At 72.2% G+C, this 57,671-nt stretch carries 51 protein-coding genes and 1 riboswitch (2 of these 52 running past the window's edge); of the genes, 39 read left to right on the forward strand and 12 right to left on the reverse strand.

What is annotated here, in order from left to right; all coding sequences use genetic code 11:
* The 12 genes from AB1046_RS01745 to AB1046_RS01800 all read left to right on the forward strand — a co-directional run.
* Positions 1-2,272: the 3' portion of an alpha-mannosidase gene (locus AB1046_RS01745; RefSeq protein WP_369372062.1), read on the forward strand. The gene continues 788 nt to the left of window position 1, outside the view; the window shows 2,272 of its 3,060 coding nt (coding positions 789-3,060); the start codon falls outside the window, past its left edge; it ends in the stop codon at positions 2,270-2,272.
* Between the two features lie 148 nt (positions 2,273-2,420).
* The gene (locus AB1046_RS01750) at positions 2,421-3,707 is read left to right on the forward strand and encodes an ABC transporter substrate-binding protein (protein ID WP_369372063.1); all 1,287 of its coding nucleotides are present in this window, start codon (positions 2,421-2,423) and stop codon (positions 3,705-3,707) included.
* A complete protein-coding gene (locus AB1046_RS01755) occupies positions 3,704-4,645 on the forward strand; it encodes a carbohydrate ABC transporter permease (protein WP_369372064.1) in 942 nt (313 codons plus the stop codon). The genes AB1046_RS01750 and AB1046_RS01755 overlap by 4 nt, the downstream gene beginning before the upstream one ends.
* Positions 4,645-5,565 (forward strand): carbohydrate ABC transporter permease, encoded by a 921-nt coding sequence (locus AB1046_RS01760; protein ID WP_369372065.1) that lies wholly within the window; start codon positions 4,645-4,647, stop codon positions 5,563-5,565. Before AB1046_RS01755 ends, AB1046_RS01760 begins: the two co-directional genes overlap by 1 nt.
* A complete protein-coding gene (locus AB1046_RS01765) occupies positions 5,562-6,611 on the forward strand; it encodes a LacI family DNA-binding transcriptional regulator (protein ID WP_369372066.1) in 1,050 nt (349 codons plus the stop codon). The genes AB1046_RS01760 and AB1046_RS01765 overlap by 4 nt, the downstream gene beginning before the upstream one ends.
* The gene (locus tag AB1046_RS01770; RefSeq protein ID WP_369372067.1) at positions 6,608-9,760 is read left to right on the forward strand and encodes a GH92 family glycosyl hydrolase; all 3,153 of its coding nucleotides are present in this window, start codon (positions 6,608-6,610) and stop codon (positions 9,758-9,760) included. Before AB1046_RS01765 ends, AB1046_RS01770 begins: the two co-directional genes overlap by 4 nt.
* Positions 9,761-10,019: 259 nt before the next feature.
* Positions 10,020-10,132, forward strand: a riboswitch (SAM riboswitch).
* A gap of 392 nt (positions 10,133-10,524) precedes the next feature.
* Positions 10,525-11,688 carry an LLM class flavin-dependent oxidoreductase gene (locus tag AB1046_RS01775; RefSeq protein WP_369372069.1) on the forward strand — a complete coding sequence of 388 codons (1,164 nt, stop codon included), beginning with the start codon at positions 10,525-10,527 and terminating at the stop codon, positions 11,686-11,688.
* A 68-nt stretch (positions 11,689-11,756) separates the two neighbouring features.
* Positions 11,757-12,155, forward strand: coding sequence for a rhodanese-like domain-containing protein (locus AB1046_RS01780; RefSeq protein ID WP_369372070.1), 399 nt, complete (start codon positions 11,757-11,759; stop codon positions 12,153-12,155).
* Positions 12,152-13,534 carry an O-acetylhomoserine aminocarboxypropyltransferase/cysteine synthase family protein gene (locus AB1046_RS01785; protein ID WP_369372071.1) on the forward strand — a complete coding sequence of 461 codons (1,383 nt, stop codon included), beginning with the start codon at positions 12,152-12,154 and terminating at the stop codon, positions 13,532-13,534. Before AB1046_RS01780 ends, AB1046_RS01785 begins: the two co-directional genes overlap by 4 nt.
* A complete protein-coding gene (locus AB1046_RS01790) occupies positions 13,531-14,868 on the forward strand; it encodes an LLM class flavin-dependent oxidoreductase (RefSeq protein WP_369372072.1) in 1,338 nt (445 codons plus the stop codon). The genes AB1046_RS01785 and AB1046_RS01790 overlap by 4 nt, the downstream gene beginning before the upstream one ends.
* A 26-nt stretch (positions 14,869-14,894) precedes the next feature.
* Positions 14,895-15,413, forward strand: coding sequence for a GNAT family N-acetyltransferase (locus AB1046_RS01795; RefSeq protein WP_369372074.1), 519 nt, complete (start codon positions 14,895-14,897; stop codon positions 15,411-15,413).
* Between the two features lie 31 nt (positions 15,414-15,444).
* The gene (locus tag AB1046_RS01800) at positions 15,445-16,005 is read left to right on the forward strand and encodes an RDD family protein (RefSeq protein ID WP_369372075.1); all 561 of its coding nucleotides are present in this window, start codon (positions 15,445-15,447) and stop codon (positions 16,003-16,005) included.
* Positions 16,006-16,130: 125 nt separating this feature from the next.
* Here the strand turns inward: AB1046_RS01800 and AB1046_RS01805 are convergent, their stop codons facing one another.
* From AB1046_RS01805 to AB1046_RS01825, 5 genes are all read right to left on the reverse strand, one after another.
* The gene (locus AB1046_RS01805; RefSeq protein WP_369372076.1) at positions 16,131-17,507 is read right to left on the reverse strand and encodes an NtaA/DmoA family FMN-dependent monooxygenase; all 1,377 of its coding nucleotides are present in this window, start codon (positions 17,505-17,507) and stop codon (positions 16,131-16,133) included.
* Positions 17,508-17,517: 10 nt separating this feature from the next.
* Positions 17,518-18,690, reverse strand: a complete 1,173-nt coding sequence (locus tag AB1046_RS01810) for a nitrilotriacetate monooxygenase (protein ID WP_369372078.1) — start codon at positions 18,688-18,690, stop codon at positions 17,518-17,520.
* Between the two features lie 58 nt (positions 18,691-18,748).
* Positions 18,749-19,348 (reverse strand): flavin reductase family protein, encoded by a 600-nt coding sequence (locus tag AB1046_RS01815; protein ID WP_369372079.1) that lies wholly within the window; start codon positions 19,346-19,348, stop codon positions 18,749-18,751.
* On the reverse strand, positions 19,345-19,923 hold the full coding sequence (locus AB1046_RS01820; protein WP_369372080.1) for an NAD(P)H-dependent oxidoreductase: 579 nt from the start codon (positions 19,921-19,923) through the stop codon (positions 19,345-19,347). Before AB1046_RS01820 ends, AB1046_RS01815 begins: the two co-directional genes overlap by 4 nt.
* A gap of 216 nt (positions 19,924-20,139) precedes the next feature.
* Positions 20,140-21,369 carry a PLP-dependent aminotransferase family protein gene (locus tag AB1046_RS01825; RefSeq protein ID WP_369372081.1) on the reverse strand — a complete coding sequence of 410 codons (1,230 nt, stop codon included), beginning with the start codon at positions 21,367-21,369 and terminating at the stop codon, positions 20,140-20,142.
* Positions 21,370-21,517: 148 nt separating this feature from the next.
* Here AB1046_RS01825 and AB1046_RS01830 point away from each other — a divergent pair, with 148 nt between their 5' ends.
* The 5 genes from AB1046_RS01830 (at position 21,518) to AB1046_RS01850 (ending at position 28,409) form a co-directional block, all read left to right on the forward strand.
* Positions 21,518-22,954 carry an FAD-binding oxidoreductase gene (locus AB1046_RS01830; RefSeq protein WP_369372082.1) on the forward strand — a complete coding sequence of 479 codons (1,437 nt, stop codon included), beginning with the start codon at positions 21,518-21,520 and terminating at the stop codon, positions 22,952-22,954.
* Between the two features lie 102 nt (positions 22,955-23,056).
* The gene (locus AB1046_RS01835; RefSeq protein WP_369372083.1) at positions 23,057-24,724 is read left to right on the forward strand and encodes an ABC transporter substrate-binding protein; all 1,668 of its coding nucleotides are present in this window, start codon (positions 23,057-23,059) and stop codon (positions 24,722-24,724) included.
* A gap of 44 nt (positions 24,725-24,768) precedes the next feature.
* Positions 24,769-25,758, forward strand: coding sequence for an ABC transporter permease (locus tag AB1046_RS01840; RefSeq protein ID WP_369372085.1), 990 nt, complete (start codon positions 24,769-24,771; stop codon positions 25,756-25,758).
* Positions 25,755-26,600, forward strand: a complete 846-nt coding sequence (locus AB1046_RS01845) for an ABC transporter permease (RefSeq protein WP_369372086.1) — start codon at positions 25,755-25,757, stop codon at positions 26,598-26,600. The genes AB1046_RS01840 and AB1046_RS01845 overlap by 4 nt, the downstream gene beginning before the upstream one ends.
* Positions 26,601-26,690: 90 nt before the next feature.
* Positions 26,691-28,409 carry a dipeptide ABC transporter ATP-binding protein gene (locus tag AB1046_RS01850; RefSeq protein WP_369372087.1) on the forward strand — a complete coding sequence of 573 codons (1,719 nt, stop codon included), beginning with the start codon at positions 26,691-26,693 and terminating at the stop codon, positions 28,407-28,409.
* 23 nt (positions 28,410-28,432) lie between these two features.
* Here AB1046_RS01850 and AB1046_RS01855 read toward each other — a convergent pair whose 3' ends face one another.
* The 3 genes from AB1046_RS01855 to AB1046_RS01865 all read right to left on the reverse strand — a co-directional run bounded on the left by AB1046_RS01855 (position 28,433) and on the right by AB1046_RS01865 (position 31,572).
* Positions 28,433-29,383 carry a glycosyl hydrolase family 18 protein gene (locus tag AB1046_RS01855; protein WP_369372088.1) on the reverse strand — a complete coding sequence of 317 codons (951 nt, stop codon included), beginning with the start codon at positions 29,381-29,383 and terminating at the stop codon, positions 28,433-28,435.
* 201 nt (positions 29,384-29,584) lie between these two features.
* A complete protein-coding gene (locus AB1046_RS01860) occupies positions 29,585-31,033 on the reverse strand; it encodes a catalase (protein WP_369372089.1) in 1,449 nt (482 codons plus the stop codon).
* Between the two features lie 86 nt (positions 31,034-31,119).
* Positions 31,120-31,572 (reverse strand): Fur family transcriptional regulator, encoded by a 453-nt coding sequence (locus AB1046_RS01865; RefSeq protein WP_369372090.1) that lies wholly within the window; start codon positions 31,570-31,572, stop codon positions 31,120-31,122.
* 296 nt (positions 31,573-31,868) lie between these two features.
* Here AB1046_RS01865 and infC point away from each other — a divergent pair, with 296 nt between their 5' ends.
* From infC to AB1046_RS01910, 9 genes are all read left to right on the forward strand, one after another.
* Positions 31,869-32,993, forward strand: a complete 1,125-nt coding sequence (gene infC / locus AB1046_RS01870; protein ID WP_369375548.1) for a translation initiation factor IF-3 — start codon at positions 31,869-31,871, stop codon at positions 32,991-32,993.
* A gap of 103 nt (positions 32,994-33,096) precedes the next feature.
* The gene (gene rpmI / locus AB1046_RS01875) at positions 33,097-33,291 is read left to right on the forward strand and encodes a 50S ribosomal protein L35 (RefSeq protein ID WP_369372091.1); all 195 of its coding nucleotides are present in this window, start codon (positions 33,097-33,099) and stop codon (positions 33,289-33,291) included.
* Between the two features lie 68 nt (positions 33,292-33,359).
* Positions 33,360-33,743: a 50S ribosomal protein L20 gene (gene rplT, locus AB1046_RS01880; RefSeq protein WP_274994336.1), complete on the forward strand. Its 384-nt coding sequence runs from the start codon at positions 33,360-33,362 to the stop codon at positions 33,741-33,743.
* A 29-nt stretch (positions 33,744-33,772) separates the two neighbouring features.
* On the forward strand, positions 33,773-34,642 hold the full coding sequence (locus tag AB1046_RS01885; protein ID WP_369372092.1) for a TrmH family RNA methyltransferase: 870 nt from the start codon (positions 33,773-33,775) through the stop codon (positions 34,640-34,642).
* 89 nt (positions 34,643-34,731) lie between these two features.
* Positions 34,732-35,328 carry an RNA 2',3'-cyclic phosphodiesterase gene (gene thpR / locus AB1046_RS01890; protein WP_369372093.1) on the forward strand — a complete coding sequence of 199 codons (597 nt, stop codon included), beginning with the start codon at positions 34,732-34,734 and terminating at the stop codon, positions 35,326-35,328.
* Between the two features lie 470 nt (positions 35,329-35,798).
* Entirely contained in the window at positions 35,799-36,866 is a 1,068-nt protein-coding gene (pheS, locus tag AB1046_RS01895; RefSeq protein WP_369372094.1) for a phenylalanine--tRNA ligase subunit alpha, read from the forward strand.
* A 1-nt stretch (position 36,867) separates the two neighbouring features.
* Positions 36,868-39,453, forward strand: a complete 2,586-nt coding sequence (gene pheT / locus AB1046_RS01900; RefSeq protein WP_369372095.1) for a phenylalanine--tRNA ligase subunit beta — start codon at positions 36,868-36,870, stop codon at positions 39,451-39,453.
* Entirely contained in the window at positions 39,446-40,285 is an 840-nt protein-coding gene (locus tag AB1046_RS01905) for an SDR family NAD(P)-dependent oxidoreductase (RefSeq protein ID WP_369372096.1), read from the forward strand. The genes pheT and AB1046_RS01905 overlap by 8 nt, the downstream gene beginning before the upstream one ends.
* Before the next feature lie 105 nt (positions 40,286-40,390).
* Positions 40,391-42,223, forward strand: a complete 1,833-nt coding sequence (locus AB1046_RS01910) for a glycoside hydrolase family 15 protein (RefSeq protein ID WP_369372097.1) — start codon at positions 40,391-40,393, stop codon at positions 42,221-42,223.
* 31 nt (positions 42,224-42,254) lie between these two features.
* Here the strand turns inward: AB1046_RS01910 and AB1046_RS01915 are convergent, their stop codons facing one another.
* From AB1046_RS01915 to AB1046_RS01930, 4 genes are all read right to left on the reverse strand, one after another.
* Complete coding sequence (locus tag AB1046_RS01915) at positions 42,255-43,013, reverse strand: methyltransferase domain-containing protein (RefSeq protein ID WP_369372098.1); 759 nt, start codon at positions 43,011-43,013, stop codon at positions 42,255-42,257.
* A gap of 62 nt (positions 43,014-43,075) precedes the next feature.
* Complete coding sequence (locus tag AB1046_RS01920; protein WP_369372099.1) at positions 43,076-43,858, reverse strand: LLM class F420-dependent oxidoreductase; 783 nt, start codon at positions 43,856-43,858, stop codon at positions 43,076-43,078.
* A 74-nt stretch (positions 43,859-43,932) separates the two neighbouring features.
* Positions 43,933-45,312 (reverse strand): family 43 glycosylhydrolase, encoded by a 1,380-nt coding sequence (locus AB1046_RS01925; protein WP_369372100.1) that lies wholly within the window; start codon positions 45,310-45,312, stop codon positions 43,933-43,935.
* 287 nt (positions 45,313-45,599) lie between these two features.
* Positions 45,600-46,583 (reverse strand): quinone oxidoreductase, encoded by a 984-nt coding sequence (locus tag AB1046_RS01930; RefSeq protein WP_369372101.1) that lies wholly within the window; start codon positions 46,581-46,583, stop codon positions 45,600-45,602.
* A gap of 34 nt (positions 46,584-46,617) precedes the next feature.
* On the opposite strand from AB1046_RS01930, the gene AB1046_RS01935 reads away from it, so the two are divergent.
* The 13 genes from AB1046_RS01935 to AB1046_RS01995 all read left to right on the forward strand — a co-directional run.
* A complete protein-coding gene (locus tag AB1046_RS01935) occupies positions 46,618-47,118 on the forward strand; it encodes an N-acetyltransferase family protein (protein WP_369372102.1) in 501 nt (166 codons plus the stop codon).
* A gap of 62 nt (positions 47,119-47,180) precedes the next feature.
* Positions 47,181-48,263, forward strand: coding sequence for an N-acetyl-gamma-glutamyl-phosphate reductase (argC, locus tag AB1046_RS01940; protein ID WP_369372103.1), 1,083 nt, complete (start codon positions 47,181-47,183; stop codon positions 48,261-48,263).
* Positions 48,260-49,456, forward strand: a complete 1,197-nt coding sequence (argJ, locus tag AB1046_RS01945; RefSeq protein ID WP_369372104.1) for a bifunctional glutamate N-acetyltransferase/amino-acid acetyltransferase ArgJ — start codon at positions 48,260-48,262, stop codon at positions 49,454-49,456. The genes argC and argJ overlap by 4 nt, the downstream gene beginning before the upstream one ends.
* Positions 49,453-50,394, forward strand: coding sequence for an acetylglutamate kinase (gene argB, locus AB1046_RS01950; RefSeq protein WP_369372105.1), 942 nt, complete (start codon positions 49,453-49,455; stop codon positions 50,392-50,394). Before argJ ends, argB begins: the two co-directional genes overlap by 4 nt.
* A complete protein-coding gene (locus AB1046_RS01955) occupies positions 50,391-51,698 on the forward strand; it encodes an acetylornithine transaminase (RefSeq protein ID WP_369372106.1) in 1,308 nt (435 codons plus the stop codon). The genes argB and AB1046_RS01955 overlap by 4 nt, the downstream gene beginning before the upstream one ends.
* Entirely contained in the window at positions 51,695-52,624 is a 930-nt protein-coding gene (gene argF, locus AB1046_RS01960) for an ornithine carbamoyltransferase (protein ID WP_369372107.1), read from the forward strand. The genes AB1046_RS01955 and argF overlap by 4 nt, the downstream gene beginning before the upstream one ends.
* Positions 52,624-53,133 carry an arginine repressor gene (locus AB1046_RS01965; RefSeq protein WP_369372108.1) on the forward strand — a complete coding sequence of 170 codons (510 nt, stop codon included), beginning with the start codon at positions 52,624-52,626 and terminating at the stop codon, positions 53,131-53,133. The genes argF and AB1046_RS01965 overlap by 1 nt, the downstream gene beginning before the upstream one ends.
* A 52-nt stretch (positions 53,134-53,185) precedes the next feature.
* A complete protein-coding gene (locus tag AB1046_RS01970) occupies positions 53,186-54,415 on the forward strand; it encodes an argininosuccinate synthase (RefSeq protein WP_369372109.1) in 1,230 nt (409 codons plus the stop codon).
* Positions 54,412-55,890, forward strand: a complete 1,479-nt coding sequence (argH, locus tag AB1046_RS01975) for an argininosuccinate lyase (RefSeq protein ID WP_369372110.1) — start codon at positions 54,412-54,414, stop codon at positions 55,888-55,890. The genes AB1046_RS01970 and argH overlap by 4 nt, the downstream gene beginning before the upstream one ends.
* Before the next feature lie 87 nt (positions 55,891-55,977).
* A complete protein-coding gene (locus AB1046_RS01980) occupies positions 55,978-56,532 on the forward strand; it encodes a uridine kinase (protein WP_369372111.1) in 555 nt (184 codons plus the stop codon).
* Positions 56,529-57,164: a DNA-3-methyladenine glycosylase gene (locus tag AB1046_RS01985; RefSeq protein ID WP_369372112.1), complete on the forward strand. Its 636-nt coding sequence runs from the start codon at positions 56,529-56,531 to the stop codon at positions 57,162-57,164. The genes AB1046_RS01980 and AB1046_RS01985 overlap by 4 nt, the downstream gene beginning before the upstream one ends.
* A 67-nt stretch (positions 57,165-57,231) precedes the next feature.
* Entirely contained in the window at positions 57,232-57,594 is a 363-nt protein-coding gene (locus tag AB1046_RS01990; protein ID WP_369372113.1) for a PadR family transcriptional regulator, read from the forward strand.
* Positions 57,594-57,671, forward strand: partial view of a permease prefix domain 1-containing protein gene (locus tag AB1046_RS01995; protein WP_369372114.1) — the 5' portion only. 1,320 nt of this gene lie beyond the right edge of the window; the window shows 78 of its 1,398 coding nt (coding positions 1-78); its start codon is at positions 57,594-57,596; its stop codon lies beyond the right edge, outside the window. Before AB1046_RS01990 ends, AB1046_RS01995 begins: the two co-directional genes overlap by 1 nt.

Raw genomic sequence — 57,671 nt, forward strand, 5'->3', positions numbered from 1 at the left:
CTCGGCCTGGCTGTGGCCCGTGCGGGAGACGATCCGCAAGGTCGCGCGCACGACGTCGTCCATGACCGACCTCATCGACCGCACCGACGACTTCCTGTACGGCATGTCGTCCGCGCAGCAGTACGCGTGGGTCAAGGAGCACCGGCCCGAGGTGTGGACCAGGATCAAGGACGCGGTCGCCAAGGGCCGGTTCCTGCCGCTGGGCGGTATGTGGGTCGAGTCGGACACCGTGATGCCGTCCGGCGAGGCGCTCGCGCGCCAGTTCTCGCAGGGGCAGCGGTTCTTCGAGCGGGAGTTCGGGATCCGCAGCAAGGGCGTGTGGCTGCCGGACTCGTTCGGCTACTCGCCGGCCCTGCCGCAGCTTGTGCGCCGCGCCGGGTTCGACTGGTTCTTCACGCAGAAGATCTCCTGGAACCAGGTCAACAAGTTCCCGCACCACACGTTCTGGTGGGAGGGCATCGACGGTTCGCGCGTCCTGACGCACTTCCCGCCCATGGACACGTACAACTCGCAGCTCTCGGGCCAGGAGATCGCCAAGGCGACCGGCCAGTTCCGCGAGGCGCGGCACGCCACGGGCTCGATCGCACCCGTCGGCTTCGGCGACGGCGGCGGTGGTACCACCCGCGAGATGACCGGCAGGGCCCGGCGCCTGGCCGATCTTGAGGGCAGCGCGAAGGTCCGCTGGGAGCACCCGGACGCCTTCTTCGAGCGCGCTCGCGGAGAGCTCACCGCACACGCGACGAGTGACAGCGCTGTCTGGGTGGGCGAGCTCTACCTGGAGCTGCACCGCGCCACCCTGACGTCGCAGCACCAGACCAAGCAGGGCAACCGCCGCAACGAGCAGCTGCTGGTCGAGGCGGAGGCGTGGGCCGCGACGGCGTCGGCCCGCACGGGCGCCGACTACCCGTACGACGAGCTCGACGCGCTGTGGCAGCAGGTCCTGCTGCTGCAGTTCCACGACATCCTGCCGGGCACGTCCATCGCCTGGGTGCACCGTGAGTCGGTCGCGCAGCACGCGGCGATCACCGCCGGCGCGCAGGAGATCATCAACCGCTCCCTGCTCGCCCTGGTCGGCGAGGGCGACGTGGCGCTGCGCGCCAACCCGGCGGTGTTCGCCCAGTCGGGTGTCCCGGCACTCGGCGTGGCCGCGGCGGCGGCCCCGGCCGCGCCGTCGAGCACCCTGACCGAACTGCCCGACGGCGGCTACGTCCTGGCGAACGACCTGGTCCAGGTCACGCTGGACGGCGCGGGCCACGTGACGTCCGCGATCGACCTGGCCACCGGGCGGGACGCGGTGGCGCCGGGCCGTCAGGCCAACGTGCTGCAGCTGCACCAGGACTTCCCGAACCAGTGGGACGCCTGGGACGTGGACCGGTTCTACCGCAACTCGGTGACCGACCTGCGCGACGCCGAGAAGGTCACCGCCGCCGTGGACGACGGCGTGGCCGTCGTGACGGTGCACCGGCGGTTCTCGTCCTCCAGCCTCGACCAGACGATCACGCTCGCGCCGGGCAGCCGGACCCTTGAGGTCGCCATGGAGACCGACTGGCACGAGGCCGAGAAGTTCCTCAAGGTCGCGTTCCCGCTCGACGTGCGCGCCGAGCACGTCGCGGCGGAGACCCAGTTCGGGTTCCACAAGCGGGTCACGCACACCAACACGAGCTGGGAGGCCGCCAAGTTCGAGACCTCCATGCACCGCTGGGTGCTCGCCGAGGAGCCGGGCTTCGGCGTCGCTCTGGTCAACGACTCGGTCTACGGGTACGACGTGACCCGCGACGTGTCGGAGGCCGGGGTGGCACCGGCGTCGGGCGTGCCGGAGGTGACCACCACCGTGCGGCTGTCGCTGCTGCGGGCCCCGCGGTTCCCCGACCCGGAGACCGACCAGGGCTTGCAGACCCACCGCTACGGCCTGGTGGTCGGCGCGGACACCGCCGTGGCCACCGAGGCGGGCGCCACGTTCGGTGCGCGCCCGCGTGAGCTGCGCGGCGGGGCCGGCGTCACACCGCTGGTCAGCGTGGCCGGCGGCGTGACGCTGTCGGCGGTCAAGCTGGCCGACGACCGGTCGGGCGACCTCGTGGTGCGGGTCTACGAGGCGCAGGGCCGGCGCGCGTCGGGCACCGTCACGGTCGCGGCGCCGGTGGCCGGCGCCCGCACCGTGAGCCTGATCGAGGACACCATCGAGGCCCCGGCGCTCGCGCTGACGGCGGACGGCGCGGTAGCGGTCGACCTGACCCCGTTCGAGGTCCGCACCCTCCGCTTCACGTCGGCCTAGCTCGTCGTCCGTCCCGCCTGGCCCTTGACAGCAAAGGGGCCAGGCGGGACGCTGTGGTCTTGCTAAAGCGCTTTAGTCGGCGTCGAGGCGAGAAAGCACACGGCATGTACCCCAGGACGCGACGAAGCATCTGCTGGAAGGAACTGTCATGAACATCAGAAGGATCGGGGCTGCGGGGGTTGCCCTGACCACGCTGGCCGCCCTCGGCGGCTGTGCCCTCAACGGTGCGGGCGGCGCGGAGAGCGAGAGCACGGCATCGGCCTCGGGCGACGTGACCGGCGAGGTCACGTTGCAGACGTGGGCGCTCAAGCCCAACTTCACCGAGTATGTCGAGGGTGTGATCGCCGGCTTCGAGGAGCAGTACCCGGGCACCGAGGTGACCTGGCTCGACCAGCCGGGCGACGGCTACTCGGAGAAGGTGCTCTCGCAGGCCGCCGCCGGCGAGCTGCCCGACGTCACGAACCTGCCGCCGGACTTCGCGCTCTCGCTGGCGCGCGAGGACCTGCTCTCCGACGTCACGACCCTCGACGACACGCTGGAGGACACCTACGTGCCGGGGGCGCTCGCGGCCTACCAGTACGCGGGCATCGAGGGCACGTTCGGCTTCCCGTGGTACCTGACTACGGACCTGAACTACTGGAACACCGAGATGTTCGAGGCCGCGGGCCTCGACCCGGCGTCGCCGCCCACCACGCTCGACGAGCTTGTCGAGCAGGCGCGCACCATGCAGGACGAGACCGGCGAGTACCTCATGAGCCGCAAGCCCGGCCTGGGTGACTTCGCGGCAGCGGGCCTGCCCGTGCTGTCCGACGACGGCACCGAGTTCACGTTCAACACGCCCGAGGCGGCCGAGCTGCTGGACGTCTACCGCGACGCGTACGCGGACGGCCTCATGCCCGACGACGTGCTCGCCGACGCCTACCTCGGCAACAGCCAGCTGTTCACCGAGGGCCGGGTGGCCTGGTCCACGGGTGGCGGCAACTTCATCAACAGCGTGCTGGAGAACAACCCGTCGCTGGAGGGGAGCATCACCTCGTCGCCGTACATCGGGGAGACCCCGCTGTACGTGCAGGGTCTGTCCGTCTCGAACCAGTCCGAGAACCTGCCGACGGCGGTCGCGCTGGCTCAGTTCGTGACGAACGCCGCCAACCAGGAGGCGTTCGCGGCCGAGGTGCCCGGCGTCTTCCCGTCCACCGCCTCGTCCCAGGAGAACCCCGAGCTCGCCGAGAGCGACGGCACCCCGCAGGGTGAGGCCAAGGCGATCGCGTTCAGCAACCTCACCACCGCGCGGGTGCTGCAGCCGGTCGAGGTCAACGAAGCGATGACCACCATCGTCAACCAGCAGTTCGCAGCTGCGATCGCCGGCGACAAGACCTCGCAGGAGGCCCTGGACACGGCAGTCGAAGAATGCAACCAGCTGCTCGCCGACCAGTGACGACGGCACGCGGGGCCTGGACCCGTCCGGTCCAGGCCCTGCAACCCGCGGCACGCACGTACGCCGTCCGGACGCACTCGTGGTTCACGCCGTGGCTGCTCGTGGCGCCGGCGATCCTGTTCCTCCTGGTGTTCAACCTGTGGCCGACGGCGAACGCGTTCTTCCTGGCGTTCACGAACGTGCGAGTGCTCTCCGGCGGCGAGCTCGTGGGGTTCGCGAACTTCGAGCGCATGCTCAGCGACACCCAGCTCGCCACCGCGCTGATCAACTCGATCGTCTACATGCTGGTGTGCGTGCCGTTCCTGCTGCTCGTGCCGCTGGGGCTGGCGGTGCTGGTGGAGAAGAACCTGCCGGGCATCTCGTTCTTCCGCACCGCCTTCTACACGCCGGTGGTGGCCTCCGCAGTGGTGGTGGCCCTCATCTGGGGCTGGCTGCTCGACGAGCGCGGCGTCATCAATGCGATGGCGCTGAACCTGGGCTTTGTCACCGAGGCGATCCCATTCCTCACGGACCGCTGGCTGGTGATCTTCAGTGCGATCAGCCTGACCATCTGGAAGGGCCTGGGCTACTACATGGTGATCTACCTGTCGGCGCTGGGCGGTGTGCCGCGTGAGCTGCACGAGGCGGCCGCGGTCGACGGGGCGGGAGCGTGGCGCCGGTTCTGGAACATCACGATCCCGGGGGTGCGCAACACGATGCTGCTGGTCTCCGTGATGATCACGGTGTCCGCGCTGCGCGTGTTCGCCGAGCTCTACATCCTGACCAACGGCACCGGCGGCATCGGCGGGGCCGACGTCTCCGTGGTCATGCTCATCCAGATGTACGCCCGCGGGTTCAGCGGCAACCTCGGGTATGCCTCGGCGCTCTCGCTGCTGCTGTTCTTCATCACGCTCGGCCCGCTCCTGGTCATCGCGCGGATCAACCGGGGGAAGGCCTGATGGCGGGCACGCGCACACTCGGCGAGCGTCTGGTCAGCAGGCGCACGGGCACCCCGCGGCCGGTCACCGACCGCACGGGGGCGCGCGGGTTCGCGACGCCGTCGCCGCGCGAGATGGTGCTGCGCTACGCGCTGCTGGTCCTGGTCCTGTTCATCACGCTCGGCCCGTTCCTGTGGCAGCTCTCCACCTCGCTCAAGGGGGCCAGCGAGGACGTGTACACGACCAACCCGAGCTTCCTGCCGAGCGCGCCCACGCTGGCGAACTATGTGCAGGCGTTCGAGACGGTCCCGATCCTGAACTTCGCCGGGAACTCGATAGTGGTGGCGGGGATCGTGATCTTCGGCAACATCGTCGGAGCCACGGCTGCCGGGTATGCCCTGGCTCGGCTGAAGTTCCGCGGCACCAAGCTGGTGCTCGGGGCGATCGTGCTGACGATGCTCCTGCCGGGTGAGGCCACGATCGTGGCGCAGTACCTGACGATCCGGCAGCTAGGGCTCGCCGACACCCTGCTCGGCGTCGCCCTGCCGGGCACGATCGGCATGCTCAACGTGCTGCTGATGCGCACGGCGTTCGCGGCCATCCCGAAGGAGCTGGACGACGCGGCGCTCGTGGACGGGGCGAACGCCTGGCAGCGGCTGCTGCACGTGGGCCTGCCCAACGTGCAGGGCATGCTCGCCGTCATCGCGATCTTCTCGTTCATCGGTGCGTGGGACGACTTCCTGTGGCCGCTCATCGTGCTCACCACACCCGACAGGTTCACGCTCACCGTGGGCCTGGAGTACCTGTCCGGGACGTTCACGAACAACCCGCGGGTGGTGGCCGCGGGCACCATGATCGCGTTCATCCCCATCGTCGTGTTCTTCGCGGCGCTGCAGCGGTACTTCTTCCGCGGTGTCGACGAGGGGGCGATCAAGGGGTGACCCAGAGCGTCGACCGGCCCGGCCGCAGGCCCACGATCGCGGACATCGCCGCTCACGCCGGGGTCTCCCCGACGGCGGTGTCGTTCGCGCTGAACGACCGCCCAGGGATCAGCGAGCAGACCAGGACCCGCATCCTGGCCGCCGTCGCCGAGCTCGGGTGGCGACCCAACGTCGCCGCCCGGGCGCTGGGCGGCCGCCGCGCCGACACGGTCGGGCTGGTCGTCGCGCGCCCCGCCCGGACGCTGGGCGTGGAGCCGTTCTTCGCCCAGCTCGTCTCGGGCCTGCAGGCGCGGCTGTCCACCGACCTCGTGGCCCTCCAGCTGCTGGTCGTGGAGGACATGGCCGCCGAGCTCGACGTCTACCGCCGCTGGGCAGCCGAACGGCGTACCGACGGTGTGGTCCTGCTCGATCTTGAGCAGGACGACCCGCGCCCCGACGAGCTGGTGCGGATGGGCCTGCCCGCCGTCCTGGTCGGCGGCGACGGGTTCCCCGGACCGGTGCCTGCCGTGTTCGCCGACGACCACGCCGCCATGACGGCGCTCGCCGAGCACCTGGCTACGCTGGGGCATGTGCAGGTCGGCCACGTGGGCGGCATCCCCACCTACGTGCACTCCGCGCGCCGGGTCACCGCCCTGCACGACGCCGGGGCCCGCCTCGGCCTGACCATCACCACCGTGCCGACGGACTTCTCGCAGGACGAGGCCGCGGCAGCCACTCGGGCCCTCCTGGCCCGCGACGAAAGGCCAACTGCAATCGTGTACGACTCCGACGTGGCCGCACTCGCGGGCGTTACCGTCCTGGCCGAGGCCGGGCTCAGCGTGCCGGGCGACGTCTCGGTAGCGTCCTTCGACGACTCCGAGCTGGTGCGCCTCGCGCACCCGCCGCTCACCGCGATGACGCGCGACACCTTCGAGCTCGGCGAGCTCGTCGCGGCGACCACGCTGTCGCTGGTCCGCGGCGAACCGGTGCCCGACGTCGTGCGCGCGGCCACCCCCGAGCTGACCGTGCGCGGCAGCACGGGCCAGGTCCCGGGGGCCGCCGCGTGACCGGGCCCGCACACGTCCCGGCGGGACTGCCGGGCGTGGGCCTGACCAGCGAGCACGCGCGAGAGGTGCGGCACGACGGCGCAGGCCGCACCGTTGTGCTCGACGACCTGGACGTCACTCTCCAGGCCGGCGTCGAGCTGCGCTACACCCTCCTGCCGGTGCTCGACGACGAGCTCGCCTACCGCTCGACCTACGTCGGGATCGACCTGCTGCTCGACGACGGGACGTGGCTCGCGCAGGCCGTGCCTGATGGCGCGCTCACGGACCAGCACGGCATGGCCGCGACCGCCGTCGGGCAGGGAGACGCGCGGATCCTGGTGCCCGACCACTGGAACCTGGTCCGCGTGGACCTGTCCGCCGCGGCGGACGCCGCGCCCGGCCGCCGCGTGCGCGCGGCGGCCGTCGTGACCGCGCCGCCGGACGGCGGGCCCACCGAGGTGTGGCTCGACGCCGTGACCCTCGGGCCGCGCCCGGAGCGCACGATCACCGGCCGCACCGACCTTGTGGACACCCGGCGGGGCAGCCACTCGTCGTACGCGTACTCCCGGGGAAACACGGTGCCTGCGGCGGCCGTGCCGAACGGCTTCACGATGTGGGTGCCGTTCACGGACGCGGCGTCGGACCGCTGGCTCTACTCCTGGGCCGCGCACAACGGGCCGGACAACCGCCCGCGCCTGCAGGCCGTCGGCATCTCGCACGAGCCGAGCCCGTGGATGGGGGACCGCGACCAGCTCGCGTTCCACCTCGTCCCGGCGCGGCCCGGTGACGACGAGGTGCCCGACGCCGCTCTGGAAGCTCGCGCCCTCGCCTTCTCGCACGACGACGAGACCGCCCGCCCGCACCTGTACGAGGTAGGCCTGGACGGCGGGGCCCGCGTGGCCGTTGCGGCGTCGGACCACGGCGGCGTGCTGCGGTTCACGTTCCCGCCCGGGGCCACGACCGGCCACCTGCTGATCGACGCCGTGAGCGACTCCGGCGCGGATGGCCCGCCCGTGGCCGTGACGGTGCACGACGATGGCACGTTCACCGGCTGGAGCGACCACGGCAGCGAGCTGTCGGTAGGCCGCAGCCGGATGTACGTGGTGGGCCGGATCTCCCGCCCGGTCCTGCGCACGGGCCAGGCCCGCGGCCGGGACCACGCCACCTACGCCACGGTGGCGCTGGACGCCGACCGCACGGTCGAGGTGCGCGTCGCGACGTCGTACATCGGTGAGGACTTCGCCTGGCGTGCCCTGGACCGGGAGGTGTCCGGCACGTTCGACGAGGTCGCCGACCGCGCCCGCGCACAGTGGGAGGAGCGCCTCGGGGTGCTCGACGTCGAGGGCGCCACCGACGAGCAGCAGGTCACCCTCTACTCGAACCTCTACCGCCTGAACCTGTACCCGTCCTCCTACACGGAGGTGGGAGCCGACGGCGAGGCCGTGCACGCCTCGCCCGTGCTCGACGGCGCGCCCGTGGTGCCCGGCGAGATGTTCGTCAACCACGGGTTCTGGGACACCTACCGCACCTGCTGGCCCGCCTACGCGCTGCTGTACCCGCAGGTCGCGGGACGGCTCGCCGACGGGTTCGTGCAGCAGTACCGCGAGGGCGGCTGGGTCGCGCGCTGGTCCTCGCCCGGCTACGCCGACCTGATGACCGGCACCTCGTCCGACGTCGCCTTCGCCGACCTGTACCTGCGCGACGTCGACCTGCCCGACCCGCTCGCCACCTACGACGCCGCGCTGCGCAACGCGACCGCACTGCCCACCAGGTCCGGCGTGGGCCGCAAGGGACAGGGCTTCGCCCTGACCAACGGCTGGGTGCCCCGCGACGTCGACGAGTCGGTGTCCTGGAGCCTGGAGGGCTACATCAACGACGCCGGGCTGGCCCGGATGGCGCAGGCGCTCGCGGACGCGCCCGGTACCCCGGAGGGCCGTCGTCGCGCCCTGCGGGACGAGGCCGCCTACCTGCGGCAGAGCGCGCTCGGGTACGTGCACCTCTTCGACAACAAGACGGGCTTCTTCCGGGGGCGCGGGCAGGACGGGTCGTTCAACCCGGCCACGTTCGACCCGGACGAGTGGGGCGGCGACTACACCGAGTCCGACGCCTGGAACTTCCTGTTCCACCCGGTGCACGACGGCGCGGGCCTGGCCCGCCTGCACGGCGGGCGCAAGGGGCTCGCGGAGCTGCTGGAGCGGTTCTCAGCCACCCCCGAGCGGGCGGACAAGCCGGGCACCTACGGCACGGCGATCCACGAGATGTTCGAGGCGCGCGACGTGCGGCTGGGCCAGCTCGGGCAGTCCAACCAGGTGTCGCACCACATCCCGTACGTCTGGCTGTTCGCGGGCCGGCCGGACCGTACGCAGGAGACGGTGCGCGAGATCCTGGCCCGCCTGTGGACCGGCAACGACCTCGGGCAGGGGTACCACGGCGACGAGGACAACGGCGAGATGTCGGCCTGGTACGTGCTCTCGGCGCTCGGCCTGTACCCGCTGGAGATCGGGTCGTCGCGCTGGGCGATCGGCTCGCCGCTCTTCGAGCGGGCGGTGGTGCACCGGCCCGACGGCGACCTCGTGGTCGAGGCGCAGGGTGCGGCGGACCAGTGGTACGTGGCGGGTCTGGCGGTGTCGGACGGCGACGGCGCGACGCGGGCAGTCGTGGCGCCGTCGGTGGAGCATCGCGAGCTGACCGGGGGAGCGACCCTGCGGTTCGACCTGTCCGGGACGCCTACGCGCTGGGGGGTGCCGTCGTCGGACGATGAGTCCGGTTCCGGTTCTGACGCCGGAGCCTCACCCGCCGGGCCGTGGCAGCGGGCCGACGGCGGCTGGCGCACCAGCGGCGCACCCCTCTCGCGCCTGACCGACGGTGATCTGACGGCCTCGGTCGAGGTGACCGGAGTCCTCGAGTGGCGGCCGTCCCGTGAGATCCCGGAGGGTGCCGTTATCCGCGCCTACACGCTCACGTCGTCGACCGGGGACCGGGTGCCGCCGTCGGCCTGGCGGCTGGTCGCGGACGACGGGCGCGTGCTGGACGAGCGCTCCGGCGAGGAGTGGCCCTGGCCGGGCCAGCTCCGGCCGTTCGTGCTGGCCGAGCCCGCACCCCTTACCGGCCTCCGGCTGGAGCTGGGCGACGACGGCGCCCTGGCCCAGATCGAGTTGCTCTGCGGCTGAGATCCTGCGGCTTCGGTCCGTTGCTCTGAGATCGGTCAATTAACCGACCGATCTCAGAGCAACGGACCGAAGTCGGTGATGGGTCGCTGCAAGGGACCGAAGTCAGCGGTCGGACCGTGCGGCACTCTCGGCGAGACGCATATCCCGGCATATGAGATCTGGCCGAGGGATTGTTGACTTCGATGGGTTCCATTCGTATCTTCTCTACATCGGGATCGACCGCACTAATCCGACCGGAATGGTGTGGTAAGTCCCGGCAGGTCATGAGCTCCGATGCAAAGCCCCGGCTGGTCGGACGGCAACCCCCCGCGCGGGTGGGTGCCCCGGGTGAGGACCAGGCCGTCCGCCGCCCGGCGGATGACAACACGCGTCGCTCGCCGTCAGGGCGAGCAGGTGAGGAGAACGACGATGACCCGGAGCGCTGCGTCCGCCGTCCACGTGTCCCTGCCGTCCAGGTACGTCGCTGCACGGGCCGGTGTGGCCCCCCGCGAGGACATGTGTTGTCGCTGTTCCTGTCGCTGACCGCGGCAGACCCGACCCGCTGACCGGCCCTCGCCGGTCCTCCGCTCGGACCACCCCTCGGCGCCACGCGCCGAGCCCCGGCCGAAACCGGCCCTCACGTTCCTGACCGGACGTCTCTCTCCTGCTTTCCGGCAGCCTCCGCTCCCGGGTGACCCATGAACGCCGTCGCACATCATCCGTGCGCCGCCGGCAGGGGCCGTCCGGGCGCCGTCGCGCAGCCGCAGCCCGAACGGAGCCCCGCCGTGCCGTACCCACCGCAGCCCACGTCCCTCTCCTCCGCCGGTCCCTCGCCCCGCCCCCTCGTGCTCGGCGTGGACCTCACCTCCGCCGGCGCCCGCCCGGGCGCCCACCGCGCCCGCGGCCCGGTAGCGCCTCGTCCGTTCGACGGCGAGCGGTTCCTCCACCTGATGCGGACCGCCGACCGCGGCCTGCTCGACCTCGTCACCCTCGACGAGAGCTTCCTGCTCCACCCGGGGCGCAGCAAGGTCACCGGGCGGCTCGACACGGCCGTCGCCGCGGCCCGCGCCGCCCGGGTCACGACCGGCGTCGGGCTTGTGGCCGCCGTCGACACCGTGCACGTCGAGGCGGCCCACGCCGCCGTCGCCCTGAGCAGCATCGACCGCGCGAGCGGCGGCCGGGCAGGCTGGCAGGCCACCCGGCACAGTGCGGTTCCCGAGCCCGACGAGGCGTGGGCGGCCCGCGTCGAGCTGGGCATCCACTCCGTGACCCGGGTCTGGACCGGTAGGCCAGGTACGGGTGCCGGGGCGGTCCAGCTCGACGCCGACGGCCGGTTCCGCGTCGACCACGACGGCATCCGGTTCGCCGTCCGCGGCCGGCCGGCGAGCGGCGGCGACCCGTTGCCGCGCGTCTGCCCGCCGGTCGTCGTGCGGGTGCGCTCCGAGGCGAGCGCCGCGCTGGCCGGGCGCACGGCCGACGTCGCGCGGATCGCCGTGACCGACATCGCGCACGCCGTCCGGCTGCGCCGCCTCGTGCGGGACTCGGCCCTGTCCGCCGGGCGCGACCCCGAGGAGGTGCGGGTGCTCGCCGAGGTGTACGTGGTGCTCGCGGCCGAGCGGGCCAGCGCTCGCGCGCGGCTGGAGCTCGTCGAGGCGCTCGAAGGCACCGCGCCCATGGGCAGCTCGCTCGTCTTCGCGGACACCCCGGACGAGCTTGCCGTGCTCGTCGCCGACTGGGCGTCGGTCGGTGCCGCCGACGGGTTCCTGCTGCGCCCGTCCTCGCTCAGCTCGGACCTCGACGCGATCACCGACCACCTGGTGCCCGCCCTCCAGCGGGCGGGGCTGTTCCGCACCGAGCGCACGGAGACGACGCTGCGCGGGTCGCTCGGGCTGCCCGACGCCGACGCGGTCGACCGGGCGCAGCCCACGGGCCGGCTGCTGAGCGCCTGACGCGGGCGCCGACCGCACCCGAGCAGCACCGCACCAAAGACACCACACCCATTCGTGAGGGAGAACAAATGACCACCCCTGAGGCGCAGACGCCTGAAGCGCAGACCCCCGAGCTGCAGGACCCTGAGCTGCAGAACCCCGAGGCAGCCGGCGCCAAGGTCGCGAGCGGCGCCCTGCTGATCGACGTCCGCTCGGCGGCCGGGCGGGCGTCGTCGGGCGAGATCCCCGGCGCCACGCTCGTGGACCGGGACAACCTCGACGCGCTCTTCGGGCCGTCCGACCACCCGGCGATCACGGTCGACACGCCGGTAGTGATCGTGTGCGGCTCGATCAAAGGCTCCGGCCCGGTCGCCGAGGCGCTGGCCGCGCGCGGCTACACCGACGTCTCGCACGTCGACGGCGGGTTCCCCGCCTGGAAGGAGGCCGGACTGCCCGCCACGGAGCCCGAGCCGAGCGCCGCGCCATGACGGGGTTTGCCACCCGCCAGGTCCACGCGAGAGCAGCCACGTCCGACGGCGGTGCGCCCGACGCCGCGCCGTCGGGCCGCGTGACTCCGCGCGCGACGCCGGTGTACCTGACCGCTGGCTTCGAGTTCGAGCAGTGGGAGCAGGCCGGCGGCCACTTCGGCGCCGGGGAGGGGTTCGCCTACACGCGGACCGGCAACCCGACCACCGCCGCCGTCGAGCAGCGGATCGCCGCGCTCGAAGGCGGCACGGACGCCCTGTTCGTGGCCAGCGGGCAGGCGGCCGTCACGGTCGCCCTGCTCGGCCTGGTCGCGGCCGGCCAGCGGGTGCTCGCGGCGTCCAGCCTGTACGAGGGCACGCGCGGGCTGCTCCTGGAGAACCTGCCCCGGCTCGGCATCGAGGCCGACTTCGTGGACGACGCCGCCGACCCGGCCGCCTGGGAGCGGGCGATCCGTCCCGAGACCCGCGTGCTGTTCCTGGAGTCGATCCCGAACGCCCGCAACGACCTGCCGGATCTTGCCGCCGTGGCCGACGTCGCGCACGCCCACGGACTGGCGCTCGTCGTGGACAACACGCTCGCTACGCCGTACCTGCTGCGCCCGATCGAGCACGGGGCCGACGTCGTGGTGCACTCCGCCAGCAAGTTCCTGGCCGGTCACGGCTCGGTGCTGGGCGGCGTCGTCGTCGACTCCGGGACGTTCGACGCCGCCGCGTCGGGTGCGCTGTACCCGCACCTGGTGGCGCCGTCGCGCACCGGCGGGCCGTCCGTGGCCGAGCGGCACGGCGGCCGGGCGCGCCTGGCATACCTGCGCGAGACCGTGGCGCCGCGGTTCGGCCCCACACCGTCGCCGCTGAACGCGTTCCTCGTGGGGCAGGGCATCGAGACCCTGTCGCTGCGCGTGGCGCGGCAGAGCGCCAGCGCGCTGGAGATCGCGCGGTGGCTGGCGTTCCGGCCCGAGGTGGTCTCCGTGGACTACTCCGGGCTGGACTCGAGCCCGTCGTACGCGCTGGCCAAGCGGTACCTGCCCGACGGGCAGGGCTCCGTCTTCACCTTCACGCTGCGCGGGGGCGCGCCCGCCGCGCGCGCGTTCGTCGAGGCCGTCGAGGTCGTCACGCACATGACGCACATCGGCGACGTCCGCTCGCTCGTGCTGCACCCCGAGAGCACGAGCCACGTGCTGCGCACCCCCGATGAGCGCGCCGCAGTGGGTGTCTACCCCGGCACCCTGCGCCTGTCCATCGGCGTCGAGGACCTGCCCGACCTGATCGAGGACCTGGAGCGGGGGCTCCTGGCCGCTGGCCGGGCCGCCGGCGGGGCCGATGATTCCAGCGAGGCCGACGACACCCGCGGGGCCGACGACTTCCGTAAGGAGACACCATGACCCGCCTGCAGCACCTGGGCTGGTTCCTGTCGCGCGGCTTCGGGCCGCACGGCTGGGGCCACGACTATCTGGACTGGAACTACGACTGGACCCGGCCCGACCTCTACGTCGAGTCGGCCCGCGCGCTGGAGCAGGCGGGGGTGGACCTCCTGATCATCGAGGACGCCCCGTCGCTCGGCAGCCCCGAGACCATCGACCTGCGTGTGCGGCAGGCGTTCGGCGGCCCCAAGCACGACCCGCTGCTGCTGGCCCCGTACCTGTTCGCGGCCACGCAGCACCTCGGCGTCGTGCCGACGGTCAACCCGGCCGCCGTGCTGCCGTACACGGGCGCGCGCCAGCTCGCGACGCTACAGCACCTGTCGGGCGGCCGGTTCGGCCTCAACCTCGTCACCGACACGGGCAGCGCGCGCCACTTCTCCGCCGCGCCGCCGCTCGGGCACGACGCCGCGTACGACCGCGCCGAGGAGTGGCTCGACGGCGTCCGCTCGCTGTGGCGGTCCTGGGACGACGGCGCGCTGCTCGCCGACCGGGGCGCCGGCGGCGTCTCCGGCCGGTACGCCGACGGGAGCCTGCTACGCCCGGTGCGGCACCGCGGCGAGCACTACGAGTTCGACGGCCCGCTCAACGCGATCCCCTTCGAGCAGGGCGCGGACGGCGAGCCGGTGATCGTCTCGCCCGGCGGGTCCGGCCGGGGGCTGGCGTTCGCAGGGGCGAACAGCGACGTGCAGCTCGCGCTCGCGCCGCTGACCGAGCAGAGCGTGCGCGACTACCGGGCCAAGATCCACGCCGCGGCGCGCGCCGCCGGACGGGCGCTCGAGCACGTCAAGGTCCTGTTCGCGATCCGCCCGGTGCTCGTCTCCAGCCCGGCCGAGGCGGACCGGCTCGTGGCGGCGTCGGCGAACCCCGACGACGCGACGCTGCTGCACATCGCCGAGCAGCAGTCGAGCGACCTGGAGACCGACCTGACCGCGCTCGACCTGGACAAGCCACTGCCCACCGGCCTCTTCGGCGACCACGTCTCGCACGGGTCCATCAAGCGCCTGGTGGGCGGCCACGACCTCGCCACCACACCCCTACGCGAGCTGCTCGGCGGGTTGGCCCGGCTCGGCCGGATCGCCGACCGCTCGGGCTGGGTGGGCACGGCGGGCGAGCTCGCCGACCTGATCGAGGAGCTGGGGGAGTGGGGCAACGACGGTGTGCTGCTGTGGGGCGACCTGCACCCCGTCACTGTGCACCGCACACTCGACGAGCTGGTCCCGATCCTGCGCCGGCGGGGAATCCTCCGCACGGAGTGGGCCGACGGCGGCCTGCGGGCGAACCTGCGGGCGTTCTGAACCGAACCACTGGAAGGAGCACCGCGGTGTCGGTGATCGTGTCGGACCCGACCTGGGTCGCCACCACCTGGGACGACCCGCGCGCCGCCGCGCTACGCGAGGCCATGACCAGCGACCTCGCCCCGCGCTACGCCGATCTGTGGGAGCAGCGCGCCCGGCAGCTCGCGGCCGCGGGGCCGGGCGCGCTGAGCAGGGTGCCGACGGCGGACGAGGTGCTCGTGACCTGGATCGCCCTGGACGGCATCGAACCCGTGGCGACCGGGTCGCTGCGCCGCCTGGGCGGCACGGCCCAGCACCCCGAGGTGATCCACGAGGTCAAGCGGATGTTTGTCCTTCCAACGCATCGCCGCCGGGGCCTGGCGGCGGGGGTGCTGGCCGCCGTCGAACGCTCCGCCGTGGACCGGGGGATCGAGGTGCTGTACCTGCAGACCGGCATCCGCCAGCCGGAGGCGGTGGCGCTGTACGAGCGCGAGGGCTGGACCCGGACCGCCGCCTACCCGCCCTACCCGGCGGAGACGAGCATCTGCTTCGAGAAGCGCCTCTGACCCGAAGCTGTCAGACCTGCGGATCACCCGCGTGACCCGCAGGTCCGACAACTTCGGGAGCCGGGCGCGCGGTAGCGTCAGCGACGTGAACCCCGACTCCTGGCGGCGCATCGCGGCGTGGCTCGTCGACTGGCTGTGCTTTCTGGTGTGGCTGGCGCTGATCGCGGCGATCGGGATCCCGCTGTACCTCTCCGGCGTGACGGACCAGTGGTCGGCCACGACCACGAACGTCATTGCCGCGCTGGTCACGGCGGTGCCGCTGACGATCTTCCTCGCGGTCCTCGAGTCCGGCCCCCGGCAGGCGACGATCGGCAAGCGTGTGCTGGGGCTCAAGGTGGTCGGCGCCGGCGACGGCGGGCGGCTCTCGTTCGCCGCGGCCCTGCTCCGGAACGTGCTCAAGATCGCGGTGCCGTGGACCATCGGGCACGCGGCGGCGATCGCCCTCGTCGGTTCGTCGACCATCGGACCGGGCCTGATGATCCTCACCGCGGCTGCCTACGTCCTGCCGATCGCCTACGTCGTCACCCTGTTCGCTGGCGCGGGCCGCACCCCGTACGACCGAGCCGGGGGTGCTCGCGTCGTCCGGGCCTGACGGCCTCCCGTGAGGCCGGCAGTCTCCTGTGAGGTCGGCACTTGGCACCGAGGTCGGTCCAGCCCTGGACCGACCTCAGTGCAAACTGCCGACTCTGTGGGGCAAACTGCCGACCAGCGCGGGGCCTACGCCGCGCCTACGGCGGTGCGGCGGGTGAGCGGGGCGCGGAGGCCCAGGTGGTGGCGCAGGGTCGTGCCCGTGTACGACGTCGGGTAGGCGCCGCGCTCCTGCAGCTCGGGGACCACCCGGTCGACGATGTCGTCCAGACCCGACGGCACGATCCACGGGCTGATGTTGAAGCCGTCGACGGCGCCGGTGCGCACCCACCGGATCAGGTCCTCGGCCACCGACGTGGGTGTGCCCTGGAACCCGCGCTCGCTGTTGTTCCGGATCACCAGCTCGCGGATCGACAGGTGCTCCGCCTCGGCCAGCGCCCGCCACTGCGCGGCGATCTCGCGGGTACGGGCACCCGTCGTCGACGAGCCGCGCTCGCCGCCCAGCTCCTCCACCACCGGGTCGTGCGCCGGGAGGGGGCCGTCCGGGTCGTAGCCCGAGAGGTCCTCGCCCCAGATGTTGCCGACGATCGACAGCGCCGTCGCGGGGGTCACCTGGTTCCAGCGCACCCAGCGGGCCCGCTCCTCGGCGTCGGCGGGTGTGTCGCCGACGATGATGCCGGTGCCCGGGAAGATCTTGACGTCGTCCTCCGGGCGCCCGGCCGCTACGGCCCGGCGGCGCACGTCCGCGGCGAACTCCAGGGCGTCGGCCAGCACCGAGCCGTGCCGGGAGAAGATGACGTCCGCGTTGGCGGCCGCGAAGTCCCGGCCCTGGGGCGAGTCGCCCGCCTGGAAGATGATCGGGTGGCCCTGCGGACTGCGCGGCGTCGTGGGGTCGAGCTCGACCTCGAACAGGGCGCTGTGCTCCGACACGTGCGCGACCGTGCCGTCGGAGGAGCCGGAGCCGGCCGGGGCGCCCGTGCCGTCGGGGAACGCGTCCCAGATCTGCCGCGCGATGTTGAGCTGCCCCTGCGCCCGCTCGTAGCGCAGCGCGTGGTCGAGGTAGCCGCCGCGGCGGAAGTTTGCCCCGGTCCACGCGTTGTCGGTGGTCACGACGTTCCACGCGGCGCGCCCGCCGGACAGCACGTCCAGGCTCTGCAACCGGCGGGCCAGCTCGGCCGGGTCGCTGTACGTGGTGTTCTGCGTGGCCACCAGCCCGATGTGCGTGGTGATCGCGGCCAGGGCCGCGAGCTGCGTGATGGCGTCCGGCCGCCCGACGACGTCGAGGTCGTGCAGCGCGCCCCGCGACTCGCGCAGCCGCAAGCCCTCGCCGAGGAAGAACGCGTCGAACAGGCCGCGTTCGGCGGTGCGGATCACACGCTCGAAGGTGGCGAAGTCGGTCTGCGAGCCCGACTCGGGGTCCGACCAGACGGTGGTGTGGTTGACCCCCTGGAAGAACACGCCGAAGTGCACCTGGGCGTGCGGGCGGGTGATCGGGAATTCGGTCATGGACCTCTCCTCAGACGCTCACGGCGGCAGCCGGGGCGCGCACGTCGTAGCGGTTGGCAGGGCGCGGCAGCCCGAGGGACTCGCGCAGCGTCGCACCCGGCCGGGGCGCCGCGACAAGGCGGGCCGCGCGCAGGGTGGGCAGCACGTCGCGCGCGAGCACGGGCAGGTCGACGTCGAGCACGGCCGGCAGCAGGCGCACGCCGTCCACCGGGCGGTGTCCGTCAGGCCCAGGGGTGGCGAGGTCGGTCAGCAGCTGCACCAGGCCCGCGGCGCTGCCCACATGCTGGAGCGCGCGGGTGTCCCACGTCGAGCGCACCCCCGCCGGCGTGCTTGCCCGCAGCTCGGCGAGCCGTTCGGCGCCGGTGCGACCCCCGGCGTCGAGCACCACCTCGATGTTTATGCCGGCCAGTGGCGAGCGCTCGCGTGCAGCGGCTGCGTTGCCGATGGCGGTGGAGACGCCGGCGCCGCCTACCAGCGTGACGTCCACAAGCTGCTCGGCCGGTCCCGGGCGCGCCGGGGAGCCGACGGCCGGCGCCACGTCGCCGTCGGCCGCGAGAACAACGAGCTGCCCCTGCGGCGGCCGGGGCGTGATGAGCGGCCCCTTGACCGAGAAGCTCTCGCCCACGAAGTCCACGTAGTGCAGCCGGTCGCGGTCGATGTACCGGCCGGTGGCGACGTCGCGCACCACCGCGTCGTCCTCCCACGAGTCCCACAGGTCGCGCACCACCTGCACGACGTCGCGTGCTTCACGCGCCAGGTCGCCCACGACGGCCCGGCCGTAGGCATCGGCCGTCGCGGCGTCGCGCGTGACCGACGCGACCCAGCCGCCGCGGCCGGCCGCCGCGATGTCCAGGGACGCGAGCTGCGCCGCGACGTGGAACGGCTCGGGGTAGGTGGTCGGGACCTGTGGCACGAGGCCGATCGCCGTCGTCGTACGGGAGACGAACGCCGCGCGCGTGACCGAGTCCAGGCGCGCCGCGGCGGGCGAGCCGGGGACGGCCGGGAGCAGCGCGTCGGCGAACGAGACGAAGGTCAGGCCCGCGTTCTCGGCCTGCCGGACCGTGCGGGCCAGCCGGGCGCCGGACACGAGGTCGGCACCCGACAGGCCGGTCACGGCGGCGGCCGCGGGATGGGCGCCGGCGCCGTCGGCGTCGAGGCCGACAAAGAAGGGAGAAGAAGGCAAGGTGTCCTCCGGTGTGGTCGTGGCAACCGCGGCAGACCTGCCGCGGGCGCCGACGAGGTCAGATCGTGGTGTCGTCGCCGATCCGGTGGTAGGTGCGGTCCTTGTAGACCAGCGGGGACGCCTTCGGCTCCCGGCGGGCGGCCGTTCCCGCCCCGGTGCCGGACCGGGCGCTCGCGGCCGTGAGGCTGGACTCCAGCGCGCGCAGCGACACGAGGTAGCTGTCGCCCACTGGCGTGCGCTGCACCACCCGTGCCCGGAACCACGACACCGCGCCGTCGATCACGGGCTCGCCCGTCGGCAGCGCCGTCCACCCGCCGTCGGCGAACCGGTCGATGCCGCTGGTGGCGAACCGGGCCGAGATGTCGTCCTGGTGGTCGGCGAGGAAGCTGACCGCGAGGGTGGAGGCCTCCGAGACCGCGGGCCAGGACGACGACGTGGAGGCGAGCGAGAACGCCAGCAGCGGGGGCGCCGCGGACACCGAGATCACCGACGTGGCGGTGAAGCCGACCAGCTGCCCCTCGTGCTCGAGCGCGATGACCGCGACCCCGGCCGGGTGGTTGCGGAACACGGTCTTGAACTCCTCGGGGGTCAGCTGGGGTTCGTCCTGCTGGGCCAAGAGCTCCTCCAGGGCCGAAAGGTCGATGTTCTCGGCGGTCATCGGACGACCTCCCCTGCCACGGAGCCGGCGCCGACGGGGACTTCGGCGGGCCGTACCGCGCGGCGCAAGGGCTCGCTCGCCCGCTGCAGCCAGCTCTCGATCGCGCCGTCGAGGTCAGCCAGCTGGGCCTCGGTGACGGTCAGCGACCGGGCGGGCACCGTCGCTCCGAGCTCGACCAGCACGGGCCGCAGGTGCACCTCGCCGGCCAGCGCGTGGGCCGGGTTGCCCGAGACGACGAGCGGTACGGCGACGACCCCCGCCAGGCCGTCGTTGCCGTACAGGTCGAGGAAGGACTTGAGCAGGCCCGTGTAGGCCGCTTTGTAGACGGGCGTAGCGATCACGGCGACAGTCGCGTTGGCGAGGCGCGCCTTGGCGGCGTCGGCCGTGGGGTGCTCCGGGGTGAGGATCTCGCCGGCGAACGTCGCCAGGTCGACGGTCACCACGTCGTCGATCTGCAGGACGGCGGCGATCCGGTGCGCGGCAGCTTCGGCAGCGCCCAGGGTGCGGGACCCGGGACGGGGGTTTCCGGAGACGACCACCACGGTGGGGGCGGGCGGTGTGGCTGGTGCAGTCATGGAAGGCTCCTCGCAACGTTTTGTGCAGTTGGTCGCGCGGCGGGCGGGTGACCATGGGGAGGTATAGGCGCCGGATCGGAAGATGACCAGGACCAGGCCCGGTCTTCTCACTATCCGGACCTCCGGCTCAGGCTCTGCCTTTGTCGGCTGAGCCTGCGGTTCCGCTCCAGGCGAGTGCCTCGTTCCTCGGCCCTCACCCTTCGCTTCACCTCCGGCTCAGCCGAACGCCCGCGCCAGCCGGCCGACGGCGGTGCGCAGCTCCGCGTCGGTCCGGTCGCCGTAGGCGAGCCGCAGGCGCCGTGCCGAGTCGGTGCCTGGTCCCGTGATGAAGAACTCGCCCTGCTGGTAGTCGATTCCCTCGGCGCTCGCGCGCTTGTGCAGCGCTGCGGTGTCCACCGAGTCGTCGACCAGGCGCGGCCAGAGGAAGAACCCGCCCTCGGGCTCGGTGACCTCGAACCGCCCCGGGAGCTGGGTCCGCAGCTCGGCCACCAGCAGCTGGGCGCGATGCCGGTACAGCTCCCGCGCCCGGCCGAGCGTGGTGTCGAACCAGCCGGGGCGGGTGACCAGCAGGTGCTGGACGAGCGTCTGGACGAACGTCGAGGAGTGCGAGTCCTGCCGGTTGCGCAGCCGCAGGACGACGTCGACCAGGTGTTCGGGCAGCACCAGCCAGCCCAGGCGCAGGCCGGGGCCGAGCGTCTTGGTGAACGTGTTGACGTGCACCACGTGCTCGGAGTCGAAGAACACGCGCCGCCCCTGGTCGGTGCCAGCGAAGCGCAGCTCGCGGTACGGGTCGTCGGCGATGACCACAAAGCCGTACCGCGCCGCCAGCTCCACCAGCGCGGCGCGCTTGGCCGCCGACAGGGTGCCCTGCGTCGGGTTGTGGAAGTCCGGCACCGTGTATACGGCGGCGATGCGCTCGCCGTCGGCCAGCCGCCGCGCCAGGTGCTCGACGTCCAGCCCGTCGGGCTCGACGGGCACGGGCAGCGTACGGGCGCCAACCAGCTCCAGGGTGCGCAGGAACAGGGGATAGGCCGGGTTGTCGATCGCGACGACGGCTCCGCGCTCGACCAGCGCCTGGACCGTCAGGGACAGGCCGTGCATGCCGCCGTTGGTGATCAGGATCCGGCGCGGGTCCACCCCCTCGCGTTCGGCGATCCAGCCGCGCAGACCCTCGAAGCCGTGCGAGCCCGAGTACTGCAGCGACGCCGCGGCGCCACCGGCGTCCCACACCTCGCCGAGGGCCTCGCGCAGCTCGGCCAGCGGCAGCGCCGACGGGTCGGGGATGCCGCCGAGCAGGCGGATCGCGTCCGGGCGCGGGGAGAGCAGGCTCTGGTCGCCGAACCCCTTCGGGACCGTCAGCCCCTGGGCGAGGACGGACGGGACCAGGGGGACGGGCGGCGGTGTCGTCGTCGGCGAGTCCGGGGTGGTCGGTTCGGTGAGCGTCATGTCGGGCAGATATAGGGCACCCGGGCCCGGACGCCATGGTTCGCACGGAACTTCTCAACCCGTGGACAGCCCGCCGTCGGCCGCCCAGGATCCGAGACATGGCAGCGGATCGTTGACTCGCATGGTCACGGGCTCGTACAACCGCAGGATGACCATCCCCGCATCGACCTCGTCGACAGACACCGTTCTGCCGCCCGCCACCCTCGCCGCCGCGCTGCGGGAGCACCTCGCCCCGGCCGACGTGCTGACGGCTCCCGACGACGTCGAGCCCTACCGCTCCGACGCCACCGGGCTGCGCGCTGCCCGGCCGCCGGCCGTGGTCGTCGTCCCGCGCAGCGTCGAGCAGGTGCAGGCGGTGGCGCGGGTAGCGAGCGCGCACGGCGTGCCGCTCGTCGCGCGCGGCGCGGGGACGGGCCTGTCGGGCGGGGCGACGGCGCCGGCCGACGGGATTGTGCTGTCCACTTCAGGTCTGGCCGGTATCCGGATCGACCCGGACGACCAGGTAGCCGTCGTCGGCCCGGGCGCCATCACCGACCACGTCGACGTCGCCGCACGCGAGCACGGCCTGATGTACGCACCGGACCCGGCTTCCTCGCAGACCTCCACCATCGGCGGCAACATCGCGACCAACGCGGGCGGGCTGCGCTGCGTCAAGTACGGCGTGACGCGCGAGGCAGTGCTGGCGCTGGACGTCGTGCTGGCCGACGGCACGCTGCTGCGCACCGGGCACCGCAGCATCAAGGGCGTCACCGGCTACGACCTGGTGAGCCTGATCGTGGGCAGCGAGGGCACCCTCGGCATAGTCGTCGGCGCGACCCTGCGGCTCCTGCCCGCCCCGGCAGTGGTCCGCACGCTGGTCGTCTCGGTGGGGAGCCTGCCCGACGCCGGTCGCGCCGTCGACGTGGTGACCGGCTCGGGCGTGCGGCCCTCCACCGTGGAGCTGTTGAACCGGGCGACGCTGGAGAACATCGACGCGCACAGCGGCACGGACCTCGCGGCGCGGCACGGCGGCGGGCTGGTGCTCGTGCGCACGGACGGACCGGGGGCCGACGCCGAGATCACGCTGCTCGCCGAGGCGGTGTCCGCAGCCGGCCTGCAACCGCAGGTGCTCGCCGATGCCGAGGGGGAGCGGTACTACCAGCTGCGCCGCACGGGACGCGGCCCGCGCCCCACCATGTGGTCGGTGGGCGAGGACGTGGCGGTCCCGCGCTCCGCGCTCGTCCCCGTGCTGGAGGCGATCGACGAGATCGGCCGGCGGTTCGACGTCGAGGTGTCCGCCGTGGCGCACGCCGGCGACGGCAACCTGCACCCCGGCCTGAGCGTGCCGCGCCTGCCGGACGAGACCGCACCGCCCGCCCGCCTCCACCAGGCGGCGGACGCCCTGGTCCGAGCCGCGTTGGCGCACGGCGGCACGATCAGCGGGGAGCACGGCGTCGGCTCGGCGAAGCGCCCCTGGTTGGAGGACGAGCTCGGGCCTCAGCAGATTGCTCTGCAGCGCGCCATCAAGGCGGTGCTCGACCCGGCCGGCATCCTCGCGCCGGGCGGCTTCCTCGCCGTCGACTCGTCTCAGCAGGGCATCTCATGATGTGAGAAGTCCGGCTTGACCCATGGACGTGCGCCGTCTCCTCGCTACCGTCCGCGCCAGTTGCCACACCAGCACCTGTGACCGCACCTCAAGGAGACACCGATGACCACAACGCGAGCCGGCCGCTGGGCCGGGCGTTCGCGCCGTGCGACCCAGGCCGCCGTCGGCGCCCTCGCCACCGTCACGCTGCTGGCCGCCTGCGCGGCCGGTAGCCCTGCGTCGTCGGGCGACGGCACGGGCGAGCCGCAGGACGGCGGCGACATCGTGTTCCTCATCGACTCGCTCGGCGACACCTGGATCCCCAACAACAGCGCGATCTCAAGCTTCCAGGGCCACATCTGGGGCCACGTCGCCGACAAGCTCGTCTACGTCGACGAGCAGGGCGAGGTCAGCCCCTGGATCGCCGAGAGCTGGGAGCAGAACGACGACGCCACGCAGTTCACGCTCCACCTCAAGGACGGCGTGACGTTCTCGGACGGCAGCCCGCTGGACGCCGCGGCAGTGGTCGCGAACCTCGACAACTGGGCCTTTGGCGACCCGGACGCCGGGATCAGCCCCATCGGCCTGTTCCCCAAGACGTACGACCACGCCGAGGCGATCGACGAGACCACCGTCGAGGTGTACTTCGACGCCCCGACCCTCGGTTTTGTGCCGACCCTCGGTTACCACGGGTCGATCCTCATCTCGCCGGAGACGCTCGCCCTGCCGGCCGAGGAACAGGCCGACCTGTCCAACGACATCGGCTCAGGCCCCTTCGTAGTCGAGTCCTGGCAGGAGGGCGACAACGTCGTCCTGACCAAGCGCGCGGACTACGACTGGGGGCCGGAGGCCGTGGGCCACACCGGCCCGGCGTACCTCGACTCGATCACGTACAAGCTCGTCGCCGAGTCCTCGACCCGCACGGGCGCCGTCCGCTCCGGCCAGGCCGACGTCGCCTACAACGCGACGCCGCAGGAGCTCAGCTCGTTCAAGGACGAGGGCTTTGTCGTCGCCGTGCCGCGCTACCTCGGCTTCGTCAACGGCTACCGGCTCAACACGCAGGTCGCGCCGTTCGACGACACCCTGGTCCGGCAGGCGTTCCAGCACGGCATCAACCGCGACGAGATCCTCAGAACCGTCTACACCGAGGACTGGTCCGCCGCCGAGGGGCTCATCCAGAGCAACGTCCCCGAGGCGACCGACCACTCCGACTCCTTCGCCTACGACCCCGAGCTGGCCGCGTCGCTGCTCGACGACGCGGGCTGGGTCGAGGGCGCCGACGGCATCCGCACCAGGGACGGCGAACAGCTCGCGCTCACGCTCTACCCCAACCCGTACCTGGCCACCTCCGAGGCGATCGACGAGCTCGTGGCCCAGCAGCTCGGCGAGCTCGGTTTCGTCGTCGACATCCAGGCCTACGACGTCGTGACGTTCGGCGAGCGCGTCACGGACAACACGTCCCTGTCCAACTACGAGGTCACCCGCAGCTTCATCGACGTCGGCACCGTGGCGAGCATCCTCACCGACGCCAACAACGGCGAGGACTGGTTCGGGCTGGGCGAGAGCGACCCGGTGACCAACGACCTGCGCGACGCCGTGGCCCAGGCCACCGACCTCGATGCACGCGCCGAGGCGGTCGACGAGCTGCAGGAGCACCTGCTCGACCAGGCCTACTTCGCGCCCATCACGCAGATCGTGCAGCGCATCTACGTGCAGAACCCGCAGCTCCACGACGTCACCTACAACGGCGTCGCCTACGCCAGCTACTACACGGCCTGGCTCGAGGGCTGAGGGGGCTGAGCGCAGTGGGGTCGAACGCGGTGGGGTTGAACACGGTGCGGCGCAGCACGAGCTATCTCAGGTACGCCGGCCGGCGCCTGGCCCAGGCCGCGGCCGTGGTGCTGCTGGCGTACGTGTTCACGTTCGTGGTCATCAGCGTCCTGCCCGGCGACCCGGTGACCAACACGCTCCGCAACCCGGAGAACGGGTTCACGGAGGAGGAGATCGCCCGGATCGTCGCCTACTACGGCCTCGACCAGCCCGTGGTGGTCCAGCTCTGGCAGTCGCTGACCCACTTCCTCGTCGGCGACCTCGGCGTCTCGCTGCGCTCGAACCTGCCCGTGGCGCGCCTGGTCGCCGAGGTGGTGCCCTCGACGCTGGCGCTCGCGGCGTCCGCGCTGGCGGTCGCGCTGATCCTGGCCTTCGGCATCGCCTACGCCACCCAGAACCTGCCGCGCCGGTACGGGCAGGGCCTGCTGCGGGCGCTGCCGTCGCTGTTCCTGTCGGTGCCCGCCTTCGTGGTGGGCCTGCTGCTCATCCAGGTCTTCGCGTTCCAGCTCGGGCTCTTCAGCGTGATCGACCCGGACAGCGCGTGGGCCACGTTCTTCGCCGCCGTCGCCCTGGGTATCCCGGTATCCGCGCAGGTGGCGGAGGTGCTCATCACGGGCCTCGACCACGAGTCGCGGCAGGAGTACGCGGCAGTGGCCCGGTCGCGCGGGCTCGGGCAGGCTCGGCTGTTCGCGAAGCACCTGCTCAAACCGTCGTCCCTGCCGGTGGTGACCGTGGTCGCCCTGACGGTGGGGGAGCTGCTGGGCGGCGCGCTGATCATCGAGACGATCTTCGGCCGCACCGGGGTCGGCAGCCTGGTGCAGCGGTCCGTCTCGACGCAGGACCTGCCGGTGCTGCAGGCGGTCGTCTCGCTGGCGGCCGTCGTCTTTGTCGTCGTCAACCTGCTCGCCGATCTTCTCTACCCGCTGCTCGACCCGCGGGTGCGGCCGGAGCCGGCACCCGAGGGCAGGCCCGCCCTGGAGAGGAGCGCATCATGACTGCCACGACAGTCGTCGGCTCGTGGCGGGCCGGGGCGGTCCGGACCTGGTCCGGCCGCATCCCGCCCACCGTGCTGATCTCGTTCGCCGTGCTGCTGGTCGTGGTGCTCTGGTCGCTCCTGCCGGGGGTCTTCGCGAGCCAGGACCCGGCGGGCGGCGTCCCGGCCGACAAGCTCCTGGGGCCGAGCGCCGCGCACTGGTTCGGCACCGACCACCTGGGCCGGGACGTGTACTCCCGGGTGGTGCACGGCACCGCCTCGTCGGTGGCGAGCGCGCTCGTGGCCGTGACGATCGGCGTTGTGGTCGGGGGCGCGATCGGGCTGGTCGCCGGGTCCGCCGGCGGCTGGGCGGACATCGTGCTGGCCCGGTTCGTCGACGTGCTGCTCGCGATCCCGAGCTTCCTGCTCGCGGTGGTCATCGTCAGCTCGCTCGGCTTCCAGACGGTCAACGCCGCCATCGCGACGGGCGTCTCCGCCGTCGCCGTGTTCGCCCGGGTGATGCGCGCCGAGGTCATCAAGACCCGCGGCGCCGTGTTCGTCGAGGCCTCCGTGCTGCAGGGCGGCTCGCGCACGCACGTCCTGCTGCGGCACGTGCTGCCCAACGCGTCGCGCTCGCTGCTCGCGCTGGCCGTGCTGCAGTTCGGCCTGTCGATCCTCGTGATCGCGGGCCTCGCGTTCCTCGGTTACGGCGACCCGCCACCGGCGTCGGACTGGGGCCTGCTCGTCTCCTCGGGCAAGGACTACCCGACGGCGCCGTGGCTCGTCTACGCGCCCGCCCTGGTCGTCGTGGCGACCGTGCTGTCCGTGAACCGGGTCAGCCGCTGGCTGCGCCGGACCGACTGACCTTTTCCGCCGACTCTCCGGCCGCCGACCCGCCGGCGGCCCGCATGTAGCCCCGCCGTCCGCCCGATCCACCACCGAGGGAGCGCCACCATGACCCTGACCGCCGCCGCGCCCGCGACGGGCGTCGTCGCCCCCGCTTCGCCCGCCCTGCTGCGCGTCGAGGGCCTGTCGGTCGCCTACGGCCGCACCGAGGTCGTGTCCGACGTGTCCTTCGCGCTCGGGCGGGGCGAGAGCCTCGCCCTGATCGGCGAGTCCGGCTCCGGCAAGTCCACGATCGCCCGCTCGGTCCTGCGTCTGCTGCCCGACGGCGGCGCGGCTCGCGGGCGGGTCGAGTTCGAGGGGCGCGACGTCCTCGCGCTGCCCGAGCGGCAGTTCCGGCCGCTGCGCGGCCGGTCTCTCGGGTTTGTGCCCCAGGACCCGGGCAGCTCCCTCAATGCGGTGCGCACCATCGGCGCCCAGGCGCACGAGGCCGCGGCGCTGACCGGCGAGCGCGACGCCGGAGCCCGCCGGTCGCTGATCCTCGACACGTTCGCGCAGGTGGGCCTCGACGACCCGCGGCGCGTGTACGACTCCTACCCGCACCAGCTCTCCGGCGGCATGCTCCAGCGCGTCCTCATCGGGCTCGCGGTGCTGCCGCGGCCCGCGCTGCTGGTCGCCGACGAGCCGACGTCCGCCCTCGACGTCACCATCCAGAAGCGGATCCTCGACCTGCTCTCCGAGCTGCGGGCCGACCTCGGCATCAGCCTCCTGCTCATCACCCACGACCTGGCGATCGCCGCCGAGCGCGCCGACTCGCTGGTCGTCCTGCGGGACGGCGCGATCCAGGAGGCCGGGCCGACGGCGGAGGTGTTCACCGCGCCCCGTTCCACCTACGCGCGCGAGCTCCAGGCCGACGTGCCTGCGCTGAACCCGGACCGCTACCGCGCGCTACGAGACGGACGGGCGCTATCGACCGCTGCCCCGGACACGGACCCGGACGCGACTCCGGACGCGACGGCCGCCGCCCCGGACGCCGCGCCAAAGGTCGAGCTGCGTGGCGTCACCAGGTCGTTCACCGTCGAGGGCCGCCGGCTGACCGCGCTCGACGACGTCTCCTTCGCCGTCGCGCCGGGCACCACGCACGCGCTGGTGGGGCAGTCGGGCTCGGGCAAGACGACGGCGGTGCGCCTCCTGCTCGGTCTCGACCAGGCTGACGACGGCGAGGTCCTGGTGGCCGGCGAGCCGGTCCACGGCCGTTCGGCCTCCGAGCTGCGCACCGTGCGCCGACACCTGCAGCTCGTCTACCAGAACCCGTTCACGTCGCTCGACCCGACCTGGCGCGTCGAGCGGCTGGTGCGCGAGCCGCTCGACCGGTACCGGATCGGCGACCGGGCCGAGCGCGCCGGCCGGGTGCGGGAGGCGGTTGCCGCCGTCGGCCTGGCCGAGCACCTGCTGTCCCGGCGTCCCGCGGCGCTGTCCGGCGGGCAGCGGCAACGCGTGGCGATCGCCCGCGCCCTCGTGCTGCGCCCTGACGTGCTGGTGCTCGACGAGCCGACGTCCGCCCTCGACGTGAGCGTGCAGGCCGACCTCGTGGAGGCGCTGGTCCGCCTGCAGGCCGATCTGGGCCTGACCTACGTCTTCGTCTCGCACGACCTGGCCCTGGTGCGCCAGCTCGCGGACACCGTGTCGGTGCTGCACCGGGGCCAGGTCGTGGAGGCGGGCCCCGTCGAGCAGATCTTCGCCCGGCCGGAGCAGGAGTACACCCGACGCCTGCTGGAGTCGATCCCGCGGCCGGGCGTCCCGGCCGCGGGGGTCGCCGTCGGCTCCTGAAGGTCAGGAACCGACGGCAAGGGTCAGGAGCCGACGACGTCGGCGACGTGCGCGAACCAGCTCGCTCGGCCGCCGCCGTTGTAGCCGACGGAGTTGAAGTACTCCCAGCCGAACACACCGCCGAAGTCGGGGTGGGCGGCCACCAGCGAGCCGACGGTGGAGTCGAAGGTGGACCAGCTCACGTAGCCGCTGCAGTTGGCGGGGTTGGTGACGGTGCCCGCAACCACGCGGCCCGGGGTGAACCCGTTGGCCAGGATCTGGTTGTACACGGTGGTGTTCGCCAGGCTGCCCCAGCCGCAGTAGAACTGGGTGTTGTACCAGTCGATCTGGCTGCCGGCCTGGCGCTCCAGCTCCGCGTAGGAGAAGCCGCCGGAGAAGCTGCTCCGTCCCGCCATGTCGGTGGCGACCGGCGTCAGCGTGATGACGAAGTCCGGGCCGAAGTCGGCGCGCAGCGTGTTCACCAGGTGGATCGTGTCCGCCAGCGAGAACGTCTCCTCGATGTCGAGGTCCACGCCGTCCAACCCGTAGGTGCGCAGGAAGTCCCGCAGCACCGGGTAGAACCGGTTGAAGTCCTCGCGCAGGTAGCGGTAGGTGCCCTGGGCGGCGCCGCCGACGAACGCGCTCACCGTCACCCCCTGGTTCTGCATGGTCTCCAGGTCGTCCCACATGACGCCGAGCTCGCTGTGGCTGGCCGGGATGTCGTTGACCGTCAGGGACGCGTCCGAGTTCAGGTGGATCGCGCCGACGTTGACGTCGGTGACCGAGCCCAGCAGCGGCTTCGGGTCGACGTAGCGGCGTACGCCGTCGGAGCCGGTCTCGTAGATCGTCTGATAGAAGGCGATGACCCGGTGGTCGGCGTTGGCGGTCGCCAGCGGGGCTTGCTCGGACGCTGAGGCGGCAGGGCCGGCCGCCGCCGCCAGTGCCAGCAGGCCGGCCGTGAGCGCGGCGCCGAGTCGGGTGAGCGAGCGGGACATCGGTGACTCCCTTGTTCTCGATGCGGTGTCGTGGCGCCGTCCGCGCTAAAGCGCTTTAGAGCACACCGGGGACGGTACCGGGTGCCCTCGTCGTCGGGCAAGAACCGCCCCCGAACATGCGGAAATCCCTCATGCCCCTGCCTGGGACGGCGAAGGCCGGGTCCCCGCTAGGGGGACCCGGCCTTCGGTGGATCAGGTGGATCAGGCCGCTACGGCCGCGCGGAGCTTGGCGCCCAGCTCCTCGTCGACGGCTCCCCAGTACTGGAAGAAGCGCTCACGGATGTCGTCGACGGTGATCGCCTGGCCCTGACCGGTCAGGGTCTCCAGCAGGCGGGCCTTGGTGTCGTCGTCGTAGACCTCGCGGTAGAGCGTGCCCGGCTGGCCGAAGTCGCTGTCCTCGCTGTGCAGCGTGGCCGCGGCACGGACCAGCTCACCGTCCGACGCCCAGGAGCCGTCCTGGCCGCGGGCCGGGTCGGCGACGGGGCCCCCGAACGAGTTCGGCGCGTAGTTCGGCGTGCCCACCTCGTTGAAGTGGTGCCGCTGCGAGCCGTCCTGCGAGTAGTTGTGCACCGGCGCGGCGTGCGGCTGGTTCACGGGGACCGACTGGTAGTTGGTGCCCACGCGGTAGCGCTGCGCGTCCGGGTAGGAGAACACGCGGGCCATCAGCATCTTGTCGGGCGAGATGTCGGTGCCCGGCACCTGGTTGGCCGGCGACAGCGCGAGCTGCTCGATCTCCGCGAAGTGGTTCTTCGGGTTCCGGTTCAGCGTGAAGTGGCCGAAGTGGATCAGCGGGTAGTCCGCGTGCGGCCAGACCTTGGTCAGGTCGAACGGGTTGAAGCGGTACGTCTTCGCGTCGTCGTACGGCATGACCTGGACCTTGATGTCCCAGGTGGGGTGGTCGCCGCGCTCGATCGCGTCGTACAGGTCGCGGCGGTAGTGGTCCGCGTCCGCACCGGCGATCGCCGCCGCCTCGTCGTTGTTCAGGAACTTCATGCCCTGGCGGGAGATGAAGTGGTACTTGACCCAGAACTTCTCGCCCGCGGCGTTGGTCCACAGGTAGGTGTGCGAGCCGTAGCCGTTCAGCTCACGCCACGAGGCCGGCAGACCGCGGTCACCCATCAGGTAGGTGACCTGGTGGGCCGACTCGGGCGACAGGGTCCAGAAGTCCCACTGCATGTCGGCGTCGCGCAGACCCGACCAGGGCAGGCGCTTCTGCGAGTGGATGAAGTCCGGGAACTTGATCGCGTCGCGGATGAAGAACACCGGAGTGTTGTTGCCGACGATGTCGAGGTTGCCCTCGGTCGTGTAGAAGCGCAGAGCGAAGCCGCGCACGTCGCGCCACGTGTCGGGGGAGCCCATCTCGCCCGCGACGGACGAGAAGCGCAGGGCCACCTCGCCCGTGGCGCCGGGCTGGAAGGCCGCGGCCCGCGTGTACTGCGACACGTCACCGGTGATCTGCCACTCGCCGAACGCGCCGCCGCCCTTCGCGTGCACGATCCGCTCCGGGATGCGCTCGCGGTTGAACTGCGCAAGCTTCTCGACCAGGTACCGGTCGTGCAGGACGGTGGCGCCGTCGGCGCCCACGGTCAGCGAGTGCGCATCGCTGACGACCGGCGTGCCGGTCTGCGTGGTGGTGTAGGGAGTAGTCATCTCAGACGTACCTTCCTTTGCTGCTTGCGGGGGTCTGTTGCGGGGTCCAGCGTGGGTCGAAAAGTCTGTGGTCGGTGCGGTGCGGCTCAGAGCGGCGCGGCGGAGCCTGACGCGCGACAGGCGGGGCACAGGCCCCAGTACGTGACCTCGGCGGTCTCGATCACGAAGCCCGCGTCGTCGCTCGGGGTGAGGCACGGGGCGTGGCCCACCGTGCAGTCCACGTCGCCGATGACGCCGCAGGCGCGGCACACGACGTGATGGTGGTTGTCGCCGGTGCGCCGCTCGTAGCGCGCGGGGTGGCCGGCAGGCTCGATGCGTCGCAGGAGCCCGGCGTCGGCCAACGCGTGCAGGACGTCGTAGACCGCCTGGACGGACACCGTGCCGAGCTCTGCGCGCACCGAGCTCAGGACGTCGTCCGCGGTGGCATGCTGGTTCTCGCCCACCGCGTGCAGCGCCGCGACGCGGGCGGCGGTCACGCGCAGGCCGGCGCCGCGGAGGAGGTCCTCCGGCGTCGTGGCAGCGGGGGCGGTCGACGTCATGCAACCGACCCTAGTACCTAAACTGGAATGATTCCAGTTCACGGTTTCTGGGACGGTCCGCGCGAGGTTGCGGGCCGCTGGGGCGGCCGACCTCACACCGGGCCGCCTGGCGTGCGGCGTCGTCATGCTGCTATCGTTGGAACACGACCGACCCGGTGTGAGCCGGGTGCACAAAGTGGATTCCATCCCACCCGAGTCACGACCGAGCGCCGCAAGGTGCCGACAGAGGCCGGGTCCTTGGTCGGGTACGGAGTGTTGGCTTGGTTGTCGACAAGCCTCCTTACCCTTTCCTCGTGATGGCTTTCGCCTGTGTTCAGGGCGGGAGCCATTTCCTGTTCCTGGTGGTCAATCAACGACTTCTTAGGAGCATCACCATCACCGAGCCTCGCATCAACGACCGGATCCGTGTCCCCGAGGTCCGACTCATCGGTCCTGGCGGGGAGCAGGTCGGCGTGGTTGCCACGGCGGTCGCCCTGAAGCTCGCCCAGGACGCTGACCTCGACCTCGTCGAGGTCGCGCCGGACGCGCGCCCGCCTGTCACCAAGCTCATGGACTTCGGCAAGTTCAAGTACGAGTCCGACATGAAGGCGCGCGAAGCACGGCGCAACCAGGCGAACACGGTTCTCAAGGAGATCCGGTTCCGCCTGAAGATCGACCCGCACGACTACGAGACCAAGAAGGGCCACGTGGTCCGCTTCCTCTCGGCCGGCGACAAGGTCAAGGTCATGATCATGTTCCGTGGCCGCGAGCAGTCGCGCCCGGAGATGGGTCGCCGCCTGCTGGAGCGCCTGGCGGAGGACGTCACCGAGCTCGGCTTCGTCGAGTCGATGCCGAAGCAGGACGGCCGCAACATGACCATGGTTCTCGGACCGGTCAAGAAGAAGGCCGACGCGAAGGTCGAGCAGCGCAAGCGTGCTGACGAGGTCAACGCCGGTCGGATGACCAAGTCGGAGGCCAAGGCGCGTGCGCGTGCGGCTGACGAGCCCGAGGACGCAGACCTCCTCGACGACTCGGAACTGTTCGAGGACCAGGTGGACGACGCGGCCGAGACCTCGGTCGAAGAGCCCGCCGAGACCTCGGTTCCGGAGCCCGTCGCGGAGCCGGAGCCGGTCGTCGAGCGGGAGCCTGCCGCTGAGGTAACGCCCGAGCCCGTCGTCGAGCCCGAGCCTGTCGCCGAGGCCGCACCTGAGCCCGTCGTCGAGCCGGAGCCTGCCGCTGAGGTTGCACCCGAGCCCGTCGTCGAGACGCCCGCTCCGGCCCCGAAGGCCGCGAGCAAGCCCGCCAGCAAGCCTGCGGCCAAGGCTGCCTCGAAGCCGGCAGCGAAGCCTGCCGCGAAGGCGGCTCCCAAGCCCGTGCCGGCCCCCAAGCCAGTGCCGAAGCCTGTGGCTCCCAAGCCGCGGGCGCCGCGCAAGGCCGGCTGAGGCAACGGTCCAAGACCACTACGACACCAGGTCGGTCTACCGGCCCAGGTACAACGTCGACCGCTCCAGCAGCAGTCGACCGACATGAGGAGAGACGGCAGTCATGCCGAAGAACAAGACGCATTCCGGCTCCAAGAAGCGGTTCCGGATCACGGGTAGCGGCAAGGTCATGCGCGAGCAGACCAACGCTCGCCACTACCTCGAGCACAAGTCCAGCCGCCGTACGCGTCGTCTGTCTATGGACCAGGTCGTTGCACCGTCCGACGTCAAGAAGGTCAAGAAGCTGCTCGGCAAGTGACCTCTGCGGCGTGCGCCTGACTGGCGCCGCCTGGTTCCCTTCCAGCCCCGAAGTACAAGGAGTCTCACGTGGCACGCGTGAAGCGGGCAGTAAATGCCCAGAAGAAGCGCCGTACAACCCTCGAACGCGCCGCCGGTTACCGCGGCCAGCGTTCGCGTCTCTACCGCAAGGCGAAGGAGCAGGTTACTCACTCCCTCGTCTACGCCTACCGCGACCGGAAGGCCCGCAAGGGTGACTTCCGCAAGCTGTGGATCCAGCGCATCAACGCTGCATCCCGCGCGCAGGGTCTGACCTACAACCGCCTCATCCAGGGCCTCAAGGCCGCTGGTATCGAGGTCGACCGCCGCATGCTCGCTGAGCTCGCGGTCAACGACGTGGCGGCGTTCAACGCCCTCGTCCAGGTCGCCAAGGACGCGCTGCCGGCGGACGTCAACGCCCCGGCCGCTGCCTGAGGTTGAGCAGTTCACCGGACGCCCGGACAGTGCACTCTTCGGAGGCCCAGGCACCGCTTGATGTGACGCTCGCGAACCCGCGAGCCGACCGCGTCAAGCAGGTACGGGCACTGTCCGGGCGTTCGGCGCGCTCGCGGCACGGGCTGTACCTCGTGGAGGGCCCGCAGGGCGTGCGGGAGGCCGTGCGGTACGCGGCGGCATCGATCCGCGACGTGTACCTGACGCCCGCGGCCGCCGCCCGGTATACGGAGATCGTCGACGACGCCCGCCGGGCCGGCGTGTACCTGCACATCGGCGCCCCCGAGGTGCTCGACGCGATGAGCTCGGACGCCCAGGGCTTGCTCGCCGTCGTGCGGACCGCCGCGCCTTCGCTGCGCGACGCGCTGGACGCGCGAGACCCGGAACGGGCAGGCCGGCCGCTGCTCGTCGCCGTGCTCGCCAGCGTTCGCGACCCCGGAAACGCCGGCACCGTGATCCGTGCCGCCGACGCGGCGGGCGCGGACGTCGTGGTCCTCGCGGGCGAGAGCGTGGAGGTACACAACCCCAAGGTGGTGCGCTCCACCGCCGGGTCGCTGTTCCACCTGCCCGTGGTCTCCGGGGTGTCGCTGTCCGCCGCGCTGACGGAGCTGCGCGCGGCGGGCTGCCACGTCCTCGCGGCCGACGGCACGGGCCCGCTCGACCTGGACGACCTCCTTGACGAGGCCGGGAGCGGCACCGCCCCGGATCTCGCCGGGCCGACGGCCTGGGTGTTCGGCAACGAGGCCTGGGGCCTGCCCGAGGAGGACCGTGCCCTGGCCGACGCCGTGGTGCGGGTGCCCATCCGGGGCAAGGCGGAGTCGCTCAACCTGGCGACGGCGGCGACGGTCTGCCTCTACGCGAGCAGCCGCGCCCAGCGCTGAGACCACAAGCGATCGACCCGGGCGCCCCCGCGCAGACCGTCGACGAAATCAGCTCCCGTCCGGATGAGCCGCTCGCCTAGGATCACCGGGTGCGGTTGTTCACGGCGGTCTTCCCGCCTCAGAGTGTCCTTGACCATCTCGGGCTCGCGCTCGATGGCGTACCGGCCTCTCCACGGTGGGTCCCCCGGGAGAGCCTGCACATCACCCTCGCGTTCTACGCGGACCTCCCCGAGGGGACGATCCCCGAGCTGCGCGACGACCTGTCCGACGTCGCACGCAAGCACGGACCCATCGACCTGCGGCTGCGTGGCGCCGGATCGTTCGGCGCTCGGGTGCTGTGGATCGGCGTCGACGGCGGGACAGACGCGCTGAAGGGCCTGGCCACCGACTGTCTGGCGGCCTCGCCCCGCGAGGTGCCCGACGACGTCAAACCGCACCGGGCCCACGTCACCGTGGCACGGGCGCGCGCCGGGCAGGTGAAGCCGCCGCGCGGCCGGGACCGCTGGGGCAAGCGCGCCGGCGGCGAGCCGCGGTCGGCGCTGGAGCCCGCGGCCCAGGCGTTGTCCGTGTACGCCGGGCCGGACTGGACGGCGGACTCGTTCGCGCTCGTGGAGTCCTACCCGGGGGAGGGGCCGCAGGGCGGTTCCCGGTACGAGATCGTGGAGACCTGGGGCCTGCAGGGCTGATCGGCCTGTACCCACCTGAGCGCCGTCCCCACGGCCGGGACCAGGGCGTCCCGGCCGCGGAGACATGGCTGTCCGACGCCTCGGATGCGGAGTGGGACGGGCGCGCCAGGGAAGAGGCCGGGAGGTACCGGCCAACGCGTTCCGCTCACTCGCACACCTTGCTTCGAACATGTGTTGCACATTAGTACTGCCCACCGACACGCATAAAAAGTGTGCCAAGCGCGCCGTGCCCGACCAGGGGAAACGACTTTGCCCGGCTCGCCACTGCATGGAATGATGACGGCATGCAGCCGCTGACCCGCCGATTTACGCAGCCCGCCATGGGCTGTGCGGCGAGCGCTGCGCGCGGGCACTGAGCTGCCCTGTGGACAACGCGTCCTGAGCCCTGGCGGGCACCTAGACTTCATTTGCCGGCACAGGTTCCCAGGCAGGGGACCGGGTCGGCTCCCGAATCCGCCAGGAAGGCAAGCATGTCCACGCCCGATGAGAAGGCACCCATCGATCCGCTCGACGAGGCGGCACTCGACGCCGCGGTCAAGGCCGCCCTCGACGACATCGCCAACGCCGGCGATCTCGACGCGCTGAAGACGGTCCGCACCCAGCACACGGGGGACCGCAGCGCGCTCGCCCTCGCCAACCGGGGGATCGGCGCACTGCCCGGCCCGGACAAGGCGAAGGCCGGCAAGCTCGTGGGCCCGCGCCGTGGCCGCCTCAACCAGGCGATCGCCGCGCGGCAGACCGAGCTCGAGGCGGAGCGCGACGCGCACGTGCTGGCCCAGGAGTCGGTGGACGTCACCCTCCCGGTCCAGCGGACGACGGCGGGTGCACGCCACCCGATCGAGCTGGTCCAGGAGCGCATCGCCGACTTCTTCGTGGGCCTCGGCTGGGAGATCGCCGAGGGGCCTGAGGTCGAGGCCGAGTGGTTCAACTTCGACGCGCTGAACTTCGGCCCGGACCACCCGGCCCGCCAGATGCAGGACACGTTCTACGTCGCGGGGAACGACGGCGGCGAGTCCAACCTCGTGCTGCGCACCCACACCTCCCCGGTGCAGGCTCGCTCGCTGCTGGAGCGCGGTGTGCCGCTGTACATCGCGTGCCCCGGCCGGACGTTCCGCACGGACGCGCTCGACCAGACCCACACGCCGGTGTTCCACCAGGTCGAAGGGCTGGCGGTCGACAAGGGCCTGACCATGGCGCACCTCGTGGGCACGCTGGACGCGTTCGCGCGGGCGATGTTCGGCCCGGAGGCCAGGACGCGCCTGCGCCCGGCGTTCTTCCCGTTCACTGAGCCGTCCGCCGAGATGGACCTGTGGTTCCCGCAGAAGAAGGGCGGCGCCGGCTGGATCGAGTGGGGTGGCTGCGGCATGGTCAACCCGAACGTGCTGCGTGCCGCGGGAGTCGATCCGGACGAGTACACGGGTTTCGCGTTCGGCATGGGCATCGAGCGCACGCTCATGCTGCGCCACTCGATCGCGGACATGCACGACATTGTGGAGGGCGACGTGCGCTTCTCCACCCAGTTCGGGACGGAGATCTGAAGTGCCCCTCATCGTGAAGGACTGGCTCGCGGACCACGTCGAGCTGCCCGCGGACCTGACCGCCGAGCAGCTCGCGGCCGACCTCGTGAAGGTCGGCCTGGAGGAAGAGGCGATCCACGGGGCCGCCGTGACCGGCCCCCTCGTGGTCGGCCGCGTGCTCGAGATGACGCCCGAGCCGCAGAAGAACGGTAAGACGATCAACTGGTGCCGGGTCGACGTCGGGCCCGAGCACAACGACGAGGACGGCGCACGCGGCATCGTCTGCGGCGCGCACAACTTCGGTGTGGGCGACTACGTGGCGGTCTCGCTGCCCGGCACGGTGCTGCCCGGCCCGTTCCCGATCGCCGCCCGCAAGACCTACGGTCACGTCTCGGACGGCATGATCTGCTCGGTTCGCGAGCTCGGGATCGGCGAGGACCACGACGGCATCCTGGTGCTGACGCGGCACGGGTTCGCGGCCGAGGACCTCACGCCCGGCCAGGACGCGATAGCGCTCCTCGGCCTCGGTGACGAGGTCCTGGAGATCAACGTGACCCCGGACCGCGGGTACGCCTTCAGCTACCGCGGCGTGGCGCGCGAGTACGCCCACTCCACGGGGGCCAAGTTCACCGACCACGGCCTGCCCACGGGCAGCGAGCCCGCGGCGACCGCGGACGGCTTCGACGTGCGGGTGCAGGACGACGCGCCGATCAACGGCGTGGTGGGCTGCGACCGGTTCGTCACGCGCGTCGTGCGCGGCATCGACCCGTCCGCGCCCACCCCCGCGTGGATGAAGCACCGGCTCGAGGGATCCGGCATGCGGTCCATCTCCCTGGCCGTCGACATCACGAACTACGTGATGCTCGACCTCGGGCAGCCGCTGCACGCCTATGACCTCGCCAAGGTGTCGGCCCCGATAGTGGTCCGCCGCGCCGCCGCCGGCGAGCGCCTCACCACGCTGGACGACGCCGACCGTGCCCTGGACACCGAGGACCTGCTGATCACGGACTCGCCGGCCGGCGAGTCCAGCCGGGTGCTCGGCCTTGCCGGCGTGATGGGCGGAGCGTCGTCCGAGGTGAGCGACTCCACGACGGACGTGCTCGTCGAGGCGGCGCACTTCGACCAGATCACCGTCGCCCGCACGGCCCGCCGGCACAAGCTCTCGAGCGAGGCCGCCAAGCGGTTCGAGCGCGGCGTCGACCCGCTCCTGGCCCCGGTCGCGGCGCAGCGCGTCGTGGACCTCCTGGTCGAGCTGGGCGGCGGTACGGCCGACCCCGCGGTGAGCGACCTCGACCACACCGCCGAGACGACTCCCCAGCGGCCGATCACGCTCAAGGTCACCGAGCCCACCCGGCTCGCGGGCGTCCCGTACACCCCGGAGCAGGTGCGCAGCACGCTCGAGGAGATCGGCTGCACGGTGGTCGACGGCCCCCTGGCGACCGACGACGCCGCGGCGGTCGAGACCTTCACCGTCACCCCGCCGTCCTGGCGGCCCGACCTCACCGAGCCCGCCGACCTGGTCGAGGAGGTCGTGCGCATCCAGGGCTACGACCAGATCCCGTCGGTGCTCCCGTCCGCCCCCGGCGGTCGCGGGCTCACGACCGAGCAGCGCACCCGCCGCTCGGTCGCCCGCGCGCTCGCGGAGGCGGGCTTCGTCGAGACGCTCAGCTACCCGTTCGTCGGTACCGCCGACTACGACGCCCTCGGCCTGCCCGACGACGACCCGCGCCGCGTCTCGCTCAGGCTCGTCAACCCGATGGCCGACGACAAGCCGCTGCTGCGGACCAACCTGCTCGTCACGCTGCTGGACACCGTGCGGCGCAACGTGTCCCGCGGGCTGACCGACCTCGCCGTGTACGAGATCGGCCTCGTCACGGTCCCGGCCGCGGACGCTCCCGCCGCGCCCGCGCTGCCCGGCGGCGTGCGGCCCACCGAGGAGCAGCTCGCGGCGCTCGCGGCAGCGGTCCCGGACCAGCCGCGCCGGGTCGCCGGTGTGCTGACGGGCAAGCGCGAGCTCGCCGGCTGGTGGGGGACCGGTCGGTCCGCCGGCTGGGCGGACGCCCTCGCGGCCGCACGTCTGGTGGCGGAGCGTGCGGGTGCCGACGTCGTAGTGGTCCCGGACACCGACCGGATGCCGTGGCACCCGGGCCGGTGCGCGCGCCTGGAGCTCGCGGACGGGACGGTCGTCGGCCACGCCGGCGAGCTGCACCCCAAGGTCGTCGAGGCACTAGGGCTCCCCGTTCGTGCGGCGGCGTTCGAGGTGGACCTGACCGTGCTGGTGCGTGCGGCGTCGGGCGAGCCCGTCGCGGGTGCTCCTGTGTCGGCGTTCCCCGCCGCCAAGGAGGACTTCGCGTTTGTGGTCGACGCCGAGGTGCCCGCCGAGGCGGTGCGCTCGGCGATCGTGGCGGGTGCCGGCGAGCTGCTCGAGGACGCGTCGCTGTTCGACGTCTTCACCGGGGAGCAGGTGGGCGCGGGCAAGAAGTCGCTCGCGTACTCGCTCCGACTGCGCGCTGCGGACCGGACGCTGTCCGCGAAGGAGGTCCGCGCGGTGCGCGACGCCGTCGTGGAGTCGGCGGCGGAACGGGTCGGAGCGGTCCTTCGTGGTTGAGGCCGCCCGGACGGCACTCGTCACGGGTGCCTCGCGCGGCATCGGCCGGGAGATAGCGCTGGGTCTCGCGCGGGCAGGGCTGGACGTAGCCCTGCTCGCGCGCGACGCGACGCGGCTCGAGGCCGTGGCCACGGAGGTCCGGGCTGAGGGCGTGACGGCGGTCGTGCTGACCGCGGACGTTACCGACCCGGCGGCGGTGCACGCCGCCGTCGGGCAGGCCGAGGAGACCCTCGGGTCGATCGACCTGCTGGTCAACAACGCGGGTGCCCTCGAGTCGGAGCACCCGCTGTGGGAGGCCGACCCCGACGAGTGGTGGTCGGTCTTCGAGACCAACGTGCGCGCCCCGTTCCTGTTCAGCCGGTACACGGTGCCGGGCATGATCGCGCGCGGCGGCGGCCGGATCGTCGACCTGGCCTCGGGCGCGAGCTCGCACGAGATGCGTGGCGGCAGCTCGGCGTACAACGCGAGCAAGACCGCCCTGGTGCGGATGGGCGCCAACCTGCACGACGACGGCTTTGCGCACGGGATCCGGGTCTTCGAGCTGGCGCCGGGGGTCGTGAAGACCGACATGTCGACGGGCATGACGTTGCACGCGGACCGCACGGAATGGACCCCGGTCGAGCGGGTGACCGACGTCGTGGGCGCGATAGCGGCCGGCGAGCTCGACGCGTGCTCGGGCTGGTTCCTGCGCGTCACGCACGACACCCCGGAATCGCTCCGGGAGCGGGCCGCGCAGGTTGCAGCCGAGGGATCGCGGCGGACAGCCCGGCGGCTGCGTGTGCTGCCCGCGGGAAGCGACGACCCGCTGACCGACGCCCTCACCAAGCGCTGACACCGCGGCCGGGGGCTCGTTTGCCCTGCCCAGCGACCGAAGTCGCCAGAGCCCGGCGCGTCGTGTCGCTGGTAGCGGCGGCGCGCCGAACCTACTCTGGGGGCGATGACGCGCCGAATCGAAGACTACGGAATGGTCGGAGACCTCCAGACTGCGGCGCTCGTCGGACGCGACGGCTCCGTCGACTGGATGTGCCTGCCGCGCTTCGACTCCCCGGCGTGCTTTGCCGCGCTGCTCGGGGACGAGGGGCACGGGTCATGGCGCCTCGGCCCGGCCGCGGGTGGTGAGTGCACCAGCCGCCGCTACCGCGACGGCACCCTGATCCTGGAGACGGAGTGGGACCTGCCGGAGGGCCGGGTCCGGGTGATCGACCTGATGCCGCCGCGCAGCGAGCAGGCCGACCTGGTCCGCATCGTCGAGGGGATCAGCGGGCAGGTCCCGATGACCACCGAGCTACGGATCCGGTTCGACTACGGGAACGTCGTGCCCTGGGTCACCCGGGACGACGGCGCCCTGCTGGCCGTGGCGGGCCCAGACGCCGTCCGTATCGACGCGGCGGTCGACCTGACCCCCGGCGACGTGGCCGACGGCTTCGTCCACCGCGCCCAGTTCACCGTGGGCCCGGGCGACCGGGTGCCGTTCGTCCTCACCTACCACGCGTCCCACCTGGCCGCGAAGAGGCCCGTCGAGGCGGAGGTGGCGCTGCGGGACACCGAGACGTTCTGGCACTCCTGGATCGCCGGGTCCACCTACACCGGCCCATGGGCCGACGCCGTGCACAGGTCCCTGATCACGCTGAAGGCGCTGACCTACGCACCGACCGGGGCCATCATGGCCGCCGCCACGACGTCGCTCCCCGAGGAGATCGGCGGCACCCGCAACTGGGACTACCGGTTCTGCTGGCTGCGCGACGCCGCGTTCACGCTCCAGGCCCTGGTCGGGACCGGCTTCATCGACGAGGCACGCGCGTGGCGGGCGTGGCTCCTGCGCGCCGTGGCCGGCGACCCGGCGGACCTGCAGATCATGTACGGGCTCGACGGGCGCCGGCGCCTGCCGGAGTACACGATCGACTGGCTGCCCGGGTTCGAGGGCTCGGCACCGGTCCGGATCGGGAACGCCGCCGCCGGCCAGCTCCAGATCGACGTGTGGGGTGAGACGCTCGACGCCCTGCACCTGGCGCGTGAGGCCGGCCTGGAGACCGACCCGGAGGCGTGGCACCTGCAGAAGGCGCTGTTGAAGTACCTCGAGGAGCACTGGGACGATCTTGACAACGGGCTCTGGGAGATGCGCGGCCCGCGGCGTGCCTTTGTGCACTCGCGTGTCCTGGCCTGGGCGGGGTTCGACCGTATGGTGCGCGCCGTCGAGGAGCAGGGGCTGCAGGACGAACCCGTCGAACGATGGCGGGCCACGCGCGACCGCATCCACGCCGACGTCCTCAGGAACGGGTTCGACGCCGAGCGGAACACGTTCACGCAGTTCTACGGCTCGGACGGGCTGGATGCCGCCCTGCTGCTGATCGGACAGGTCGGCTTTCTGCCCTGGGACGACCCCCGGGTCGTCGGCACCGTGGAGGCCGTGCAGCGCGAGCTCGGCGAGGACGGGCTCCTACGGCGCTACCTCAACGACGCCGACGATCAGGTCGACGGCCTGTCGGGCGACGAGTCGACGTTCCTGGTGTGCAACTTCTGGCTCGTCGACGCACTGCACGGCATCGGACGCCGCGAGGAGGCCGTCGCCCTGTTCGAACGGCTGCTCTCGCTGCGCAACGACCTCGGCCTGCTCAGCGAGGAGTACGACGTGACCACCGGAGCGCACGTCGGCAATACACCGCAGGCCTTCAGCCACCTGGGCCTGGTCAACAGCGCGCTGCGCCTCGGCCGCGCGGACAGCACCTCCGCCAAGATCGCCGGGCTGCAGGCCCGCGTGGCGCAGGGCTGACCCGCCGCGGTTGTCGAACCCGTTACCGCCGTCAGACCCGGGAGGCCACCGCGAACACCCGGCGGAACGCCAGGGCTGTGCCGTGGGCGCGCTCCGGGTAGGCCGCCCGCAGGGCGGCGCCGAACTCCTCCTCGAACTGGGCGCGCAACGCCGGGTCCTTGGCCTCCAGCGTCTGGAGCGTGGGCTGCGCGCCGGTCGCCGAGATCCAGCGCAGCACCGGGTCTGGCCCCTGCAGCACGTGCGTGTAGGTGGTCTCCCAGGTGTCGACCGTCCAGCCCGGGCGGGCCAGGAGGTCCAGGTACTCGGCGGGGTCGGCGGTGGCTCGTGGTTCGACCGGCCCGACGACGTCGGCGTACGGCGGGCGGGCAGCGACCTCCCGCAGCAGCCTGTGCGACGGCGCGTCATGGTTGCCCGGCACCTGGAACGCGAAGGTCTGCGCGGCCCGGTCCGCGAGCGTCGTCAGGAGCTCGCGGTGCCCGGGCACCCACTGGAGCGCGGCGTTGCTGATCACGAGGTCGGCGGTGTGGTCGTCGGTGCTGAGGTCGGCCAGCACGTAGTCGGTGGCCGGGTCGGCCGCGCGCGCCCGCTCGATCATCGCGGGGGATGCGTCCACCCCCGTCACCCGGGCCTCGGGCCAGCGCGCGCGGAGCACGGCGGTGAGGTGGCCCGGGCCGCAGCCCAGATCAACGACGGTCGCGGGCGACCCGGGCACCCGGGCGACGAGCTCAGTGAACGGCCGCGACCGCTCGTCGGTGTACTGCAGGTATGCGCCGGGGTTCCAGTCGGCCATCACAACTCCTCGTCATCGAGTATCTTGATATCAAGATACCTCACTGCGCGAGAGGACAGCGCTCAGGCCTGCGCGTCCCGCCAGGCGACCCAGTCCTTGGTGAGGGACAGGTCGAGGTCGGGCACGTCGAGGCCGAGCGTGAAGAGTGTGGCGCCCGCGGCCACCAGCGGCTCGGCGAGCTCGGCGGGTGAGCCGTGCCGCACCTCGGTCGAGCGCTCGACCAGGGTCTTGGTGTCGCGGCCGACGGCGGCCCCGTGCTCGTCGAGGATCCCGGACTTGCGGACCAGGACCTGCGCGTCGGAGAACGAGTGCCAGATGTCGGCGTGCTCCGCCACGAGGCGCAGCGTCTTCTTCTCGCCGCCACCGCCGATCAGGATCGGGATGTCGCGGGTCGGCGCCGGGTTGCCCGCCGCGAGCCGGGCGCGGATCCGCGGCAGCGCCTCGCCGAAGGTGGCGATCCGGGAGCCGGCGGTGCCGAATTCGTAGCCGAACTCGGTGTAGTCCCGCTCCTTCCAGCCGGCACCGAGGCCGAGGATCAGGCGTCCGCCCGAGATGTGGTCCACGGTGCGCGCCATGTCGGCCAGCAGGTCCGGGTTGCGGTATCCCGCACCCGTGACCAGTGCGCCGATCTCGACCCGTTCGGTCTGCTCGGCCCAGGCGCCGAGCATGGTCCAGCACTCGAAGTGCTTGCCGTCAGGGTCCCCGTTGAGCGGGAAGAAGTGGTCCCAGTTGAAGACGATATCGACGCCGGCGTCCTCGCAACGCAGCACGGCGTCGCGAATCTGGCCGTACTCGGCGTGCTGCTGGTGGAGCTGGACGGCTATCCGGACTGGTCGATCGGTCATGCTCGCAGCCTAGGACGCACCGGAGCGCGCCGCGTACCTCTGGTCGCGGCGCGCTCGGGCCGGTGCGCCCTTGGTCAAGCCACCTCGATGTAGTCGAGCTCCGCGAACGCCGTCCCCTTGCCCAGCCGGATCGTGTTCCAGCCGGCCCGGAGGGTGACGTCCCTGGTGGCCTGCCGCCAGCTGTCCCAGCCGGTGACGGGATAGCTGATGGTCCCGGCCGCCGTCCCGTTCACCGTGACCGTGTGCGACGCCGGCCCGGCGGACCCGTTGGCGAAGCCGACGTGCAGCGAGTAGCTGCCGCTCGTGGGCACGTAGACGGAGCCGATCTCGACCGAGCTGTCGGCGTGGTCGATGTACGCGACGACCCTGCCGTCCGACGCCCCGTTCGCATTCTCGCGCACCGAGCAGCTGGTCAGCGTGCCGCGCTCGGCCTCGTACCGGACCCGGCTGCCGCGTACCACCGGATACCCGTTGGCCCAGCCGAGGTCGGCGACGTACATGCCGCGATCGCCCGCGGCCCGGTGCCCGTGGAAGACGAGCTTGTCGCCCCCGGCGTCGCGCAGCACGTCGGCGCCACCCGGCCCGTTCACGGCGCCGTCGAGCGACTCGGTGGTCATGAGGAAGCGGAACGCCTTGGTGTACGGGCCGGTGATCGAGCTGGCCACCGCGTAGTTCGTGCCGTACTGGTCGGTCGTGTACGGGCCGGCCGAGTAGAACAGGACGTACTGGCTGCCGACCTTGGTGATGACGGGCGCCTCGATGATGCCCGCCTCGTCGGCCCGGTCGTTGCGCAGCACCTGGGTGGCGCCGCCCTGGAACGTGATGCCGTCGGCGGCCACGCGCTGCACGTGGATCCAGGTGGTGGCGCCGATGGCGTTGCCGTCGTTCTTCCAGACCAGGTACCGGGTGCCGTCGGTGTCCACGAAGCTGGACGCGTCGATGGCGCCGCCTGCCGCCAGCGGGCACACGAGCGGCTCGCTGCCGACCGGGGCGAACGGGCCGCCGGGGGAGTTGGACAGGGCGGCGCCGATGCACTGCCGCCCGGACGCCGTGTGCCAGGCCGTGTAGTAGAGCAGGTAGCGGCCGTCGGAACGTCGGGAGACGTCGGGCGCCCAGGTGCGTCCGGTCCTCGCCCACGCGCCGAGGCTCGGCAGGGCGTCGGTGGCCTGGTACGTCCACGGCCCGTCCGGGTCGGGCGCGGTGGCCCAGGGCAGGTTCTTGCCCTCGTTCGTCGCGTACGCGTAGTAGGTGTTCCCGAACTTGGCGACGTCGGGGTCGGGAAAGTCGCGGTCGAGCACGAGGCTGGGCGCCACGGTCGCCTGGACGGAGACGTCGCCGCCCGCAGGTGCGTTGTCCGACGGCGTGGCGGTGCTCGACGGCGCGGCGGTGCTCCACGGCGCGGCGGCCGCGGGTCCGGTCGTGAGGCCCCCGAGCGCCAGGGCGACCGCTGCCACGCCGAAAACCAGTGGGGAGAAGCGAGGAAGTACCACGTTGAACCTCCGAGCTAGGATGGACGAACGCCTGAATTGTCCCGAGCGCGCCACTCCCTGTAAAGATGCAGATGCTGAGCGTTGCCGCCCGGTCCCGATCGGATCCAACGTTAGACCGGCCGAACGTCCACGGGCGCCGCGAGATCGGTCGGTTGCACCGGCCCTCTCGCGACTTCGGTCGCTTGCCGTGAGATCGGTCAATTAACCGACCGATCTCACGGCAAGCGACCGAAGTCAGCAGGCTCCCACCCTCAGGGAACCAGCAGCACCTTGCCCGTCGTGGCCCGGGCCTCCAGCGCCGCGTGCGCCGCGCCGGCGTCGCGCAGCGGGAACGTGCTGCCGACCCGGACGTCCAGGTCGCCGGCCACGGCTGCCCCGAACACCTCCGACATGCGCCACTCGAGCTCGCCCCGCGTCGCCGTGTAGTGCCCGCTGGTCGGCCGCGTGAGGAACAGGGAGCCGGCCTTGTTGAGCCGCTGCGGGTCGAACGGCGGCACCTGGCCGGACGCGCCGCCGAACAGGACGAGCATCCCGCGCGTGCGCAACGACGCGAGGGACGCCTCGAACGTGGACCTGCCGACGCCGTCGTACACGACGTGCACGCCCTGGCCGTCGGTGAGCTTGCGCACCACTGCCGGCAGCTCGGCGGTGATGTCGTCCATCGCCGCGTAGTCGATGGTGTGTGCGGCGCCGGCCGCGCTGGAGAGCGCGGCCTTCTCCGGCGTCGAGACCGTGGTCAGGACCCGCCCGCCGTGCGCGACGGCGAGCTGGGTGGCCAGCAGCCCGACGCCGCCCGCGCCCGCGTGCAGCAGCACGTCGTGCCCGGGCTGCACCTCGAACGTGGACCGCACCAGATAGTGCGCGGTGATGCCCTGCAGTGGTAGAGCGGCGGCGGTGGTGAGGTCCAGGCCGTCCGGCACGTGCACGGCGCCCGCGGCGTCGACCGCCACCAGCTCCGCGTACGAGCCGGGCCCGTCGTGCCAGGCCACCCGGTCGCCGATCGCGAACCCGGTGACGTCGTCACCGAGCGCCTCCACGGTGCCCGCACCCTCGGCACCCACCACGTGGGGGTATGACATGGGGTACACGCCGGCTCGGCGATACGTGTCGATGAAGTTCACGCCCGCCGCCGCGACGCGGACCAGGAGCTGTCCGGGCCCCGGCGTCGGATCGGGGAGCTCGGTGTACTGCAGGATCTCGGGACCGCCCGCCTCGCGGGCTACGACTGCATGCATGGGCCGAGCCTATGCCGCGGGTAGGTTGTGCCGCGTGACCCGAACCATCCGCCCCTTCGTCGAGTCCGACTGGCCCGCCGTCTGGCCGATCATCGAGGCCGTGTGCCGCGCGGGGGAGACCTACACGTATCCCGTCGAGATCGACGAGGAGACCGCCCGCGCCTACTGGATCGAGCGGCCGCCCGGCGCCACGGTGGTGCTCCAGGATGACGGCGAGGTGCTCGGCACCGCCAAGATGGGCCCCAATCGCCCGGGCAACGGTGCTCATATCGGCACCGCTTCGTTCATGGTGTCCGACGCCGCCCGTGGGCGCGGGGTCGGGCGTGCGCTGGGCGAGCACGTGATCGCGTGGCACCGGGAGCAGGGTTTCCGGGGCATCCAGTTCAACGCTGTGGTCGAGTCCAACGTGGCGGCCGTGCACCTGTGGCAGGCGCTCGGGTTCGAGATCGTCGGTACGGTGCCCGGCGCGTTCCGCTCGCCCGAGCACGGGTACACGGGGCTGCACGTGATGTACCTGCCGCTCTCTGACTCCTGACCTGTCCGGGCGGCCATCTATCCGGTTGCCCCGTCGCTGCATAATTATGTATGCTGCGGAATATGTCCAGCAGCCAGCTCGTCCGAGTCGCCGTCGCCGGCGCGTCCGGTTATGCGGGCGGAGAGACCCTCCGTCTGCTGGCGGCCCATCCCTTCGTCGAGATCGGCACCGTCACCGCGCACAGCAACGCCGGGTCGAGCCTGGGCGAGGTCCAGCCGCACCTGCGTGGCCTGGCGAACCGCATCCTGGAGCCCACCACACCCGAAGCGCTGCGCGAGCACGACGTGGTGGTGCTCGCCCTGCCGCACGGAGCGTCGGGCAAGATGGCGGCCCAGCTGCCGGACGACGTCCTCGTCGTCGACCTCGGGGCCGACCACCGGCTGGAGTCGGCGAGCGACTGGGAGCAGTTCTACGGTTCCGCACACGCCGGGACCTGGCCCTACGGGCTGCCCGAGCTGATCCACGCCGAGGCGCCGGGGGCCGACGTCGCCACCGCCGCCCGCCAGCGTGACAAGCTGCCCGGCGCCCGTCGCATCGCCGTGCCCGGCTGCAACGTCACGGCGGTCACCCTGGGCCTGCAGCCGGGCGTGGCGGCCGGCGTCGTGGAGAGCGAAGACATCGTCGCCGTGCTGGCCAACGGGTACTCCGGCGCCGGCAAGGCGCTCAAGCCGCACCTCCTGGCGAGCGAGGCGCTGGGCGCAGCGCAGCCGTACGGGGTGGGCGGCACGCACCGGCACATCCCGGAGATCCTGCAGAACCTGCGGGCCGCCGGTGCCGCCCAGCCGGGCATCAGCTTCACGCCCACCCTCGTGCCGATGGCGCGCGGCATCCTCGCGACGGTGACCGCCCCGCTGGTCACGGGGGTAGACCCTGAGCAGGTCCGCGCCGCGTGGGAGGCCGCGTACGCCGACGAGCCGTTTGTTCACCTGCTCCCCGAGGGCCAGTGGCCCAGCACCGCGATGACGCTGGGCGCCAACACGGCGTGCGTGCAGGTCACGGTCGACGCCGCCGCCCGCCGGGTGGTCACGGTCACGGCCATCGACAACCTCGTCAAGGGGACCGCGGGCGCCGCGATCCAGTCCATGAACCTCGCCCTCGGCCTGCGGGAGACCGCCGGCCTCATCACCGAAGGAGTCGCACCATGACCGACGCCGCAGCGGGGGTCACCGCCGCTCAGGGGTTCCGCGCCGCAGGCGTCACGGCCGGCCTCAAGGCGTCCGGCACGCCGGACCTGGCCCTCGTCGTCAACGACGGCCCCGAGCACACGGCCGCCGCGGTGTTCACGAGCAACCGCGTGGTCGGTGCGCCGGTCATGTGGTCGCGGCAGGCGGTCAAGGACGGCGTGGCGCGCGCGGTGGTGCTCAACTCCGGGGGCGCCAACGTGTGCACCGGCCCGGGCGGGTTCCAGGACGCGCACTCCACCGCCGAGAAGGTCGCCGACGAGCTCGGGATCGGCGCCATCGACGTGCTCGTGGCGTCCACCGGCCTGATCGGCGTCCGCCTGGCCGCGGACAAGCTGCTGGCCGGTATCCCCGTCGCGGTCGGCACGCTCGCGGCCGACGCCGCGGCCGGCCAGGCCGCGGCCGCCGCGATCATGACCACCGACACCGTCTCCAAGACAGCGGTGCGCACCGTCGAGACGCCGTCGGGCAGCTTCACGATCGGCGGTATGGCCAAGGGCGCGGGCATGCTCGCCCCCGCCCTGGCGACGATGCTGTGCGTGGTGACCACCGACGCCGTCGTCCCCGCCGACGACGCGGACGCTGCCCTGCGCGCCGCCACGCGGGTCACGTTCGACCGCGTCGACTCCGACGGCGCCATGTCCACCTCGGACACCGTGGTGCTGATGGCCTCGGGCGCCTCCTGCGTCACGCCCGACCTGAAGACGCTCACCGAGGCGGTCACGGCGATCTGCGCGGACCTGGCCCGGCAGCTCGTCGCCGACGCCGAGGGCGCGTCCCACGACATCGCGATCACCGTCACGAACGCCACCACCGAGGACGCGGCGCTCGCCGTCGCGCGCGCCGTGAGCCGGTCCAACCTGGTCAAGTCCGCGGTGTTCGGCAACGACCCCAACTGGGGCCGCATCCTCTCCCAGGTCGGCACGGTGCCCGAGGACGTCGCGCCGTTCGACCCCGCCGAGCTCGACGTGAGCGTCAACGGGGTCATGGTCTGCAAGGCGGGCGGCGCCCACGAGCCGCCCGAGAAGGTGGACATGGCCGCCGCGCGCGACGTCACGTTCACCATCGACCTGCACGCGGGGGACGCCGAGATCACGCTCTGGACCAACGACCTGACGCACGACTACGTCCACGAGAACAGCGCGTACAGCTCATGAGCAGCGACATCGTCAACGGGCTGCGCCCCGACCAGAAGGCCGAGGTCCTCATCGAGGCCCTGCCCTGGCTGCAGGAGTTCTCCGGCGCGCTCGTCGTGATCAAGTACGGCGGCAACGCCATGATCGACGCCGGGCTCAAGGCCGCGTTCGCGCAGGACATGGTGTTCCTGCGGCAGGTCGGGCTGCGCCCCGTCGTCGTGCACGGCGGCGGACCGCAGATCAACACCATGCTGGACCGCCTCGGCATCGCCACGGAGTTCAAGGGCGGCCTGCGCGTCACCACACCGGAGGCGATGGAGGTGGTGCGCATGGTCCTGACCGGGCAGGTCAGCCGGGAGCTGGTCGGCCTGATCAACGCGCACGGCCCGGTCGCCGTCGGCCTCTCGGGGGAGGACGGCGGCCTGCTGGGCGCCGAACGCCGCCACGCCATCGTGCAGGGCGAGCCCGTCGACGTCGGCCTCGTGGGCGACGTCGTCCAGGTGGACCCGAGGGCCGTGGAGGACCTGCTGCAGGCCGGCCGCATCCCCGTGGTGTCCACGATCGCGCCCGACAAGGACGACCCGACCCAGGTGCTGAACGTCAACGCGGACACTGCCGCCTCGGCGCTCGCGGTGGCGCTGGGCGCCAAGAAGCTCATCGTCCTGACCGACGTCGAGGGGTTGTACACCCGCTGGCCCGACCGGGACTCGCTGGTGCAGCGGATCACGGCGCCGGAGCTGGCCGAGCTCCTGCCGAGCCTGGAGTCCGGGATGGTGCCGAAGATGGAGGCGTGCCTGCGCGCGGTCGAGGGCGGCGTGCCTGCCGCGACGGTCATCGACGGTCGGCAGCCGCACAGCGCGCTGCTGGAGGTCTTCACCACGCAGGGCAACGGGACGATGGTCGTCCCGGCGCCGGTCACGACGACGCAGGCGACGACAAAGGAAGGTGTGACCGCATGAGCACGGTGATCCCGGCCGAGGACACTTCGGCCCTGGCCGCCAGCGGGTCCGTCGCCGCGTGGACGCAGCGGTACACGGGCGCCGTGATGGACACGTTCGGCCCGCCGCAGCGCGTGCTGGTGCGCGGCGAGGGCGCTTACGTGTGGGATGCCGACGGCAAGCGTTACCTCGACCTGCTCGGCGGCATCGCCGTGAACTCGCTGGGCCACGCCCACCCGACGCTCACGGCGGCGATCAGCGCCCAGCTCGGCACGCTCGGGCACGTCTCGAACTTCTTCGGCACACCCGCCCAGATCGCCCTGGCCGAGACGCTGCTGCGCGCGGCGGAGGCCCCGGCCGGCTCGCGCGTGTTCCTGACCAACTCGGGCACGGAGGCGGTCGAGGCGGCGTTCAAGATGACGCGCCGGGTGTCGTCGTCGTCCGGGGTGGGCACCCGCACCCGGGTGCTTGCCCTCGAAGGAGGGTTCCACGGGCGGTCGATGGGCGCCCTCGCGCTGACCGCGAAGGCCGCCTACCGCGAGCCGTTCGAGCCGCTCCCGGGCGGTGTCGAGCACCTGCCCTTCGGCGACCTCGCGGCCCTGGAGGCCGCGTTCACCCCCCAGTCCGTCGCCGAGCACGGCGAGGTCGCAGCCCTGGTGGTCGAGCCCGTGCAGGGCGAGGGCGGCGTGCGGCCCCTGCCGCCGGGCTACCTCGCAGCCGCCCGCCGCATCACCAAGGCGCACGGCGCCCTGCTCGTCCTGGACGAGGTCCAGACCGGCATGGGTCGGTGCGGCACCTGGTTCGCCTACCAGCAGCCGGAGATCGGCGGCGGCATAGTGCCCGACGTCGTCCTGGTCGCCAAGGGCCTCGGCGGCGGCTTCCCCGTGGGCGGCGTGATCGCCTACGGCGAGGCGGCGCACCTGCTGGGCCGCGGGCAGCACGGCAGCACGTTCGGCGGCAACCCCGTCGCGGCCGCGGCGGCGCTCGCGACGATCGGCGTGATCGAGCGCGACGGCCTGCTGGCGAACGTCCGCGAGGTCGGGGCGCTGCTGCGCCAGGAGATCGAGATGAGCGGCAGCCCGCTCGTCAAGGAGGTCCGCGGGCGGGGGCTGCTGCTCGCCGTCGTGCTGAACGAGCCGGTGGCGCCGCAGGTGGCCACCGTCGCTCTGGAGGCGGGACTCATCGTGAACGCCGTGGCGCCCGACGCGATCCGGCTCGCCCCGCCCCTGATCCTGACCCCGGAGCAGGCGAAGGACGCGGCCCGCTTCTTCGCGTCCCTCTCGCTGCGCGACGGCGCCGTCGAGACGAAGGAGGACCACGCATGACCCGCCACTTCCTGCGCGACGACGACCTGACGCCGGCCGAGCAGAAGGCCGTCCTGGAGCTCGGCCTCGCCCTGCGGGCCGACCGGTTCGCCAGGCGCCCGCTGGATGGCCCGCGCGCGGTCGCATTCATCACGGACAAGCCGACGCTGCGCACCCAGGTGTCGTTCGCGACCGGCATCGCGGAGCTCGGCGGGTTCCCGCTGCTGGTGGACGGCAACCTCGCCGGGATCGGCGTGCGCGAGTCCATCGCGGACACCACACGCGTGCTCGACCGGCAGGTCAGCGCCATCGTGTGGCGCACGTTCGGGCAGGAGCGCATCAACGAGATGGCGGCCGTCTCGCGGGTGCCGGTGATCAACGCGCTGACCGATCAGTTCCACCCGTGCCAGATCCTCGCGGACCTGCTCACTATTGCGCAGCACCGCGGGCTCGACTCCCTGCCGGGCACCACGTTCGCCTACGTGGGTGACGCCGCGAACAACATGGCCAGCTCGTACCTGCTGGGCGGCGCCACGGCGGGTCTGCACGTGCGGGTAGCGGGTCCCGAGGGATTCCTGCCCGACGACGCCGTGGTCGCCCGGGCGCGCGACATCGCCGCGACCACCGGCGGCTCGGTGACCGTGACGACGTCGGCCGAGGACGCCGTCGCCGGGGCCGACGTCGTGGCCACCGACACCTGGGTGTCGATGGGCGACGAGGCGCAGGCCGATGAGCGGGCCAAGCCGTTCTGGGACTACCAGCTGAACACGGAGCTGCTCGCGGGCGCCGCCCCGGACGTCCTGGTGCTGCACTGCCTGCCGGCCTACCGCGGCAAGGAGATCACCGCTGAGGTCATCGACGGCCCGCGGTCCGTGGTCTGGGACGAGGCCGAGAACCGCCTGCACGCGCAGAAGGCGCTGCTGGCCTGGCTGCTGGAGCAGAGCTGATGGTCACCAAGCAGAGCGCGACGACCGCGACGACGAAGGCCGCGCGGCACGCGCGGATCACGCAGATCGTGAGCCGGAACGCCATCCACTCGCAGGCGGAGCTCGCCGACGCCCTGGCGGCCGACGGCGTGAGCGTCACGCAGGGCACGCTCTCGCGGGACCTGATCGAGCTGCAGGCCGAGAAGGTGCGCGGTTCGGACGGCACGCTCGTCTACGCCGTGCCGGGCGAGGGCGGCGACCGCACCGCCCAGTCCGACGCCGGCGAGGAGTACCTGGCCGCACGGCTGACCCGGCTCGCCAAGGAGCTGCTGGTATCGGCCGAGTCGTCGGGCAACCTCGTGGTGCTCCGCACCCCGCCCGGCGCGGCGAACCTGCTGGCCTCGGCGATCGACCACTCGGTATTTCCCGGGATGCTCGGCACCATCGCGGGGGACGACACGATCCTCGTCATCGCCCGGGACGCCGACGGCGCCGGGCTGGCCGCACGCTTCCTCGCGCTCAGCGCCTGAAAACACACAAGAATTGCACCCGAAAACCTCCACCGGAAAGAGATCGTCAATCATGACTGAACGCGTCGTGCTCGCCTACTCGGGCGGCCTGGACACCTCCGTCGCCATCGGCTGGATCGCCGAGGCCACCGGGGCCGAGGTGGTCGCCGTGGCCGTCGACGTCGGCCAGGGTGGCGAGGACATGAACGTCATCCGCCAGCGCGCGCTCGACTGCGGCGCCGTCGAGGCATACATCGCCGACGCGCGCGACGAGTTCGCGGGCGAGTACTGCATGCCTGCGCTCCGGGCCAACGGCATGTACCTCGACCGCTACCCGCTGGTCTCCGCCATCTCGCGCCCCGTCATCGTCAAGCACCTGGTGCGCGCGGCCCGCCAGTTCGGCGCCTCCACCGTGGCGCACGGCTGCACCGGCAAGGGCAACGACCAGGTCCGGTTCGAGGTGGCCACCACCTCGCTCGCCCCCGACCTGAAGTCGATAGCGCCCGTGCGTGACCTCGCCCTGACCCGCGAGAAGGCCATCGACTACGCGGAGCGCAACAAGCTCCCGATCGCGACCACGAAGAACAACCCGTTCTCGATCGACCAGAACGTGTGGGGTCGCGCCGTGGAGACGGGCTTCCTCGAGGACATCTGGAACGAGCCCACCAAGGACGTCTACTCCTACACGGACGACCCGACGTTCCCGCCGGTGGCGGACGAGGTGATCATCACGTTCGAGCAGGGTGTCCCCGTGGCGATCGACGGCACCGCCGTCACGCCGCTGCAGGCCATCCAGGAGATGAACCGCCGCGCCGGCGCGCAGGGCATCGGCCGCATCGACATCGTCGAGGACCGCCTGGTGGGCATCAAGTCCCGCGAGATCTACGAGGCGCCCGGCGCGATCGCGCTGATCACCGCGCACCAGGAGCTGGAGAACGTCACCCTGGAGCGCGAGCAGGCGCGGTTCAAGCGCCAGGTCGAGCAGCGCTGGAGCGAGCTGGTCTACGACGGCATGTGGTTCTCGCCCCTGAAGAAGTCGCTGGACGTCTTCATCGACGACACCCAGAAGTACGTCTCCGGCGAGATCCGCATGGTGATGCACGGCGGCCGCGCGACGGTGACCGGGCGCCGCTCGGAGCAGTCGCTGTACGACTTCAACCTCGCCACCTACGACGAGGGCGACGCGTTCGACCAGTCCATGGCGCGTGGCTTCATCGAGATCTACGGCCTGACGGCCAAGCTCGCCGCGGCGCGCGACGAGAAGTTCGGCAACGGCGTGGACCTGGGGGTCGGGGCACTGTGACGGAACACGACGGCGCGGGCAACGACGTCGAGCAGGCCGGGTCCGGCACGCTCGGGGCTCGCACCGGCGAAAAGGTCGCTCTCTGGGGCGGTCGCTTCGCCGGTGGCCCCGCGCCGGAGCTCGCCGCGCTCTCGCAGTCGACGCACTTCGACTGGCGGCTGGCGCCCTACGACATCGCCGGCTCGAAGGCGCACGCCCGCGTCCTGGCGGGCGCGAGCCTGCTCACCGAGCCGGAGCTCGCCCGGATGATCGACGCGCTGGACATGCTGGAGCAGGACGTCGCCTCCGGCGCCTTCCTCCCGGTGCTCGACGACGAGGACGTGCACACCGCCCTCGAACGCGGCCTGCTGGAGCGTGCCGGGGAGGAGCTGGGCGGCAAGCTCCGCGCCGGCCGGTCCCGCAACGACCAGATCGCCACGCTGGTGCGGCTCTACCTGCGCGACCAGGCCCGCACCATCGCCGCGCAGCTCCTGGACCTCGTGGACGAGCTGATCACCCAGGCGGTCGCGGCGGGCGACGCCCCCATGCCTGGGCGCACGCACCTGCAGCACGCCCAGCCGGTGCTGCTGGCGCACCACCTGCTGGCGCACGCCTGGCCGATGCTGCGCGACGTCGACCGATTCCTCGACTGGGACGTGCGCGCCTCGAAGTCGCCCTACGGCTCCGGCGCGCTCGCGGGCTCGTCCCTCGGCCTGGACCCGGCGGCCGTGGCCGCGGACCTGGGCCTGGAGGGCGGCCCGGTCGAGAACTCGATCGACGGCACGGCGTCGCGTGACGTGGCGGCGGAGTTCGCGTTCGTCGCGGCGATGATCGCGGTGGACCTGTCGCGGATCGCGGAGGAGGTCATCCTCTGGAACACCAAGGAGTTCGGGTTCGTCCGGCTGGACGACGCGTACTCCACGGGCTCCTCGATCATGCCGCAGAAGAAGAACCCGGACATCGCCGAGCTTGCCCGCGGCAAGGCCGGCCGCGTGATCGGCGACCTCACCGGCCTGCTCACCACGCTCAAGGGCCTGCCGCTCGCGTACAACCGCGACCTGCAGGAGGACAAGGAGCCGGTGTTCGACCAGGTGGCGACGCTCACGACGGTGCTGCCCGCGTTCTCGGGCATGGTGCGCACCATGGTCTTCGACACCGCCCGGATGGCCGAGCTCGCCCCGCAGGGCTTCTCGCTGGCCACCGACATCGCCGAATGGCTCGTGAAGCAGGGTGTCCCGTTCCGGGTGGCGCACGAGGTAGCGGGCTCCTGCGTGCAGGAGTGCGAGGCGCGCGGCATCGAGCTCTGGGACCTGTCCGACGAGGACCTTGCCAAGATCTCGGAGCACCTCACACCCGAGGTGCGCGGCGTGCTGTCGGTTGAGGGCTCCCTGGCCTCGCGCGACGCCGTGGGCGGCACCGCCCCGGCCCGCGTCCGGGAGCAGATCGAGCTGGCAAAGGAACGCTCGACGGAATACCGGTTCTGGGCCCAGCCGTAGTCCTGATCGTGTAGCCAGCGATTGTGCCCGGAACCCACGTGGGTTCCGGGCACAATCACTGGGTACACCAATCTGTGAGGAGTGGGGATGACCGTCGCGCCCGGAGTTCTTGGTGGCCTGCTGGACCGGATCCGGTCCGCCGACGCGCGCCTAGTCTGCGTCGACGGACCTGCCGGTTCCGGCAAGACGACGCTCGCCGCCCAGCTCGGCGACGCCCTGGAGGCCCCGGTGGTCCACATGGACGACCTCTACGAGGGCTGGATCGCCGGTCCCGACGGCGGTGCCGCGAACCTGCGCCGCTGGGTCCTGGACCCGCTGGCCGCGGGGGAGCAGGTCCGGTACCGCCGGTACGACTGGGTCGACGGGGCGTGGGCGGAGTGGCATGACGTCCCGCCGTCGGCCCACCTCGTGGTGGAGGGCTGCGGCGCGGCCGCACGCCAGGTGGACGCTTTTGGCGCGTTCCGCATCTGGGTCGAGGCGGACGACGCCGAGCGGCTGCGCCGCGGCCTGGCGCGCGACGGTGCGGACGCGCGCGAGCACTGGCAACGCTGGATGGCGGACGAGGCGCAGCACTTCGCCAGGGAGCAGACCCGGGAGCGCGCCGACGTGCGGCTGGACGGCCTGGGTAACGTCATCGAGTGATCCCGACGCGTGACTGGTTCCTGCGCCCGGTCGTCGACGTCGCTCGCGACCTGCTCGGCGCCACCCTGACCCGGCGCACACCCGACGGTCCGGTGGCGCTGCGCCTCACCGAGGTAGAGGCGTACGACGGCTCGAACGACCCCGGCTCCCACGCCTTCCGCGGCCCGAACCGCCGGAACGCCACGATGTTCGGCGAGCCGGGGCACCTGTACGTTTACCGGCACCTTGGGCTGCACCACTGCGCCAACGTGGTCTGCGGGCCGGAGGGAACGGCGACGGGGATCCTGCTGCGGGCCGGTGAGATAACGGGTCCCGGGCCCGACGGCGTCAACCTCGCCCGGAGCCGACGCCTCGCCTCCGGCGTGGCGCGCACGGACCGGGACCTGGCCCGCGGCCCGGCCCGCCTCACGGTGGCACTCGGCCTGGACCTGTCCGACGACGGCGCCGACGTCACCGACCCCGAGGGCGCGGTGTCCCTGGAGGTGCGCACAACGCCGTCGGGCACGGTGCTGACCGGACCCCGCGTAGGCGTGAGCGGCGACGGCGGCCGCGCCGACCTGTATCCCTGGCGCTTCTGGCTCGCCGACGAGCCGACGGTCTCGCCCTACCGCGCGGCCCCGCCCCGCCGGTGACCTAGTACTCCTATGCCTAGGGCTGCTAGGGTTCAGATCCCTAGCAGTACTAGGCATAGGAGCGCAGGTGCACATCGACAAGGATCTGGTCGCGGCGTCGGCCACACCGCTCGTCCTCGGCATCCTGGCCGACGGCGAGTCGTACGGGTACGCGATCCTCAAACGCGTCAACGAGCTTTCCGGCGGGCGCATGCAGTGGACCGATGGAATGCTCTACCCCTTGCTCCACCGGCTCGAACGGCTCGGATACGTCCGTGCGACGTGGGGCACGTCCGACGTCGGACGGCGCCGCAAGCACTATGCGATCACCGCCGACGGCCGGGAGGCGCTCGCCGAGCGGCGACAGCAGTGGGTTGTTGTGTCGGAGGCGCTCAAGCAGGTGTGGGAGGACGTCCGGCCTGGTCCGGCTGTTATCGAGGGGTGGGCGTGATGAGCGAGCAGACAGCCGCAGGCGGGACCGGCCGCGCGGCCGAGCACACCGCGCTGGAGGAGCAGTTCGACCAGTGG

Origin of the sequence: Promicromonospora sp. Populi (assembly GCF_041081105.1) — a bacterium.
In the GTDB taxonomy this organism is placed as follows: Bacteria; Actinomycetota; Actinomycetes; order Actinomycetales; family Cellulomonadaceae; genus Promicromonospora.

Excerpts from the sequence above, each read along its gene's own strand:
- argJ (WP_369372104.1), top strand. The coding sequence starts at position 48,260 with ATGACCGACGCCGCAGCGGGGGTCACCGCCGCTCAGGGGTTCCGCGCC.
- AB1046_RS01830 (WP_369372082.1), top strand. The coding sequence starts at position 21,518 with ATGACCATCCCCGCATCGACCTCGTCGACAGACACCGTTCTGCCGCCC.
- AB1046_RS01825 (WP_369372081.1), bottom strand. The coding sequence starts at position 21,369 with ATGACGCTCACCGAACCGACCACCCCGGACTCGCCGACGACGACACCG.
- AB1046_RS01850 (WP_369372087.1), top strand. The coding sequence starts at position 26,691 with ATGACCCTGACCGCCGCCGCGCCCGCGACGGGCGTCGTCGCCCCCGCT.
- AB1046_RS01860 (WP_369372089.1), bottom strand. The coding sequence starts at position 31,033 with ATGACTACTCCCTACACCACCACGCAGACCGGCACGCCGGTCGTCAGC.
- AB1046_RS01805 (WP_369372076.1), bottom strand. The coding sequence starts at position 17,507 with ATGACCGAATTCCCGATCACCCGCCCGCACGCCCAGGTGCACTTCGGC.
- AB1046_RS01855 (WP_369372088.1), bottom strand. The coding sequence starts at position 29,383 with ATGTCCCGCTCGCTCACCCGACTCGGCGCCGCGCTCACGGCCGGCCTG.
- AB1046_RS01955 (WP_369372106.1), top strand. The coding sequence starts at position 50,391 with ATGAGCACGGTGATCCCGGCCGAGGACACTTCGGCCCTGGCCGCCAGC.
- AB1046_RS01785 (WP_369372071.1), top strand. The coding sequence starts at position 12,152 with ATGACGGGGTTTGCCACCCGCCAGGTCCACGCGAGAGCAGCCACGTCC.
- AB1046_RS01930 (WP_369372101.1), bottom strand. The coding sequence starts at position 46,583 with ATGCATGCAGTCGTAGCCCGCGAGGCGGGCGGTCCCGAGATCCTGCAG.
- AB1046_RS01750 (WP_369372063.1), top strand. The coding sequence starts at position 2,421 with ATGAACATCAGAAGGATCGGGGCTGCGGGGGTTGCCCTGACCACGCTG.
- infC (WP_369375548.1), top strand. The coding sequence starts at position 31,869 with ATGGCTTTCGCCTGTGTTCAGGGCGGGAGCCATTTCCTGTTCCTGGTG.
- AB1046_RS01820 (WP_369372080.1), bottom strand. The coding sequence starts at position 19,923 with ATGACTGCACCAGCCACACCGCCCGCCCCCACCGTGGTGGTCGTCTCC.
- AB1046_RS01845 (WP_369372086.1), top strand. The coding sequence starts at position 25,755 with ATGACTGCCACGACAGTCGTCGGCTCGTGGCGGGCCGGGGCGGTCCGG.
- AB1046_RS01865 (WP_369372090.1), bottom strand. The coding sequence starts at position 31,572 with ATGACGTCGACCGCCCCCGCTGCCACGACGCCGGAGGACCTCCTCCGC.
- AB1046_RS01760 (WP_369372065.1), top strand. The coding sequence starts at position 4,645 with ATGGCGGGCACGCGCACACTCGGCGAGCGTCTGGTCAGCAGGCGCACG.
- AB1046_RS01780 (WP_369372070.1), top strand. The coding sequence starts at position 11,757 with ATGACCACCCCTGAGGCGCAGACGCCTGAAGCGCAGACCCCCGAGCTG.
- argF (WP_369372107.1), top strand. The coding sequence starts at position 51,695 with ATGACCCGCCACTTCCTGCGCGACGACGACCTGACGCCGGCCGAGCAG.
- AB1046_RS01910 (WP_369372097.1), top strand. The coding sequence starts at position 40,391 with ATGACGCGCCGAATCGAAGACTACGGAATGGTCGGAGACCTCCAGACT.
- AB1046_RS01790 (WP_369372072.1), top strand. The coding sequence starts at position 13,531 with ATGACCCGCCTGCAGCACCTGGGCTGGTTCCTGTCGCGCGGCTTCGGG.
- rpmI (WP_369372091.1), top strand. The coding sequence starts at position 33,097 with ATGCCGAAGAACAAGACGCATTCCGGCTCCAAGAAGCGGTTCCGGATC.
- argC (WP_369372103.1), top strand. The coding sequence starts at position 47,181 with ATGTCCAGCAGCCAGCTCGTCCGAGTCGCCGTCGCCGGCGCGTCCGGT.
- AB1046_RS01815 (WP_369372079.1), bottom strand. The coding sequence starts at position 19,348 with ATGACCGCCGAGAACATCGACCTTTCGGCCCTGGAGGAGCTCTTGGCC.
- AB1046_RS01970 (WP_369372109.1), top strand. The coding sequence starts at position 53,186 with ATGACTGAACGCGTCGTGCTCGCCTACTCGGGCGGCCTGGACACCTCC.
- AB1046_RS01965 (WP_369372108.1), top strand. The coding sequence starts at position 52,624 with ATGGTCACCAAGCAGAGCGCGACGACCGCGACGACGAAGGCCGCGCGG.
- AB1046_RS01920 (WP_369372099.1), bottom strand. The coding sequence starts at position 43,858 with ATGACCGATCGACCAGTCCGGATAGCCGTCCAGCTCCACCAGCAGCAC.
- AB1046_RS01835 (WP_369372083.1), top strand. The coding sequence starts at position 23,057 with ATGACCACAACGCGAGCCGGCCGCTGGGCCGGGCGTTCGCGCCGTGCG.
- pheS (WP_369372094.1), top strand. The coding sequence starts at position 35,799 with ATGTCCACGCCCGATGAGAAGGCACCCATCGATCCGCTCGACGAGGCG.
- AB1046_RS01915 (WP_369372098.1), bottom strand. The coding sequence starts at position 43,013 with ATGGCCGACTGGAACCCCGGCGCATACCTGCAGTACACCGACGAGCGG.
- argB (WP_369372105.1), top strand. The coding sequence starts at position 49,453 with ATGAGCAGCGACATCGTCAACGGGCTGCGCCCCGACCAGAAGGCCGAG.
- AB1046_RS01980 (WP_369372111.1), top strand. The coding sequence starts at position 55,978 with ATGACCGTCGCGCCCGGAGTTCTTGGTGGCCTGCTGGACCGGATCCGG.